This window comes from Peribacillus sp. B-H-3 (assembly GCF_048572925.1).
Taxonomy (GTDB): domain Bacteria; phylum Bacillota; class Bacilli; order Bacillales; family DSM-1321; genus Peribacillus.
On sequence record NZ_CP183879.1, the window covers coordinates 2,776,545 to 2,833,976 of the forward strand.

Consider the following 57,432-nt stretch of genomic DNA (forward strand, 5'->3'; position numbering starts at 1 on the left):
TCGACAACATTTAAATGGACATCAATATCCATTTTTATATCTGCTCTATTGGTATTTGCTACTAAAGAATTTAAGGTAGAAAGCAAAGAAAGCCGATCTGTAAGGTATACCAGCAAGGAAGTAATTACCCATATAGTAAAGAATCCAGTTTTGTTAACTGTTTTGCTTATTTCCGCGCTTGTTCAGATAGCGCACTTCAGCATTCAGCCTATCCTTTCTCTTTACGTGAGTGAGCTGCATGGAAAAACTGATCTCGCTTTTTATTCAGGAATCGCCTTTTCTGCAGCGGGACTTGGAAATTTATTAATGGCTACTTATTGGGGGAAAATCGGTGACCGGTACGGTTATATAAAAATTCTTGTCATCCTGCTTTTTATATCCACCATTGTTTACTTCCCTGGCGCGTTTGTAACAAACCTCTGGGAACTTGTGGCAGTCCGCTTTGCGCTTGGAATTGCGATTGGCGGGATAATTCCAGTCAGAATAGCATATATCCGCCAGGAAGCGCCAATTTCAATGCAGGGTGAGGTTCTTGGCTACAACACCAGCCTCAGATTTCTTGGTAATATGATTGGACCGGTAATGGGCGGTGCTATTGCTGGATATTTCGGTTTTTCTGCTGTTTTTATCTCAACAAGCACCCTTCTGCTGATAGCAGGAATTATACTTTATACGGTTATCCATCGAAATCATCGGCTGGCTGATCATTCTATAACATAAAAAAATGCCGGCAGACGTTAATCTGACGGCGTTTTTTTAACCTATTAATTTAGAGATATAACATGCTTTTCAATTTCATCCCACGATAAAGAGAGAATACCAGGCAGTGCAATGAACAAGGCAAACAAATCATGGAACCAGTCCTTGTTTCCTGATCTGGTAGCAATGGCTTTATTAATATTTTGAAAGTGAGCAACTAAGTTTTGGCTCAGCTTAGGCCGGGAAGGCAAATAAAGCATCATGGCTTTATAATCCATGGCAATACCTATTTTCAGGACTTCTCTGAATGCGTCCGCAAATTCTGCAGCATTTTTTCCGTTATAGACTTTAGGGAGCTTTGAACGAAGATTTTTAATTAGCACATCTTCTTCGGGAAGTTCAGAAGCATTGATTGACTTAATCATAGCATCATACATAGATTTCACTCTTTCATATTATATTTATCGTGTATCATTATAGTAGATGCAGTAATAATAAACAAACTTGAATATAGATTCATCTTACAGGTTAAGACGCCGTTAATTCAGCGTGGTGACTTACGCTTCAGAAGCTTGAGAAATAAGGGGCGTTCGCCGGACCTCAAATCTGCCTGTCTCATGAAGGGTTTCGCTTTCATACTCATTTCCCAATATTTAAGCGGCCCCCGCTCCAATCAGCAATGTACTATGCAGCAATAAAACGGACACCACATTGCGGGTCCGTTTTATTGCTGCATAACTGTGATTTTCAATAGAACCTTCTAACTGACTCACTATTTCATATCCTGCCTTGCACTTGCTGCCTCTATCATAAGCAAGTAGCTGTTTTTAGCAAACAGAGTCATTGGGCTTAGGGTTGCTTAACCCAAACAAAGGCCTTATAAACAATGCGCATGAAGTTCCGAGCATCGCCATTATCATCCATACCCAGCCATGCAGGCTAAATGAAGCAATACCGCCAAAATATGCCCCGATATTGCAGCCAAATGCAAGACGAGAGCCATAGCCCATCATAAGGCCGCCGATGATTGAAGCTGATGCCACACCAGGCCTGATTCTTCCTGGTTTGAATGTTCCTTGGAAAGCTGCTGAAATAAAAGCACCTAAGATGATGCCAAAATTCATGACACTGGTAGAATCAGCAAGCACTGTATGGGAAAGCGCTGCCCCGTTTGCTCCCGAAAAATAATTCCAGGATGATACATCGAGCCCCATTGCCAGCAAAAACTTCCCGCCCCATAGTGCAAAAGCGGATGTTATGCCCCATGGGTTACCCCTTATGGTTAAAGTCAGGGCATTCAATAAAGCTAAAATAATCGCCGCGGTATAAAGCGGCCACGACCCCCGCAGTATTTTTTTCCAGCCCATCATGGTTGGCAATGGCTTCATGGTAGGAGGATTTTTCTTTTTTGCAATTTTTATGGTGATCCAATAGATACATGCAAAAGCGATTATCTGAACCAGCCAAGCTCCAAAATATCCGAGACCGGTCGATTCAGCAAGAGAAATAGGAGGAAATGACGGTGTATCCTGTATCCAAAATTTAAAATGATACGCCCCAAGAACCGAACCGCCGATAAAAGCCAGCAAAGTCAGAATCATTGACGAAGAACCTCCGCCAACTGAATACAAGGTCCCTGATGCACACCCTCCTCCAAGCTGCATCCCTATACCAAAAAGAAAAGCGCCAAATACTACACTAACGCCTACAGGAGAAACATATCCTGCAGGTTTTAATCCAGTAAACGTAAAACCTGTGCTTTATATAATAGCAAATAAAGTAGAGGAAACAGCCAGCATAAGCATATGCGCCTGCAAACCCTGTACATTTCCTACTGACATAAGCCTGCGGAATGCAGAGGTAAACCCAAAACGGGCATGCAGCAAAGTTGCCCCTAAAGCTAACCCGATGATAAAAAGAGCTCCCTGGGTCCAATTGGCAGTTCTTACAATACTGATTAACAGAACAAAGGCTGCTATTGAACCGCCGATAACCAACGGAATTTGAACGGGATTCAGTGGAGCAACTCTTGTTGTTGCATGGTGGCCCCAAGATGAATATCTATTTTCCATTATGTTCACTCCTTATCCTATAAATTTAGTCGGATATTCATTGCTTATCTAAAGGTAATATGTTTCGTTTTCTATGTAAAGACGTTTGCTCGAATAAAGAAGCAACTAAATACACTCCTTTTAATGAATTCCAGCTAGACTCAAGAATTATGAACAACCTAGCCGCTATTCAAAAGCCTAAGCACCTGTCATTGCCTGGTTTGGTATTTGAATGCATTCTTCAGCGGATTATCCGCTAAAACTCTTAAAAGAAATTTCGCTTCAGCAGGAATAAGCCTTATCCTATAGTTTTATTAGCGGCTTGTGGTAAAATAAATTAAATCTGAAATTGGAGGAATTACCATGACAAAGTTCACTGGATATGTTGGAACCTATACCAAAGGAAACAGCAAAGGAATTTATTCTTTTACTTTGGATACTGAAAATGAAAAAATCAGTGATGTAAAAGTTGCAGCCCAACTTGAAAATCCTACATATGTAACTGTAAGCAGCAACAATAAATATCTTTATTCTGTAGCCAAACAGGGTGATCAAGGCGGAATTGCTGCTTATTCAATTAATGGCGATACTGGAGAACTAAGTGAAATCAACAAACAGCTTTTTCCCGGCGGATCTCCTTGCTATGTGAGTGTCGACAGCAGCAATGAGACAGCAGCTCTTGCATACTATCATCAGGGAACAGTACAGTCTTTTAAAGTAAATCCTGAAACAGGAAAAGTGAATGCTGCCGTATCATTGATTGAACATAAAGGATCTGGCCCTAATAAGGATCGCCAGGATAAATCACATGCCCACTTTTCTGGCTTCACACCTGACGAAAAATATGTTGTAGCTATAGATTTAGGCACAGATAAAATTATTACATATGAAGTGAAAGATGCAGAATTGACTGAGGCGAGCACTCTTACCGTACATGCCGGAAGCGGTCCAAGGCATATTGGATTCCATCCAAATGGAAAATTTGCCTATGTGATGACAGAGCTCTCAAACGAAGTAATAGCTCTTGTCTATAATTCCGCTGATGGCAGCTTTACGGAGCAGCAGTATATTTTTGCCATCCCTGGCGATTTTAAAGAAAATTCCCAAGGCAGTGCTATCCATATCTCCCCAGACGGAAAATTTGTTTATGCCGGAAACCGTGGCCATGATAGTATTGCAGTATTCAGCATCGATCAGGATACAGGTTTGCTTGAGCTCGTTGAGTATACTTCAACAGAAGGAAACTGGCCTAGGGACTTTGTTCTTGATCCATCTGGTAAATACATTGTAGCTTCCAACCAGGAAACTGGAAATCTTGTCTTATACAGCAGAAATGAACAGACAGGCAAGCTAAAGGTTCTGCAATCAGATGTGGCTGTTCCTTACCCAGTTTGTGTGAAATTTCTGAATCAGTAAAAAAAAAACTAAAACCCCCTGCTGGATTTGAAACTTCAATTCAGCAGGGGGTTATTTCTATCATCTATTAACTGCATGCCAAGGATTTTTGCCTGTTCACTTTTCTTTTTGCTGCTGCTTTCCATGTGGGCTTCTTGCTGATACGGTTTCATGTTCTGTTGAGAAATTCTGAATAGATGCAGAAGTGTTCTTCTCACATGTATGCCATGCTCAGAGAATGCGGCGGCCATTACAGTACCTTCACCAGTTTCTTGCTCTTCTGAACTTTCTTACATATAAGGCTCATTTAAACGGGAAAGTTCCTGTACAAGTTGCAGAATCCTTTTTGTATATCCTCCATTCTTCTAATATTGATTCTGATATGAGACTTTTTACCTCAGCTAGCTCATTTGCTTTATGTTAATATTCCTTTTGAAGTTCTTCCAATTCTTTTGCTTCCTCTTCAAAAGCTTCATTTGCACTCTGCACAGCTGCTTTCAGATTACTATTCTCTTGAATAACCTCTGAAAGCTGCCGTTTAAGGTGGTCAATGATATGGAGATTTTAAGAAGCACTCATTTCAGCGAACATATTTGTTTGAAGCTGGTGCTCCTTTTGCGCTTCTTGCAATCTCATTGCTTCCTCTTTAAAAGCAGTGTTTCTTTTTTAAGCTCGCTTTACTTTTGTTTATCATTTGAAATTTTCTGCTCAAGCAGAGTGTTTTTTTTGAAGCAGTTCTTCATTTTCAGATATTTTCTGCTAATAAAGTATATTGTAAACTCCCAGCCGGGGGGATTTTTCTGTGATTTTGGTTCAAAAAACATCGAAAGGAAACATATTTAATTAATTATTTTCGCTGTTCCATCCAGAAGTTCCTTATCATTTATAAAATCAGGAAAAAAGGCTCTGGTTATTCCCTATTTTAAGCACAACTACGTACATGCTTATCTATAATAATAAAGAATTTAAGGGTTCTAACATCTGCTTGCTTAGCATGTATTTGAAAAATCAGAAAGGAGAAATATTATGAATGATTCACAGGATTTTTATAAGAAACTTAAGGAGTGGGGAGTAAAAACGGAAGAGGAACTTAATACTTTCATTCAAGATCTCTTAAATAAAAAGGATTTTATTATTTTTGCCAATCAGGAAGGTAAAGAAATTTCGCCAGTTCTGAAAAAACTGCAAAATAATATGGAACAGCTTTCTATAATCTATAATTTTCCAACTAAAAATGATGTAGCAAGCGTTGCAAAGCTGGCTATTCAAATAGAGGAAAAAGTGGATAAAATAGAAGAAACTCTTTTAGAGCTGTCAGATCAAATTAACGATATAAAATCTGGAAATGTGGAAACTCCAGTTTTAAAGATTTCAGAAAATGCACGGTTAAGACAATATGAAGCTCCGAAAAAAGAAAGCCAAACATTACAAAGCTTACAATCTGCTGTGTTTGAACGCTTAGCAGAGAAGATTAAAATGAAGAAAATTGAGGGTTTTTATGATGGCAACCGTATGAAAAAAAACATGAAGCAGAAGAATAATCATGGATAATATTAATAGACAACAGGAAGACAGTAAATTGAAACATTTTTTTGAACTTTTGAAAGAGCCTATGCCAGACATGGGAATGACAGACCGGATGGCAATTTGGAAAAAAAATAAGGCAACTCTATGGTACTACAAGCCTGAAGAAAAAAAATATAAAGTACCAATTTTTTTAATATATTCACTTGTCAATGAGCCTATATTATTGGATTTAGCCCCAGGATACAGTTTAATTGAGGCATTGGTAAAACAGGGTTTTGAAGTTTATTTGATGGACTTTGGTATTCCAGGGTATGAAGACAGCGATCTCGGACTGGATCAATATATCACGGATTACATCGCAAAAGGAGTGCAGCGAGCCTTAAAGCATTCAAATGCAACGGATATATCAGTAATGGGTTTTTGTCTCGGAGGCACGCTGGCAGCCATTTATGCATCTGTAGCAGAAGAGCCTGTAAAAAACTTAATATTGTCTGCAGCACCAATTAACTTCGGCAAAGTACAGGTCTTTGATCAATGGATGGAAGCCCTGCTTGAAGATTCAGCAGGTTTTGAGGATATAATTGATGTTTTAAAAGTTATGCCTGCAAATTCTATACAAGCAGGAATGCGATTGATTACTTCCCCAGTATATTTTGCCCATTATTTCTCTTTGCTGGAAAAAGCGGATGATAAAGAATATGCCGATAAATGGCGGAGATTCAATCACTGGGCCACTTCGTATGTACCGATGACCGGTGCTTTTATAAAACAGATTTTAAATGAACTGGTAAAGAAAAATAAGCTGATTGAAGGCGGCCTTATAATTTCTGGGCAAAACGCAGAATTAGAAAGCATTTCTGCAAACATTTTGGTTGTTGCCAATGAAAAAGATCGTTTGGTTCCTCACGACATGATACTTCCAGTCATGGGAAAACTGACCATGCCAGATAAGACATACCATCTCCTTAAGAGCGGACATTCATCATTAAACTGGGGAGGGGAACTTCCAGGTTATTTAAGAGAATGGCTGCTGGAAAGGTCCGATGCTATCTAGTAAATTAATATACAAATATAATAATGTCTATTTCAGGAATACAGCTGCAATGGAATAGATTGTAAAACAGCTAAAATCCTGCAAAAGGGATTTTAGCTGTTTAATGGCCCATTTAGTTTATCTCTCAAATAAACTCTCTTTAAGAACTTTAACAATGAAGGACATATCGTTTTCTGTAATGCTAAGTGGAGGTGCCAGCTGCAGGATATTATTAAAGCCTGCCACTGTATCTCCATTTTTTCCGATAATAAGTCCCTTCTCCCTGCACCTGTCAATAATCCGGGTCACCTTTTCAAGCTGAAGGGGTTCTTTAGTTTCCTTGTTCTCTACCAGTTCAATCCCGATAAGAAGTCCAATACCCCGGACATCTCCAACATGCGGGTGTTTTCTTAAAGCCTGTAAATCCAAAAGAAGTTTTTCTCCCAGTTCCTTTGAACGTCCGATTAAATTTTCATTTTCATAGATTTCCAGGTTTTTTAAAGCTACAGCACATGATGCCGGATTTCCTCCGAACGTATTAACGTGCCTGAAACGGTCATATGCCTCGTTCCCAGCGTAGGCTTCGTAAATTTCTCTTTTTACTGCTGTGGCGGATAAAGGCAAATATGCGCTTGTAATACCCTTTGCCATCGTAATGATATCAGGTGAAACACCATAATTCATAAATCCAAATGGTTTTCCTGTCCTGCCGAAGCCGCAAATTACCTCATCACAAATCAGTAAGGCACCATGTTTTTCGCAAATTTCCTTCACTCTTGCCATATAACCATCTGGAGGCATAAGGATTCCTCCTCCGGTAATGATAGGTTCCATAATGACTCCAGCGATTGTCTCACTTACCTCCCATGTCATCACACGGTCAATTTCTTCTGCTGAAGCGAGAGTTGCAGCATCAGCAGGATTTCTATAAAGATCAGGAGGAGCAACATGCAGGAATCCCTGGCCAAGCGGTTCGTATTTAAACTTCCTCTGTGCCTGGCCAGTCGCAGCCAAAGCACCCATTGTATTTCCATGGTATGACCTGTACCTGGAAATGAATTTATAGCGGTTATGCCCTCCTGTTTGCTGGTGATACTGGCGTGTAATCTTAAAAGCTGCCTCATTCGCTTCCGATCCGCTGTTGGAAAAGAAAATTACGTAGTCTTCTCCCAGCCATTCATTTAACTTTTCTGCAAGCTTAATGGCTGGTGCATGGCTTTGCGTTAAAGGAAAGTAAGCCAGCTCCTTAAGCTGCTGATAAGCTGCATCTGCAAGCTCATGCCTTCCATAACCAACATTCACGCACCATAAACCGGACATTCCATCGAGGTAACGGCTGCCTTCACTATCTGTGATCCATGCGCCGCTGCCTTCTTTGATTATCATGTGTGACTGTCCAGGTGCCGATCCCTTCATGGAATGCCATAGGTATTTTTCATCCAGTTCCTGAAGTGACTTTGTTTTCCCTGTATTTTGCATTCTATCAGCTCCATTTTTTGTAGAATATCTTCAATACCTTGCTGTCAGCATTTTTTTTCTAGTGTAAAATTCAACACCATCTTTTCCATTTGCATGAAGATCTCCATAAAAGGATTTTTTGTAGCCCGAAAAAGGGAAAAATGCCATCGGTGCAGGAACACCGAGATTTACACCGAGCATGCCTGCATCGATTTCATCCCTGAACAGGCGTACGGCTTTCGCACTATCCGTATAGATGCATGCACCATTTGCAAATTCCGATTTATTTGTCAATTCAATTGCTTCATCGAGAGTATTTACTCGTACAACTGAAAGAACTGGAGCAAAAATTTCATCCTTCCAAATTTTCATATCCGTATGCACTTCGTCAAAGATGGTTGGCCCTATAAAGTAGCCGCCTTCCGGACAATCGTCCTTTCGTCCGTCCCTAACAAGCCTTGCTCCTTGAAGCTCGCCATGCTGAATATATTGAAGTGTTCTTTCTTTGTGGGCTTCACGGATTACAGGCCCAAGAAAGACATCCTTGTCAATGCCGTTCCCCATAATGATCCCATCGGCAGCCTGCTTAAGCCGGCTAACCAGTTCGTCTGCTGCATTTCCCACGGCAACTACAACTGAAGCAGCCATGCACCGCTCACCTGCAGAACCAAAAGCAGCCATGGTTATATTCCTCACAGCATTTTCCATGTCAGCGTCCGGAAGCACGATTGAATGATTTTTAGCACCTGCCAGCGCTTGTACTCGCTTGCCATTTGCGGCAGCTGTTTTATAAACATACTCCGCGACTGGCTGTGAACCGACAAAAGAAATAGCTTTAATATCTTCATGGCTTAATAAACCATTCACTACATCATGTGCACCATGCACTACATTTAGAACACCATCAGGCAAACCGGCTTCCTTAAGAAGCTCAGCCAGTTTGTTTGCCAAAAGAGGTGTTCTTTCAGAAGGTTTTAGGACAAACGTATTTCCGCATGCGATCGCAAGCGGGAACATCCAGCAAGGCACCATCATAGGAAAGTTGAATGGTGTTATTCCGCCAATGACCCCAATAGGGTATCTGTACATACCAGATTCTATGCCTGTTGCAATATCAGGAAGCTGATACCCTTGCATCAGACTTGGTACTCCTGAGGCAAATTCAACACATTCAATTCCTCGAAGCACTTCCCCGTAAGCTTCTTCATAGCTCTTTCCATTCTCCTGAGTTACTAATTTTGCAAGGCTTTCCCAATTTTCGGTGAGAAGCTGGTGATATTTGAACAAAACTCTTGCTCTTTGCGGAACCGCAACTTTACGCCAGGTTTTGAACGCTTCCTTTGCCGCTGCAATAGCAGAATTTAAATCTTCTTTCGAGGAAAGAGGCACTCTCGCCAATAGCTCTCCTGTTGCAGGGTTAGGCACATCCTCAAGTTTTTCGCTGGAAGAATCCACCCACTTTCCTCCTACAAAATTCTTTAAAATCTCAACTGCCGGCTTTGTAACTGTCATGCTAATCCCCTCCAGAATAATGTCATATATATTGACTTTATTATAGTAGCCGCACGGATTAGCTTCATTAGACACTATGTTAAAGAATAAGAGTGAAATTCCTACAGTTTGTTGCACTGTACAAGAAAATTGCCATGAAAGTCTTCAGCAAAAAAACGATACTAAAAGGCAAGTATCGCTTTACATCTCTGGCATTTAAATTATGGATCTAAGACTTTATTTTCTCCCCCGCCAGCTGAGTCTTAGATTTCTGCCTTGAGCTTCAGGTTTTTTTTTGAGCTTGTCAAATATTCGTGTGCAAGCACCATGAATTCAAGCTCAAGCCGCTTCTCGGACTTCATGAAATTTTGGCCGAGGAGCTTTTCCAGTTTTTCAAGACGATGATATAAGGTTTGCCTGACAATAAACAGCCTGCTTGAAGTTTCCTGTTTATATCCGCTGCAGGCGAGATAGGTTTTCAGAGTCCTGAGTAATTCACCGTTATTCCGTCTGTCATAATTCAGCACTGGTTCAAGATATTCATTTACTGTTTCCTCCAGGTTGCTATGCTGTTTGACTAAAGATAAAATCCTGTGCATATGAAGATCCTGATAAAAATAGCTTTTGTTTTCTTCAGCAAGGGAATCCTGGAGAAGAAGTGTCTCTTTAGCTGATTGATAGCTCTTATACACATCGCCCAAATCAGTTACATATTTTCCAACACCGTATGAAATACCGATCAATCTCTTTCTCCCGCTGTTTTCAGCTTTATTTATCCTGATAAAAGCATCGGTCATCCTTTCTTTCCAATTATCTGGAATTCGTTTATCGCCTAGAATAAAAATTAGATTATGCTGAATTTCAGTAGAAAATAGCTGAAAACCGCTTTGTTCGAAAACCGTCCTGAACAATAATTTAAAATATGTGCGGTCTACTGAGGAATTTTTATTGGAAGCTGCCTGAAGCTTGCAAATGCAGACGGTCCCTCCATTAAGATTGGTTTGCGGATGGCTGTATGAAAGCTGGCTGCGGACAACCTCATCGCTATATTCGCCATCCAGCCAGCTTCTGATCCATTTGCTTTCTTCGGCCAGTTTTCTTTCCTCCACATATAAGTCCCTTAAGAAATGCTGAGCAAGTGCAGTGGCTGTCCGATCTAAAATAATGAGGTCAAATTCGTTCAAAAGGCGGTTCTTGGCACAAATGATCAGTTCTGCATAGCTTTCTCCAAGAATTGTAACCGTCTGTTTTAACATGGATGTATGCTGAATGCGGTCATATTCTTTTATCTGTTCAAGCAATGACGTCAGCTCTTTTCCCCTTATTATAGGAAAAGCGAGTGTTTTATTATCATTGAAAACAATTAAAACCTGAAGATTCAAGTAATTTTGCAAAAACTTAAGTATTTGCTCGTAATGGTCAATTTCCAAGAGGTTTTTGTTCAGCTCCTGGGAGTAATTTTCAATGTTTGAGATCAAAAGGTATTGCTTATTAATGATGATGGAATGCAAATCGTGGGTTATTTCGACAAAGGGTACTTCATGATGAAAAAGGATGATAGGAAATTTGCTGCGGTCGGCTAATTCAATTGCTTCTTGAGGAATGTTAACAATATTGGTGCCCAATTCTATGCATATTCCTGAGGCCTGGGCTGCAATCAGCTTTTGTAAGAATGGCATAAATAATGATTCATCATCTTTCCAGCCAAGGCCGGTGGTAAGAATTAATTCATTTCCATTCAGCAAGTGGTTGACTTGGGTGGATTCTACAACATGCACCCACTTTACTAAACGCTGTATTCCTTGATTTCCTGCTGCTATGCAGCTTTTATCAAAGTGTTTTCGCTTTAAGATTTCTTCTATTGTAATAAAAGAATTCATTGTTGCAGCCTCATTTCCTATTATGATTGTGTCATATTATTATAATTATAATAAAAATCAGGCATCTCAGCCATAGGACTGTCAGTTTTTCTAACATCAAAAAGAGACATGATTTTCTTCATGTCTCTAAAATAGGATAAAAAGGGATATGGTTAGACATTTCCCGCACTTTTTGCGGGGATTATTTTTTGTTGCTGTAAGCTGCTTCTAATAATAATACAGAGAAATATTTTCTGCCTTCTGCTGTTTTAATATGAAGCTGCTGATATTCATTTACTTCTTTAGATTTTTTAAAGTCTACAAACGCCCCGCTGAGATTTTCAGTAATATGTTCAATTCTGTACCCTTGGTTAACCAGGCTATCAATCTTTTCTTTTTCCTCTAGGAACTCTTGGAAATCTGACATTCAGCTCACCCTTCCGCACATTTTAAGCAATCAGCTGACTTAGGCCAGTCGATGTTGCTCAGTCTGGAAAAGATTTTTCTATAAAGAAAGCTCTTCTACCCTGCTTTTATATTCTTTTCCATATTTTGAGCGTTTAAGATAATGCCCTTTTCCTGGCTCCCCTACAAAGTGCTTATTTTTTATGACAAAACTGCCCCTGGATAAAACAGTTACAGGCTCCCCTGTTATCTCCATGCCTTCAAAAGCGCTATAATCGACAGCAGTATGATGAGTTTCTGCAGAAAGCACTCTTTTTACTGATGGATCAAATATAACCAAGTCAGCATCTGATCCAACGGCAATCGTTCCTTTCTGAGGGTAAAGACCGAACAGCTTGGCGGCTCTTGTGGCAGTGATATCAACAAATTGATTTAAGGTGATCCGATCTTTCATAACACCTTCTGAAAAAAGGATGCTCATTCGGTCTTCAATCATTGGCCCCCCGTTAGGAATCTTTGTGAAATCATCTCTTCCCAAATCTTTCTGCCCTTTAAAATCGAAGGAGCATTGATCAGAGCCAATGGTCTGCAGCTGCCCGCTTTTCAATGCATTCCATAGAAAATCCTGATGATGTTTTTCCCGAAGTGGAGGGGACCAGACATACTTTGCTCCCTCAAAGTCGGGCTTTTCCATGTAGGATTGATCTAACACCAGGTATTGAGGGCAGGTTTCTCCCCACACATCAAACCCTTTTTTCCTTGCTTCTATAATTTTTTCGGCCGCATCCTGGCAGGATACATGGACGACATATAATTGTGAATTTGCAAGGCCGGCAAGCTGTGCAGCCCTGCCCGTTGCTTCTCCTTCAATTTCGGGAGGACGGGTTAATGCATGATAAATCGGTTCAGTTTTACCTTCTTCAAGTGCTTTTTTTGTTAAATAATCGATCACATCCCCATTTTCTGCATGTACCATCACCAGGGCCCCATTTTCCTTTGCTGTTACAAGTGTCCGGAAGAGTGTTTCATCGTCTGCCTGAAAAACATTCTTATAAGCCATAAACACCTTAAAAGAAGTGATGCCCTCTTCTTCAATTACTTTAGGAATTTCATTAAGTACATCTTCATTTATCTCTGAAATCATTAAATGAAAACTATAGTCAATGACTGCTTTGTCCCTGGACTTCTCATGCCAGACATCGATGGCTTTTTTTAATGGTTCCCCTTTTTCCGTTAAACAGAAATCGATAATAGTTGTCGTTCCTCCATATGCCGCACCAATTGTTCCAGTTTCAAAATCATCCTTTGTAACGGTTCCGCCAAAGGGCATATCCAAATGTGTGTGTGGATCAATTCCGCCAGGGAAAATATAAGAACCGGCTGCATCGATTATTTCTGCGCCTTCTGCATTTAGATTTATACCTATAGATGATATTTTCTCGTTTTCTATTAATATATCTGCTTTATAGACATCTGATGCAGTGACAATTTTTCCGTTTCGGATTATTTTTTTCATAGTATACCCTCCTATTTAACCAGGTCTCTTTCACCAAGCATTCCAATTGCATTTTGTCTTTGATTCCATGTCATCGGCGGCAGCTGCCTTTCTAGTTCAACCATATCAATTGCACCATCAACCGGGCAAACGATGGAACAAAGATTGCACCCCACGCAATCTTCCTCCCGCACACGCAAGTAAGAGTTTCCACTTTCTCCGGTAAGGATATCGATACATTGATGTGAGGTATCTTCGCAAGCAATATGGCATTTATTACACTTAATGCATACCTCTGTATTGATTCTGGCTGCTACTTTATAATTTAAATCGAGCTCGCCCCAGTTTGAGTAGCGGTCCACGGATTTTCCTACAAGGTCCATGACGGAGGCTAAGCCTTTTTCATCTAAATAATTGGATAGTCCTTCTATCATATCTTCTACTATTCTGAAACCATGATGCATAGCAGCTGTACATACTTGAACTCCAGTAGCACCCATTAAAATAAATTCAACGGCATCCTGCCAATTTGATATTCCGCCTATTCCAGAAATTGGTACATCTATAAGTGCATTCCGGGCACATTCCGCCACCATATTCAAGGCAATAGGCTTAACTGCAGGACCGCAATAGCCGCCATGTGCCCCTTTTCCAGCTACATGAGGAATGGTATTCCAGGAATGAATATCAACCCCTGCAAGACTGTTTATCGTATTAATCATACTTACGGCGTCTGCTCCGCCTCTTACCGCAGCTTCTGCTGTTACCGTAATATCTGTTATATTGGGAGTTAATTTTACGATAACGGGTGAGCGTGCGGCTTCTTTTGCCCAATATGTCTGTTTTTCCACAAGCTCAGGTACTTGTCCTGAAGCGGAGCCCATTCCCCGTTCCGCCATTCCATGGGGACAGCCAAAATTAAGCTCAAAACCGTCTACTCCTGCATCTTCTACACGTTTAACAATTTCATGCCATTTCTCCTGTTTAGGCTCAACCATTAATGAGGCGATAATGGCATGATCCGGAAACCGTTTTTTCGTTTCGTAGATTTCCTTTAAATTCACTTCAAGGGGTCTATCAGTAATTAGTTCAATATTATTAAAGCCTGCCACTCTCTGGCCATTAAACCCGACTGCAGCAAAACGGGAGGTTACATTCAAGATTGGGTCTCCAAGTGTTTTCCATACAGCTCCGCCCCATCCTGCTTCAAATGCCCTTTGCACCTGGTAGCCTGAATTGGTCGGGGGTGCTGAAGCAAGCCAAAAGGGATTCGGTGATTTTATCCCTGCAAGATTAATGTGTAAATCAGCCATGTTATGCCTCCTTCTTTGCTATTTAGGCAGTTGCGGTTACTTCGCTTACAAGACTTTTATGAACTTCATAGGCAGTCAGTTTTCCCTGCTGTGCAGCGGAAACCACCATTGCTTCTCCCTGTCCTTTTCCAAAAGTCACATCACCGCAAGCATATACTTTATCGCATGTGGTTTTATATGAATCAGCAATAAGTTTGACCACTCCTTCTCTATGTTCAACACCAAATTCTTCTAATAAAGATATATAACGGGATTGTCCAATTGCTCTGATAACCGCGTCTATTTCCAGGGTGAATTCAGAGCCCTGCAATGGCAGCGGGTTTCTCCGCCCATCGTCGCCAGGTTCACTTAAGATCATTTTGATGCATTCAATTGCTGATACCCTTCCTTGGCCATCAGAAATAATCCTTACAGGTGCAGTAAGCCATTGGAAATCCACATTATCATGTATCGCAAATTCATATTCAAAGTCATAGGCTGTCATTTCATCAATAGATCGCCGATAAATGATTTTGACGTCTTCTGCACCCAGGCGGACAGAACAAGTGGCAGCGTCTATTGCCGTATTTCCTGCACCGATTACCGCAACTTTTTTTCCTATTAAGTCTTTGGTAAGTGTTCCTGTTTTCGTGGCTTCAACAAATGATATCGCATCATAAACACCGTCTAATTCCTCGCCGTCAATTCTTAACTTTGGAACCTCAGACATGCCTATTGCAAGGATAACAGCATCATAGGTATCTAGGATGGCTTTCGTTGCGATATCTTTGCCTATTGCCGTATTTGTCCTGATTTCCACATCAAGGTTTTTTACTTGCTGAATTTCCCAGTATGATATGCTTTGAGGGAGGCGGAAAGAAACGATCCCATATGTATCCATTCCTCCCGCTTTTTCCTTTGCCTCAAATATAGTGACCGAATGTCCCAGAATAGCAAGCTCCCTGGCAGCAGATAAACCGGCGGGGCCGCCCCCTATAATGGCTACCTTCTTCCCGGTCTTTTTTCCGGCCTTAAAAAGGACTGCTTCATTGCTGATCGCCCAGTCCGTTGCATATCTTTGAAGATTTCCGATCAGGATTGGGGAGGTGGAGTGATTAAGCACACAAGCTCCTTCGCATAGCTCTTCTGTAGGACATACCCTCGAACAGCTTGCACCTACAGGATTTGCAGTCATAATTGTTTTAGCCGACCCTTTTAAATTGCCGGATGCAATTTTTTTGATGAAAGAAGGAATATCTATGTCTGTAGGGCAAGCTTTAATACAAGGAGCATCATAGCAAAATAAACATCGATTTGCTTCTTCAATAGCCTGGCGGTTAGTCAAAGCAGGTTCGATTTCTTCAAAATTCCGTTCCAGTTGATGCAGCGATATTCTTTCAGCTTTATTCATGAACGTTCTCCCTTCTTCTCTTTTTTATATATTTAAGGAAGCAAAGCCGTCATTTCTTTATATGTCTCAGGCCGCCGGTCACGGTAGAATTGCCAGGCATCCCTGACTTCCCGTATTAACTTCCTGTCCATTTCCCCCACAATAACTTCATCTTTATCTCTGCTGGCCATGACAACAAAATTTCCTTTTGGGTCTGCTAGGTACGACTGGCCATAAAACTCTCCCATATTCCATGGCGCTTCGGTACCCACCCGATTGACTGCGGCAATATAGTATCCGTTCGCTACGGCATGTGCAGGCTGTTCCAGCTTCCATAAATACTCAGAAGTGCCAGCTACCGTCGCGGACGGGTTAAAGACAATTTCCGCTCCTTTCAGCCCAAGCAGCCGTGCACCTTCCGGAAAATGCCGGTCATAGCATATATACACACCAATCTTGGCGTATGCGGTATCAAACACTTGATAGCCAAGATTACCAGGCTTAAAATAATACTTTTCCCAAAATCCGCAGCCTTCTTCTCCTGCTGCAACATGCGGGATATGGTTTTTACGGTATTTGCCTAAATAAGAACCATCTGCATCTATGACAGCAGCAGTATTGTAATAGGTGGCTATTCCCTCCCGTTCATAAATTGGAAGAATAAGAACGACACTAAGTTCCTTTGCCAGTTCCTGAAAAAGTTTTACTGTTGGTCCATTTGGTACTTCTTCAGCTGCATCGTACCATTTAGTTTTTTGCTCCGCACAGAAATATGGACCATAGAAAATTTCCTGGAGGCAGATGATCTGCGCCGATTTTTCTTTTGCTTTCCTGATTAAATCCACATGTTTCTCAATTGCCTTTTTTTTATGGACTTCCACTGGCTCGTCTCCATGAATATCATTTGCCGCTTGTATAAGCCCAATCATTACTTTATCAGTCATGAAAACCCCTCCTGTTTTCTAAGTAAGAAAATATACTGAATAATCAGTATTCATTTCACTTATTTTATAATGACAAAGAATGCAATTCATTAAACACTTTGTAAGTATATAATTTGCCGATTCATACATAGTGTAAAAAATAATTCCTTACATGCAGAAAAGTGGCTGTAGAATATGTACATTAAAATCAATTATCAAAATCTCTGGCATTCTGGTTTTTCAAAAACTCAGCCGGCTGTACTGTTTTCATTCTGGACGGGAGGCAAACAGCGGCTGCCCCGGATCGCTTTTCCTTTAAAAGCACCTTGGTCATAAAAATACGGGGATGAAATCTGATGCCACCCCCATTGTTTTTATTAATTATTTTTTTGCTTCAATGACGGATAATGCAGTCAGGTATAGCAGTTCTGTTCCAAGTGCAATATCTTCATTCGACGAATATTCAAGAGGATTGTGGCTGATTCCGTCTTTGCAGCGTACAAAAATCATTCCATAATCGCAATAACGTGACATGACCATGCTGTCATGAAAAGGTCCGCTCATAAGCTCAGCCGGCTCAATACCCATTTTTTTGCCTTCATTGCGAATGGTCTCTTTAATCCACTCTGCACAGTAACGGGGTTCCGTATTGGTGTCTTCTCTTATAACTGCTTCAAGTCCATGCTGTTCGGCAATCTTCTGGATCTCCCGTTTTAACTCCATTTCATTCCGGTTTCTCTGTTCAATATCAATATCCCGTAAATCAACAGTAAAACTGACTTTTTCAGGAATAATGTTACGGGAATTAGGAAATACCTCAATGTTTCCTACTGTTGCAACTGCTGGTGAATCTGGGTTGCGGGCTGCAATCTCATTTAGTGCCACAATTACTTTTGCGGCACCAAGCAATGCATCTTTCCGCATATCCATAGGGACACTCCCTGCATGACCGGCGAAGCCAGTAAAGTCGACGGTCAGCCATAATGGACCCGAAATGCCAGTCACAATTCCAACGGGTTTATTTAATTTTTCAAGAACCGGCCCCTGTTCAATATGCAGCTCAAGAAAAGCTGCAACACTCCCTTTTTTATACTGCGACTCTGCAAATTTTGTTGGATCGCATCCAAAACTTATCAGTGCCTGTTCCCTTGTGATACCATCTTTATCCACTCTCTGTAGTTCTCCTTCTTCAAGTTCGCCCCAAATGCCCCGGACACCAAAAATCCCTTTATTGAATCTGCATCCCTCTTCATCACAAAAGGCTGCCACTTCAATTGGAATATCAGGAACAATCCCCTTTTCTTGCAAGGTCTGTACTGTCTCAATGGCTCCAAGCACTCCGATAGTTCCGTCAAACCTTCCTCCATAAGGCTGTGAATCAATATGTGAACCCAGCATAAGAGATGGCATATCAGGATTCCTGCCTTCAAGCCTCCCTATTAAATTTCCGAAGTTATCAATCCGGGTTTTCAAGCCAGCCTCTTCCATCCAGCCACGGACAATGTCTACAGCATGCCGGTCCTCTATGGACAATGCGAGCCGGCAGACACCTGTTTCACTGATCTTGCCTATTTCCGCTAGTTTTTCTATACGCTGCTGCAGTCTCTTGCTGTTTATCGAGTGTGCTGCAATCATATTTTCACCACTTTCATAAATATTTTTGAATAAATTTTATATCTATTGATTATACAGCCAACCTCAAATTACTTTAGTAGACATTATGTAACATGTTTGCTGTCCTAAAATGGACAGGTTGTTCTTGGGTTTGCCCGCCTTTTTTCAGCACTGCTGCTGATTAACCAGTATTCATGCTGAATCTGTAATCATTCAATTGAAGATTCAACCAGTACAGAGCAAAATAAACTTCTAAGGAGTGTATACATTCAATCGTCTAAGCTGGTTATATTAATATAGGTGGAATTATATGAAGACTAATATATACGGCGGTGTATACATGAAATGATTTTCCATTGGTTCGGCAGTTTAATACTTATCTCGAATATTTGGAGTTCATCTGCACATTTGACAGTCAGCTATCTGGGCCGCACAATTGCTGAAGCTGACCGTTCTGATTTTTCTATTCCCTTACCAGGCTTTCCTGTTTTAAATATGGAGAGATACCGCAATTTCATTAAAATTCTTGATGAGCAGACTTATCAGCCACCAAAGAATGCAGTGATTAATGGACAGGGAACGATCGTGCCGGGGCAGAATGGCTCTAAGCTTTATCAGCAGGCATTCACCAGGCAATTTTATGAATTCTTCTTCAGCGGACGGGATGTTCATCTGGAAACACCAATGATATCCATTTATCCTAAAGTGGACAGTGAACTTCTATCGAATATCAGGACCAAAAGGATTGGACATTATGTAACCTATTTTAAAGCCAGCAACAAAAATCGCTCACATAATATCAGCCTTGCTGCTAATGCACTCAATAATTATGTTGTTTTTCCAGGTGAGATTTTTTCCTTTAATAAAGCAGTGGGAATGAGAACTGAAAGTAAGGGATACTTAAAGGCTCCAGTTATTGTGAAAGGAGAATTTTCGGAAGGGATAGGCGGGGGCATCTGCCAGGTATCTTCTACCCTTTTTAATGCTGCAGATATTGCGGGATTGGACATTGTTCAAAGGTATTCGCATAGCCGGGCTGTTCCGTATGTACCTAAAGGGAGAGATGCGACGGTCAGCTGGTATGGCCCTGATTTCCAGTTTGCCAATACGCTTAATCAGGCCGTCCTTATTAGGGCGAATGTTCTGGGGGAGATGCTGGTTGTGAATATTTTCTCTTCAGATTCAATCAACGCAGGCTCCGCCCATAAAGATATTAACAGATAACCGTGGCCATGTGGCCCCATAGTTTTGGATGCAAAAAAATGCTGCAAAAAAAGAAATATGGGTGTTTCACTTTTTGCAGCAAGATTATTGCAGGACGTTTGATCAATTAATCCATTAAAATCCTCCATAGCCGCTAAAGCAGCTGCACCCTATAATGATTAAAAGTATAAACAATACCACTAATAATGCAAAACCATTACCGTACCCGTAACCGCCAGCAGCACCTGTCATCAATAACGCTCCTTATTTTTTAATTCCTTTACTTGGGTAATTGCAGTGTATGACAGGAAGGATAAAGTGGATTTGAATCTTCTGGTTGTTAAAAGCTCAGATTGCCTGAATATAATTGTATACATTTACAGGTTCTTTAAATCATATAACGAAATAAAATCAGGTCTTGTAATGGATCGTGTCAAAAAGGCTGATTCACTTCCGTCCTTTGCTCTTGTTTCATTAAGAAAGCTAATGATTTCTGCTGAACTTTGAATGCCTATTCCATGGCCGAAAAACTTGTCATTCCCGAAATAAATGACGTTTTCCCCTCTCCACTGAGGCTGTTCCGGATCAAAATCCGGATTTTTAAAATACAATATATCACCTGGCAAAAAATCATCGCCTTTTTTTGAATACAGCTCGAGGTCTTCATCGAAGTGTCCATCCATTAAAAGTATTCCTTCGAAATATTTGTTAAACGAAGCTCTGCCAATGGTCATTATTACAGATATATATAAAACTATTGCCATGGCAGTTGAACATTCAAATGCATAATATTCCCCATTAATTATGATATCTAAGATGGCTGATGCGGGGGAGACGTCTTTTTTTAGCAAAAATCCTCCATTATTCAGCCGGTCCCAATATTTTTTATTGCACATTGAATGTTCAAAGGTCTCAAATTCCGCTCCGCTCTCATTCAATTTTTTTGAGGCTTCTAAAATATTGCTGCGTGTAAACAGTTCGAACCTCAAATATTTCAGGCTTGGATATTCATATTTCGTTTTGTAGGCAATCATTTTTTTAATAATTGACTCTGAGTCATAGCCTTCAATTTGCAGGGACTCGAGGTTTGTTTGCTTCCCCTCTATTAATATCATGATTTCCTCCATAAATTATTGACTTCTCATCTTCCAATATATGAAGAAATAATGATCAGCATCCATATAAACGTTACTTTTATCAGCCAATACAGCTGCGAAAAGTAAAAAGCCCCTATTTTAAGGGGCTGCGGATGGTAATATCCAGGACTTTATCAAGATTCATTATATACTGATATCATGTTTGCCATTTGCATATAAACTCCCCCGGAACAAATGACAGAAGCTATAAAAATTGCCTCCATTTGTTCCTCCTGGGATACCTCAGCTGCTTTTGCATTCTTTGTATGCTTTTTAATGCTAAAAGAGCACTTTAAAAGATGAGAAACCGCTAGTGCAATGATTTCCTTCATTTTTGGGCTCAGCTTTCCTGCCTGGAAGGCTGAATCAAAAAAATTCTTACTGGTTTCTTGGCACTCATTTAATTCATTTGATTGGCCGGTTATTTCTTCTTGTTGCATAAATGTGCTTTCGCCTTTTACTGCAGCGGCAATAAATATAGCTTCAGACAGTTCTTCAAGTGAAGCTCCCTCTGTTTTGGCACTTCTTGTATGGATATCGATGCAGTACGGGCATTGTATCGCAGATGCTAATGAAAGAGCAATGGTTTCTTTTTCTTTTCTGTTCAAAGCTCCAGCTTTCAGAACTGCACTGTTATATGTTGCATATGCATACAGAATTTCGGGAACGAGGCTTTTTAGGCTGTTAAGGTGAAGCAGATTCTCTGTGCTATATACGTTAGTTTGCATATAAATCCATCCTTTTTATTTCGCTTTTATAATCCCGTATGTTTTCAACTATCCGCGATAGTAGTGAAAGAGAGATAACCCGAACTGCTGGTTACTTCACCTTATAACTTATCCCTTTGTATAGAAATCATTCTAAAAAAACAATCTAAAATAAACACTTAATTTTCGGAATTTTTAGTTTTCGTATTATAATAAATATTAGAACTGAAAATGCAAAAGAAGCAATCGGGGAGGAGAAACATAAAATGGAACTTAAAAATAATGGAGAGATAACAAATGGACAACATTATATGTTTACAGATTCTTTTGTTCAAAATCCCTATCCAATTTACAAAAAACTTAGAGAGGAGGCTCCCATTTATAAGACCATTCTTCCTGGGGGGATGCATTCCTGGCTGATTACACGGCATGAAGATGCCTCTGAACTTCTAAAAGACAGCAGATTTATTAAGGATTATACGAAATTATTTGATGAACCAACCTCACATACCAGCATCTTTACCCAAAATATGCTCTTTTCTGATCCGCCTGATCATAAACGGTTAAGAGGCCTTGTACAAAAAGCGTTTACACCCAAAATGATTGAAGGCATGCGTGATAGAATTCAGGAAATAACGGATGAACTCCTCGATGATGTAAAAGGAAAAGGTAAATTAAATTTAATTGATGATCTGGCATTTCCTCTACCCATTATTGTCATCTGCGAAATGCTTGGAGTTCCCAGCAAAGACAGGGAAAAATTCAGGATATGGTCCAATTCCCTTATAGAAAGCGGAACTGCAGAAAGCTTTGAAGAAGTTGGCCAGCATATGTCAGAATTCATTGCCTACCTTGGAAGCTGGTTTGCACAGCTGCGTGATAACCCCTGCGAAGGCATGATAAATGACCTGATTCATGCTGAAGATGACGGAGAAAAACTGTCTGGAGAGGAACTGTATGGTCTTGTTTCTCTTTTAATCATTGCAGGGCACGAAACTACAGTTAATCTGATAGGTAATGGTATCCTATCCCTGCTTGAATTTCCGGAACAGTTGGATAAACTGAAGAATAATCCTGAGCTCATTTCAACTGCTATTGAGGAACTGCTCCGCTTTAATGGCCCAGTTGAATTCAGCACTGACCGCTGGGCAGGCGAAGACCTGATTTTTCGGAATGTTGAATTTAAACGCGGAGATCATGTTATTGTAGCCCTAAATTCAGCCAACCGTGATTCTCAAGTTTTCAAAGATCCGGATATTCTCGACATTACCCGGGAAAAAAGCCAGCACCTTGCTTTTGGAAAAGGAATTCATTTATGCCTTGGTGCGCCCCTTGCCCGTTTAGAAGGAGAGATTGCCATTAATACCTTATTAAACAGAATGCCGGATATTCGCCTGGCCATTGATCCGGATGAATTGCAATGGAGACCGGGAATGATTGTACGGGGTGTAAAAGAAATTCCGCTAGTATTTTAAATAATTTAGCCTCCTGCTTATTGGCAGGAGGCTATTAATTTTAATTGTCTGCTGTTTTCAGGGTATTTACGGTTATTCAATAATTTCACCTGTCTTATAATCGGCCATGAATATCTCCACAACGTCCTCAATTGTTCCATCAGCTTCATGCAACTGAACAATGATTTCATTTCGGTGTTCGTCAGGGCTAATCTTCACATCGCAAAAACGGTTGACAGCAATTTGAACTTTCAAATCTTCGGCTAATTCTGCAGCATCCAGTGATTCCTTTAGCATATATCTGTAAGTTTTCATGTAGTATCCCTCTTTTATTAGTTCGTTGTGATATTATATTCTGCCCTTTAGAGTAAGAGTTTATTTTAGGGATACACTCATTGAATTATTTTTTATTGGCTCTTTTCGTAAAGATTATTGTTTTTTAATCAGTTCTATAAGGCGACCTCATTTTCAAATGAGGTTGATTGGAGCGAAAGGTGCGGGACTCCTGCTTAGATTAGCGGGAAGGTGAGACCCAGCAGGCACCTGAGGATGCTCACCGCCCGCTCCGCTGGAAGCGGACATCCTGGAGAGCTGAAATCAACTCCTTGTTCCATAGCAGCAAAATTTACAAAAAAAGCCTTTATATTATGAAAATATGAATTCCAGCATGGCTGCTGAAGCAAGCCTGCTTGTTATATCCCTGAAATCCCTGGAAGGATCAATTTCCACAATGTCCATTGCTTTTACTTTCGGATGGCGGGATGCTTCAGCTATACTTTTTATAAGCTCCCTGCTTGTTAAGCCTCCGGGCCCTATTGCCGGGCAGCCTGGTGCATAGGCCTGATCCACAACATCCATATCAACGGATAAATAGATTAAATCCGCTTCTGCCGATAACCGGCTGATTTCTTTTCTTATGATAGGGACAATGCCAGTTTCTTCAACATCTCCCATGGAATATACGGTAATGCCTTTTTTCTTTGTGTATTCATGATATATTTTGGAGTTGCAGTAATCACGTATGCCAACCTGGACAAGATGTTCCCCTTTAATAAATCCTCCTTCTATTAGACTGCGGAAAGGAGTGCCATTTGTTCTCCCGCCATCTTCAAAGCTTCTGACATCATGGTGTGCATCCCATTGAATGACACCAATTGTTCCGTATATTTCCTGGAATGCCTGTATAGCGGGGAAAGTTATCCCATGATCTCCCCCAAGAATGATATGACGTTCACAAGAAAACGTGCCGAGCATTTCTTTAACAGAAATACGGAGCCTTTTTAATGTTTCTTCGATGTTAGCGGGATGTGTTGGTACATCTCCAAAGTCCAGGATAACTTCTCCGCTGTAATCCTGGCCTTTTTCACCTGAATAAGCGGAAAACCCCTTCAAACAATTCCGGATTGTTTTTGGGGCTTCAGATGCTTGTGAAGAGGAAATCGATGTCCGGGAATATGGCAGGCCAATAATCCCTGTTTTTCCAGATATCCCTGTTGAATAAGGAATCAGGCTATCGTAAATTTTAGGCATATTACGGTCTTGAAATAAAACTTCCTTACCTGGAGTCAGATAGCTGAAATTTTTCATTCTTCTGTCTCTCCCATATTTTATTTCCATCCAAATAAACAATTTTTGCGTGATTAACACCAAAGTGGTAGGGAATGTAATGATAGTTATCTGCATCCCAGATGACAAAGGTTGCCGGTTTTCCTACTTCAATGGTCCCGGCTTTTCCGTTCAGGCCAATTGCATGGGCTGCATTGACTGTAACACTGTTCCAAATTTCCTCCGCTGACATATTTAACTTTAGAGAGGCAAGCGACATGATGAGCTGAAGGTTTTCAGTTACACAGCTTCCTGGATTGAAATCAGTTGCGAGAGCAATAGCCAGCCCATTGTCAATCATTCTTCTAGCAGGTGCATAGGTATCCTTTCCTAAGTAAAATGTGGTTCCCGGCAATAAAACTGCAACCGTATTTGAATCACCAAGCATCTTTATTCCCTTATCTGAAACAGCAACAAGATGGTCTCCGCTTGCTGCTTCAAGTTCTGCTGCAAGTTCAGCACCTCCAAGTGAATCGATTTCATCAGCGTGGATTTTCAGGCCAAATCCTTTGCTTTTAGCAGCTTTTAAGAATTTTCTTGACTGTTCGGCAGTAAAGACACCTGTCTCACAAAAGATATCTGCAAACTCAGCGAGATTTTTATGGCTTATCTCATCAAGCAAACCTATCATCTCATTTAAAAAATCTTCTTCTCTTCCTTTATAGGAAAGAGGGATGGCGTGCGGTCCCAGAAAAGTCGGGACAATGGCAGCTGGAAATGAATTCTGCAGTCTTTGAATAACACGCAGCTGCTTGATTTCAGTATCACGGTCCAGGCCATATCCACTTTTAGCCTCAAGAGCAGTGACTCCAAAAGAAATCATTCTTTCCAAGTGGAACGATGCCTTCTGAAAAAGTTCTTCCTCTGAAGCTCTTTGTGTTGCATCTACGGTTGAAAGAATCCCTCCGCCACCCGCCAAAATTTCCAAATAACTCATACCTTTTTGCTTTAAAGGCATTTCGTTTTCACGCGAACCGCCAAAAACTAAATGTGTATGCGGATCGATAAGTCCAGGAGAAACCATTTTTTGCTGTACATCGATGTATTGTACTGCCTTTTTAGAATCCGCTTCATCATCATTGCCGATCCAGGATACTTTTTTGTCCTTTACCGCAAATGCAGCATTTTCCTTCACTTTTAAAACACTCATTTCTTTGCCTTTTAAAGGGGAAAAAGAAGATTCAGGCAGAATCAGCTGGCTAATATTTCTAACAACAAGATCATGCATTAATCATCATCCTCTCTTATAGCATGGGTATATCGAGATTTTTTTCCCTTGCTGATTTGATTGCTGCTTCATAACCGGCATCTGCATGACGTACAATTCCCATCCCAGGATCTGTTGTCAGCACCCTTTTCAACCTTTCTTCTGCAAGATCAGTGCCGTCTGCAACTGCTACCATTCCAGCATGCAGGGAATATCCCATACCTACTCCTCCCCCGTGATGGACGGAAACCCATGACCCGCCGGCTGCTACATTTACCAAAGCATTCAGTATAGCCCAATCCCCTACGGCATCGCTTCCATCCTTCATTGATTCTGTCTCCCTATTAGGTGATGCGACAGATCCGCAGTCGAGATGGTCACGCCCTATAACAATAGGAGCTTTAAGCTCGCCTGACCGCACTAGTTCATTAATTGCCAGACCCATCTTCATTCGTTCACCATATCCAAGCCAGCAGATTCTTGCCGGGAGCCCTTGAAAAGCAACTTTTTCACGGGCCATTTTTATCCATCGATTGAGTGCCTCATTTTCAGGAAACAGTTCGTTTATCAATGAGTCAGTTCTATATATGTCTTCCGGATCTCCAGATAGGGCAGCCCACCTGAATGGCCCTTTTCCTTCACAAAAGAGCGGTCTGATAAAAGCAGGAACAAAACCCGGAAAATCAAAGGCGTTTGAAACACCTGCATCTTTTGCAATTTGGCGGATATTGTTTCCGTAGTCAAATACTACTGACCCCCTTCGCTGAAATTCAAGCATGGCTTCTACATGCTTTGCCATTGAACGGGTTGACCTTTTAATATATTCTTCAGGATTATCACTTCTAAGCTGTTCTGCTTCTGTTAAATCCATTCCTTCAGGTATATAGCCATTCAGCGGGTCATGTGCTGATGTTTGGTCTGTCACGATATCAAAGTGCATCTGCCTGTCAAGCAGCTCATGATGAATTTCTGCAGCATTGCCTTTTAATCCGATGGAAAGGGGCTTGCCTTTTATTTTTGCTTCATTTGCAATGATGAGTGCCATATCCAAAGAATCTGCAAAAACATCGCAGTACCGTGTCTGAATTCTTTTTTTGATATGTGTGGCATCTGTATCAACTGCAATACAGACACCGCCATTCATGGTTACAGCAAGCGGCTGTGCTCCTCCCATTCCTCCAAGGCCCGCAGTAAGAGTTATTGTTCCTTTCAGAGAACCGCCAAAATGCTGGCGGGCAAGCTCGGCAAAAGTTTCATACGTACCTTGAAGGATTCCTTGTGAACCAATATATATCCAGCTTCCGGCAGTCATTTGTCCATACATCATCAGGCCTTTACGATCTAATTCATGAAAGTGGTCCCATGTAGCCCATTTGGGCACAAGCACAGAATTAGATAACAAAACCCGGGGAGCCGCGGCATGGGTTCTGAAAACTGCAACAGGCTTTCCAGATTGAATCAGCAGGGTTTCATCATGTTCTAGTCTCCTAAGTGTTTCAACAATAGCATCGAATGCTTCCCAGTTTCTTGCGGCTTTCCCGATGCCTCCATAAACAACGAGGTCTTCAGGCTTTTCCGCTACGTCAGGATCCAGGTTATTGTATAGCATTCTTAAAGCCGCCTCCTGCTCCCACCCCTTGCATTCCAATGTCAGCCCTCGTTTTACAGTAATTTTGCGGTTCGCTTCAATCGGCATATCTCTTCCCCCTTTATTTTTTATGTTTGCAGTACAATTTCTCTTCCATGAGTCATTGTCCAGCTCAGTTCATTTTTTTTTAACCATTTTGTGATGTTTTCAATGTCTTCTGAAAATACCCTGTCTTCTTTAATGGAAGGGACGACTTTTCTGGCATCGTTATAAAATTCCCTGGTTGTAGGCGACAATTTATCTGGTCCTCTGTATTCCGCAGCCTGGAGGGCGCATATGAGCTCAATTGCCAAAACGCGCCTGGTATTTTGAATAATTGCATGAGCATGCCTGGCAGCTATTGTTCCCATGCTGACGTGATCTTCCTGATTGGCTGAGGATGGAATAGAATCGACGCTTGCAGGATGTGCCAGCGTTTTATTTTCAGAAACAAGTGAAGCTGCACAATATTGAAGGATCATTGCCCCTGATTGAAGGCCAGGATTGGGGCTTAAGAAGGGCGGGAGATCATTCAGCTGCGGATTAACAAGCCTTTCAATTCGCCGTTCAGAAATGCTTGCAAGTTCTGCTGCTGCAATTTTCATAAAATCCATGCTGATAGCTATCGGCTGCCCATGAAAGTTTCCTCCTGAGATAATCAATTCTCCATCGTTAAAAATCAGGGGATTATCGGTTGCTGCATTGGCTTCAATTTCAAGTTTTTCCTTCACATAATCCAAAGCCTGCCACGATGCCCCATGAACCTGAGGGATACACCGGATTGAGTATGCGTCCTGAACCCTTTTTTCCCCCTGTCTGGTGACCAGACTGCTGCCTTGCAAAATGTCCCTGATTCTTTTAGCAACCTCTATTTGCTGCGGGTATCCGCGGGCCTCATGGATGGCAGGATGAAAGGAATCTATTATTCCTTCAAGCCCCTGGATTGTAAGCGAAGCAATCATCTCACTTTGATATGCCAGCTTGCTTGCCTCCAGCCAGCTCACAGCTCCCATCGCAGTCATTGCCTGTGTCCCGTTAATTAAGGCTAGCCCTTCTTTTGCCTGCAGGCTGATAGGATTCATGACCTCTTGCAAATATGCTGCTTTTGCAGAAATGATGTGTTTCTTATAAAATACTTTTCCTTCCCCCACCAAAACGAGCGCCAGATGTGAGAGAGGTGCCAAGTCGCCTGATGCGCCTAATGAGCCCTGCTGCGGAATGACAGGATGAATTCTCTTGTTTAAAAGGGATGCCAGCTGCTCGGCTATTATGGGACGGATTCCCGAAAAGCCCTTTAGCAGGGCATTTAGCCTCAGCAGCAGCATGGCTCTTGACACTTCTTCAGGAAAAGGTTCACCCACCCCGCAGGCATGTGACCTGATTAAATGGAGCTGCAGATCATTTACATCACTTTCATCTATGGTTACGTCACTGAATTTGCCAAACCCAGTGTTGATTCCATATATGGTTTTTTTTTCTGAAACTATTCTTTCTACTGCCTTTCTGCTGTTTTTTACCCGTTCCATGCTGTCGGAGCTAATGGAAACCAATTCATTTTCAAAACACACTCTTTCGATTTTATCCAATGACAATGCATGCCCTGACAATTCAATCATGTACCTACCTCCTGAATATTCCTGAATTGAAATTGATAAACCCGTTTTTTTCTGCACAAAAAGGCGATAATGGCATGGTAGTGCCATCATCGCCCCCTCAATCGCTAATGACTTTAGGCAATGTTAATTAAATATGATTGATGCCCAAACCAACTGTTTCATGCTCCAGTCCTTTGACAGGTGCACCGATGGTTCCATAAAATGCTACGGCAATCCATTCTCCTTCACCTTGTTTTTCATATGGCCTGCCCCGTACTACGGCAAACCTGAGACCAACCGTTCTCAACATTTCCCCTATTGCAATCTGCCCTCGTGTAACACCTTCGATTGCTTCGATAATCGCGTGATACAAGGAGTGTGTTTCCCGGTAATGTTCTTCTGAAATCAATTTATTTCTTTTTGCAGCCGTTTCAACAGCAGAGATGATTTTTTGCATATTCATCGAGCCTACTTTTCCCTGGCAAAATCTAACGGAATGTAAGGCTGGAAGAAAGCCCTTTATTTCTTCATCTGTCAAGGAAGCAAGCAGAATAGCAATTTTTCCTATTTGGACAGTGTGGCTCATAATTTTCACCAAATCTCTATTCACTAATAACTTCTTTTATTGTAAGGTCCCCTTCTTTAATCTGTCAAATAAATATTTTGAAATTTCAGTCTATTAATAAGGCAGCATGGTAAAGACTTAACGTATTTCTAGTGATTGCAAAAATTCATGCATCCTCCTCTGATGACCGTGTGGTATAATTAGTGTTATCTGTAAATATTAACCTAATTTATTTTAGGAAGGGCTGAAATGATGGTCTGGTTATTAATTATTGGCGCTGCCATCTTAATATTGATTCTTCAGGCGGAATTAAAAAGAGGTGCCACAAGACATGAACGATTTGAAAGAGACTTCAAAGCTGATTTCGAAAATATAAAAAACATTGGACATCATGAGATTGCTGAGCCGCTGGCCTCATCCATGAATGAAGCTTTACACTATGAATATATGGAAAAGGTCAATTCAGAATTCCGCAATAAATTTCCAAGGATGTCTCAATCACAGGCTTCCTTGTACTGGAGGGAAATTCAGCGTTATCTTTTGATGGCCTCCATTTTCAAAAGTATGGAAATGTTTAATCCAAAGGTTGATGAATTATGGCATACCATGTTAAATCATCCGGATGAGTACCAGCAATTCTGCAAGGACTTTGCAGGGCATGAAATTTTCCACTACCCCAGCCCAGAACCAGTTTACAAGCCCTTTGAACGAACATTTTTTGACTTATGCTATGTACAGTTATTCTCGATCGACAATTCTTCTCTTTCTGTTTGGGGACCTTTTTTCAAAGAAGGAATAGGCCAGGAATATTTCAATGAATTTATAAATAAAAATCTGTCTTATCTGAAAAATAAATATATGCACCAGCAAGCAAACCCCGAGACATCGCGTGTTTTTGAGTCATTTGTTTCCAAGATAAAAAATAGCAAAATAGAAGACGTTGCCGACTGGAAAAATCTTTATAGTTATAACAATGATGCAAGTTACGCCTACTTATTTTTCGCACAAACAGATGATTGGAATTATCAAGTTCACTGCAAGCATATCTTTGGTGATGACATCCCGCTGCCGCACAGTCATCATTCACATCATGAAGGGTTAAGCGGGCACCACGGAGACACTGGACATGGCGGAGGCCATTTTGGTTCGGACTCCAGCTGTTCTTCTTGCTCCTCCTGCAGCTCCTGCTCTTCTTCATGAATGTTCTTTCCATACTTTTCGGAGTATGGAAATTTTTATTTTCATAAAGAAATTGATGGTTTTTACAAGGTTTTGCTGAATCCCTTCTTCTTTTGATAGCTTTTGTCAGATGGCAGGAAAAACTGAAAGTAATGAGAGAATATACATGCTATCAAGCTTCAATAAAAATTTGCTGTGAAAGGGCTGACATATTAATGAGTGCAAATCAAATAACCAGAGCATATTCAATAAAAGATGTTTCTAAAAAAATCAATGTTCCAACCGGTACAATCAGACAATGGGAAAAAGACTTTACGGGGCTCCTGCATATTCCAAGATCCAAGCAAGGTGCCAGATTTTACACTGAAATGGAAATGGCCCTTTTGAAAAAGATCAAGGAAATGCGGGATAAAAATATTAGCAGAGAAATGATACGAACTCTTTTGGAGCAGCACCTGAATGGCGTTTCACAACACCCTTCCGAAACCTTCGGAGGTTCCGAAACGCCAAGTGAAACAAATGAAATAATTGCTGCGATGCCAAACGCCCCCGCGCCTAATGCCCCGGCGCCAGAAGTTTTGAGAATGGAAGAAATGCTAACAGTTATGGAAAACTACCGTCAGGATATGATCAGGGAGATTACAGGGGTCATTCAAAATGGTAAAACTGAAATTGTGGAAGACCTTCAGACGGTCATCAATCAAGGAAACATGCATACGATCCAAGGAGTTGCAAAATCGATACAGCGTTCAAATGACAAACGCCAAGCTGAAATTCAGATCCTGAACGATACTATTGAGAAAGCTTCGGAACTTACTTTCGAAACTTTCGGAACCATCTCCGACTGCATTGCGAAAGCTTCGGAGGATACTTACGAACTGCTTTCACAGCAAATTACGGAATCTTCAAGGAGCACAATGAATGAGAGTAAAAATATGTTATCTAAAATCTCCCGAACTGTTAAAGAAGCCCAGAAGGATATAACAAGCATGTCGAAAACCTTTCAGCATGAAAGAGAGCACATGGTAGATGTTATGAACCTTAATCTGCAGCAATTTACTGAAGCAGTCAAAGAACGTGAGGAAGCTTTTCAAGACATGGTAACCGGTTATAGAGAGGCTGCTGCTGCAAAAAAACATAAAAAATGGTGGAATGTCTGGTCATAATTAAAGAATTACCTGAGATGGAGCCGGCATGCTGCCGGTTCTTTTTTTGGGGGTCATGAAAAAGCTTTGTTATGATTTTTAGCCGGAAAGTGCTGGACCTTTTGCACAAGTTCCCGAGTGAGCTGTTTTACATAGCACATACATGTAAGATAAAATAAATGGCGGAGGGAAATATATCTATCTATGGGTTTCTAAATTAACGATTTATAATCTTGTGGAAAAAGGCGAGCCGCCTGTATTTCGTATGTAAGGCAAATGCGGATCCATGCGAATGACTTGGAGTATTATTTAAACAGCCGGAAATCACTGTTCCGAGCCAAACGCCTCCCATTGAATACCTGAACGGAGAACAGGCTGCTGCCCAGACAATAGTCATAGGCTGCCAAGATCTTGTACTTGATTTGCTAGGAAAACATATCGAACCACAATCGGTATATAAAACTCTCCGCTCATATGCCGGCAGCATGAATAGCGTTTTATCCATTTATCATAGAGAAAAAGATATTGTGAGTTTGCATATGTTTGATAGAGATACTGGAGAATATAATGTCCCTTACATTAAGAATTTTCTCTTGAGTTGTTCTTGCATCCTTATTTATCTGGTTACCTGCAAGGCAGGCTTTTATGTATAAAAGGGAAATCCCCTGAAGTTAAACGATTTGAAATGTTTGAATAGGCAGGGATTGAGCTTACTAAATCGCAGAAAAGTTTCAGTCGGACAAATTTTGCTTGACGAACAATTAAGTCTTCATCATATTCCCCTTCAGCCGTCTCAGGCTATGATAATGAAGGAACCAATCGTTATAGCAGTGCTTCGGCTTTTTCATCAGGTCATGCAGATGTAGGCATTGGCATTGGCTTTGAAAAACTGGGAAAATGGCAAACAGCGGCTTCATTCCCCTTATAACTGAACGATAGATTTGGTATTGCTTAAAAATGCCAAAAACCTCTCATTTAGTTAACATTTCTCTGTAACATCCTCCAAAATGATTCATTTAAGGCTGAGATTGAAGCACAAGGCGATTATGATGTTACAGATATCGGGAAAATTTTGTATAAAATATGTTAACTTTACTGCAGGATTGGTAAATTAACCTGGAAATTGCGCAACAGGCTTTTAATTTCAAAAATTGCGCATGCTAAGAACAAATCTATGAAAGCAAGGAGCTATCAACATGTTATCACAGCTTGAAAACGAAACACTTATTGTAAAAATGCAGGACAAAGGTGCAGAACTTGTCAGTATCGTTTCAAAGGAAAATGGCAAAGAATACTTATGGCAGGCCGATAAGGCTTTTTGGGGCAGACATGCTCCTGTACTGTTTCCCATTGTCGGAAGGGTCAATAAGGATACATATTATGTGAATGGAAAAGATTTTCACCTTTCCCAGCATGGTTTTGCCAGGGATCTGGAATTTGAGGAAGGCGAATCTCATGCATCAAAACATGCATACACCTTGTCTTCTACAAAAAGCACTTTAGAAATATATCCGTTTCCTTTTCATTTAGAAATATCCTACGAGTTAGCAGGCAATAGTGTTTTGGTCAGATATCAAGTGAATAATCCCGGTAAGGAAGCGATGTACTTTTCAATTGGCGGCCATCCTGCTTTTCGCTGCCCTGTGTTTGAGGATGAACAGTTCGAGGATTACTATTTAGACTTTGGCGAGAAAGAGAAAATGGGAGTATTTGAATTGGAGGGCGGCACACGCTTGCCTGAAAAAAGGCAAATTGCCCCTGCCTCGCAAACTCTTGAGCTTAACAATAATCTATTTGAAAAAGATGCTCTAATTTTTGAAAATCTCAAACAGAGTAAAATTGCCCTCCGTTCAAAAAAACACTCATCCTTTGTTGAAGTTGAGTTTGCAGGGCTTCCCTACGCGGGCATTTGGAAACCTCATAATGAGGCGCCATTTGTCTGTATTGAACCGTGGCAGGGTATTGCAGATGCATCTGGAGAGCCTGGGGAACTGAAGGATAAAAAAGGAATCGTTTCACTAGATCCAGGGAAGAAATATTCATGCAGCTATAAAATTACAATTGGTTCTTAAAGGGCATAAAAAGCGCAAGCCAAATAGTTTGCGCTTTTTATCCCTTATTTTTCGTTCTTATTGCTATTATTGATATAATTACATTATTGAAATTATATTTTCTATTTAATAAGTTATTGGTTTCACTAATACAAAAAGGCAGGGAGAGAGCGAAATATGGCAAAACGTAAACTTGTAATTACTCGTAATGTAGAAAAATCACTTGCTGAAAAAATCCAAAAGATCATTCCAGATTGGGAAGTGGTCTCTGGCAAAGAACCTGAAGTTTGGGAAAACCATCTGGATGATGCAGAAGTTCTGGCAGGCTGGAATCCGAATGTGAAAGATACTGTTTTAAACAGCAGCAAGCTTCGCTGGATTCAAACTTGGAGTGCAGGAGTTAACAATTTGCCTCTTAAAGATCTGAAAATGAAGGATATACTGATTACAGGAGCAAATGGTGTACATTCATACCCTATCTCTGAAACCATATTTGGACTTATTCTTTCGTTAACCAGGAAAATTCATACATATGTCAAGAATCAGCAATCCAGGAGATGGGATCATGCCAATATGAACGCAGAAATCCATGGGAAAACGATTGGTATTCTAGGAATTGGGGCAATCGGCCTTGAAACGGCTAAAATTGCAAAAGCCTTTGGTATGAAAGTGCTTGGAGTACGTCACTCAGGCCAGCAAGCTGAATTTGTAGACGAAATGTTTACTTCTGATAAATTGCATACCGTTTTGCCTCAATGTGATTATGTTGTGGTCACACTACCCCTGACAGAAGAAACTAAAGGAATGTTCGGCAAAAATGAATTCAGTTTAATGAAGCCGTCCTCGTTCTTTATCAATATCGGTCGCGGCTCAATAGCTGTTGAAAGTGAAATGATTGAAGCTCTTAAGAATCAGAAAATAGCTGGCGCTGGACTGGATGTATTCGAACAAGAGCCTCTTCCTGCAAATAATCCGTTATGGGAGCTTGAAAATGTAATCGTTACACCCCATACTGCAGGATCCACAGAATATTATGATAAACGGCTGATTGAGGAAATATTTATACCTAATCTGAAAGAATACGCACAAGGACAAGTGCCTTCTCTAAATCTTGTTGATTATAAAAAAGGGTATTAAAGAAAAATTTCATCTATCACAAATACACACACAGCCATAATGCCCTAATAATATGGGCTTTGGCTGTATGTGCTTTGCCGGGACAATATTTACATTACTCGCAGTCCAGGCATACTTGATTTTCCCTTAGAGTCATTGCCTCCCTTCTTAGACCATTTACTTTTGCGGCAATCAATCTTTCGGCCCTTTCACCGGCCATTTTGGCTTTTCTTTCAAGTTCCTGTCTTTGCAGCTTATATAATTCCATCCATTCATAATCATTTAACATGCTTTTCATCCCTCTCTCCCCTTGAATGTGTATTCTGCCTGAGTTTTGAGTTTTAGCATCTCAATCCCTCTTAATTATCTATCCGATATAAATATAACAAGGGACCCGGGCAGTTTAGCGGGATCATGTTTTGCTCCTGCTCCAAATGGAACACTTTTAAAGCAAGAGGTACATTTCATATTGAGCAAGTGCTGTTTTTTTGAATCCCGCTTTTTTAAAAAATCCTTCAGCAAGGCTATTATTGGGAAATCCCGCTTGGAGTTTTGCTGCATTCAGCTTCGTTATTCCTTCAAATAAAAGCTTGGTTGCTACTCCCTTTCCTCGATATCTTTTGTCTATATATAATAAACTGATATTTCCGCCACTGTTGACAGAAAGGCAGCCAATCACTTGTTCATCATTAAATGCAGCAAAATAACTGACATTATCGCTGCTTTCCAAATAAGGCAAATCGTTTTGCCAATTCATATGAAAATCCCAGTTATCGACAGCAGCACTGAATAATTGAAAATCAACCTTATCAATCCTAATTGAAGGATTTGTGTCAAGAGCTTGAAAACAAATTAATTCTTCAGGTTTTTCAGCTGCAAAATAGGATATATCGTATATTTTTTCATATCCGCATTTATGATAAAAAGAGATAGCCCTTTCGTTGCCTTTGATCACTTCTAAAAAAAGCTGACAGCAATTGTTTTCCTCCGCTGCTTTTTTATGAGCATCAAAAAGAATCCTGCTTATCCCGGTTCCGCGAAATTCAGCCGAAATGGCCATCGCCCCGCACCTCATTGTTTTTATACCATCAAAATATCTGATTCCTCCTAGAATCACACCGGCTGGTATATTTTCATAATAAGCGATATACGAAGTTTCAAGCTGATTTCCCTCAGGACCAAAAAATCTATCAATGAACACCTGCTGAGAAATTTTCATTGGAATAATATAATCAGAAAAACCAGCATCAAAAGCACTGTATACATCCTGAATTTTCGCATCGGAACATTTAACAATCACAAATTTTTCTGTTAAGCGATTAATTGCCATTCCTAACACTTCCTCTATTATTATTTTTTATATAGATTCATTTTCTATAATGGTTTTTTTTACATCCTGTCTTTTTGATAACAAAACAATGAAACCAAATAATACGGCTACTATCATTCCCCCGTGAAAAAAAAGAACAAGCATAGGCATTGATAAATGCCTTAGCACTTGAGCAGCTGCTGCAAATCCGGCAGCGAATCCCAGCCGATTTAGAAAGCTGGCTATGCCGAAGATTTTTCCCCGTATGCGATTTTCGGTTTTTTGCAGAATAGCATTAAAAAAGATACCTGTTCCTCCATCAAACATTCCCGTAATAAAAGCTAACACCGTAATATAAAAAATGGAGTTATTCCACATTAATAAAATAAATCCAATTGAGGCGAACATTGAAAAAACCATATAAGAAAGGAAAAAATTTTGGTGAAGCCGTTTCACTCCTGGAACAATGATGGTCGTTAAAATACACCCAAGGCCCCAGCATCCCCATATCATGCCCTGATAAAATGAGATATTTTCAGAGCTCAAGCTTTCAGATAAAAGAGGAATTCCAAGATTTTGTGAGCTTGCAGCAAAAGTCTGACATAGAAAAATAATAAATATCATTAACAGCAGCGGTCTATCCCTGACAAACCTGCAGGCTTCATGACTATCCCTAATCCAATGCTTCTGAACAGCCATAGAAACTGGTTTATTTAATTCACTCCATTTAATTTTGAGCAATGCTGCCCCTGAAAGAAAAAAGGAAAGGGCATCTATAACGAAAATACCCCGTGGATTTAAAACTTCAGCAAGAACAGCTGCCCCAAAAAAACCGATTACCATGGAAATTGCACTTAGCCTTGAAAGCAGCGAGTTTACCTTAACTACCTTTTCTTCTCCAAAAATTCGAGGTATCTCCGCATTGAAACTTACCGAAAAGAAGCTTGCGAATATTCCCATTAAAAATGCCGCTAAAAGCAGTGAAAATGGTGAAGGAAAAAAACAGAGTGTTAATATTATAACCCCTCTAATAAGATCACTGTAAACCATGATCTGCCGCCGGCTGCAGCGATCTGCTAGAATACCAGAAACTATGCTTGAGAGAATCCCTCCGAAAACTCTTGCCGACAATACTGCAGCAAGCCAGGCTGTGCTTCCCGTTTCGGAAAATATAACAGCATTCATAACCAGCATTTCCATCATGCTGCCCATGTCAGAAAAAGATTTAGTGTATAAAAAGTACGATTGTTTACCCATCTTTCCGGGGATTTTTGCAGTTGAGCTCATAATAGAATAAATCCATTCCCCGCCATCTGATTTCTTTCACATATGTCATTCCGGCTTTTTCCAGCACTCTTCTTGAACGATCATTATCATGCTTGATCAGTCCAATTAATTTCTTAAGTCGAAGTGTATAAAAAGCAAATGAAACCGAAGCGGCTGCCGCTTCACTTGCATACCCCTTTCCCCAGCTTTCCTTCTCAATTGCATATAAAAGCTCAACCTCTCCTAAGTCTGATATTTTATTCAAACCTATATGTCCGATTAAAGTACCATCCTTTTTGGTCAATGCCCAGGGTCCAAATCCTTCCTCGTCCCAATGTCTGATAAAATGTTTCATCATTGATTTTGCTTCTTCGTAGGTGTATGCCCCTCTTTTTGGAAGCCACTTCCCCACCTCATGCTGGGCAGCTATCGATGCATATTCTTCCATATCCTCAACAAGCTCGAACGGCCGCAGCACGAGTCTATCGGTTGTTAATGTGTTATTTACCATCATATAAAAAACCTCCATTTTTTTTATTCAAATAAACAAAACTGACTGTTAAGTTTATTTTATTCACTGCCACTGAAAATGTCAAACAATTTTTAGAATTATGCAAAACGGTCACATTCAAACATTGTAAAGCTCAATGAATCTTTTCGATGTGATGCAGAAAATATGCCCCAAAATTTTATGGAGAAATGGGTAATCCCGGAGAATTTATTCAGTTATTCATCACTAAAAAATCAGGAGGACCTTATTGGTCCAGCCTGATTTTTGGGGTTTTAGAGAAGGAGATAATTCATGTACATATCTTCAGCTGCTTCAAAATGTTCCCTATACGCGTAATCTTCTGCGACAACGGAATAGTGCAGGCAAATGCCATCAATCATTGCCCAAAACAAACTGCCGGCTGCTTCAGAAGATACCTCTTTTTTAAACTCCCCCTTCATTTTTCCTTCTTCTATAATTTTAGCCATAAAAAGCCTGTATTGTTCTTTGTACCGATTTTTCATAATTTCACGCAAATTATCCTGTTTTGCGGAATTGATCCAGAATTCCATATGAACACTGATTAAATTTCTCCATTCAGTTGTCTGCGGTCTTTCTTTATAGATGCGGAACAAAACTTGTATTTTTTCTTTGGCTGAAGAAATAGAAGTGAATCGTTCAATGAGCTGCTGAAAGGACTTGCTCGTCCGTTCTTCCATCAAAGATATGTATAGTTCTTCCTTACTTTTAAAATAATTATATATTAAGCCCTTGCTTGTTTTGGAATAAACAACAATATCATCCATAGTTGCTGCCTGATACCCTTTTTCGCCAAAACATTTTAAAGCGCTTTCCAATAAATGCTCGCGTTTCTTCTCTTTATAATCATCCGACACTTTTGGCATTTTAACTCTCCTTTACCGTGATTTTTATTAAACTGACTATTTAGTTTATCAAGAGTAAGTAATTATTTCAAATAATTTTCTTTATTTAATTGGTTTTATGCCTGAAAAGGGTTATTATCCTTCAAGCCCTTTCTCAATTATCTGGATGATTGTCCGTAACAACTGCTGTCTTGCTACATAACATAGCATTAGGAATTGCATTTATGCAGCTCCGAGTACCCTTTTAAGGAGGAAATATTCAATGTGCTTTGGCGGATGCGGATATGGATACACAGCACCTGTTTCTACCGGCTATGGTAGCGGCTTTGCACTAATCGTTGTGTTATTCATTTTATTAATCATCATTGGTTGCGTGTGCTGGTCTTAAGAAAAGCTATGGTCTTAAATAAGGAATGGAGGTATAAATATGGGTGACGGCGGTTACGGCAGCGGCTTTGCTTTAATAGTTGTTCTGTTTATTTTATTGATCATCATTGGATGTTCATGTGCAGGACTATACTAAAGTTTTAGGAACGTATAGTTAAAAGGACAGATTTTATCTGTTCTTTTTTCCTGGAGGATCACGGACAAGCCCCAAAACTCCAGTCGCAAAAAAAGACAGAGGATTGAAAAACCTCTGCTTTTTCAGCTTATTAAAATTGGTGTGACATCATCAATCGCTTTTTGCAGTTTTAAACTGTTTTTATGATACATATTCTTAGCATCCTGCGAGTCCGTTCCTAGGGCAAAGAGCTCTAAATCTGCCTGGCATTTTTTGAATGATGCCAACAGGAGCGGCCTTTCCTGCGGGGATGCTACCTTAAGTTTATCATCAAAAAGATCAACTGTCAGCTCTCCGTATGAGTCAATTTGGCCAAGAAATACATTTTCAACTGTAATACCCATTTTAGATAATTCCGTGTGCAGCCACTTGTGGTTCTTCCCTGCTGTAGATAATGGTTCATCCATTATTTCTCCATCCATAATGACAGCTTGGGATTCTTTAATGGGTGCAATATTCATTTGAAGATCTTTGGGGGTCAATGGTTGTTTTTCTTTTTTTAGCATTGCGGACAGGTCCCCGGTTGCTTCAAGAACGGCGAACTCAACATCTGCAACGTTAAATACATCCTTTTTCCGAAGCAGTTCAAGTAACTCGTCAGTAGTGTATTTTTCTTTTTTTAAGTTATCCTCCATGATTTTGCCGTCTTTAATAAATACTGTTCCTTTGCCTTCTACAAAACCACGGAATGATTTGCTTTTTAAAGATATCAAGCCTACTATAAAGGGCGCAAAAGCAAAGGTTGCTATCGAGACCACTCCATTGATGATGCTGTGTTCAATCTTTGTGGCCACTTCTGCGCCGATGCTTCCGATTGTAATGCCGGTAACATACTCAAAAAATGAGAGCTGAGAAATCTGTTTTTTGCCCAGCCACTTTGTAATAAAAAACAGGACAACTAAGAATAAGAAAGACCGGAAAATTATATTGATCCAATCAGGCATGCCTAACACCTCCTGCTTTAATGAGTTAAAATCCCTTGTAAGTTGGCTCTTCCTGCTCCATTTCCCCTGCTCTGCGCTCCATATCCAACACTATTTCATGCACAGTTATCATCGCTTGATGGAGTTTTCGCTGTGATTCTTCATCTTCTGTTCTTATAGCAAGGCCAGATAATTCAGATTCAATACCCTTCAGGCTAGCAAGACACTGTTTGACTGCTGATGCTGTTGTCACCTTCGTTCACCTTCAATCTTTATGTGTTTTTCATTCACGGCACCATGTCGGACTCAATGGACACTGCATGGGCAATGCATGGTATCGTTTCTTTTTGCTGAAAGGATAATGGAGATAGGAGAGCACCTGTTGCAACCACCAGAATTTTGTTTAATTCTCCTTTTTTCATGGAGTTCAGCAAGTGGCCATAAACAACTGTCGCCGAGCAGCCAGGACCGCTCGCTCCTGCAAGAACTGGCTGCCCTTTCTTGTATATCATCATTCCGCAATCCTTGTATTGACTTTCATTAATTTTGACTCCATGCTTTTTTAACAGCTGCAGAGACACTTCATGGCCAATACTCCCAAGGTCTCCAGTCACGATCAAATCATAATAAGAAGGGTCAATATTCCTTTCCTTAAAATGTGCCTCAATCGTATCTACAGCCGCCGGTGCCATGGCTCCTCCCATATTAAAAGGATCGCTTAATCCCATATCAATGACGCGCCCGACAGTTGCTGATGTAACACGAGGGCCATTTCCCTGGTCACTCAGCAAGGCAACGCCTGCCCCTGTAACTGTCCACTGTGCGGTTGGAGGTTTCTGCCCTCCGTATTCTGTGGGATACCGGAATTGTTTTTCAACAGCTGCGTTGTGACTGGATGCTCCGGTCATTAAATACTTGGCACCGGAAGTATTGACAAGGTATGCTCCAAGAGCGAGCCCTTCCATTGAAGTCGAGCAGGCTCCAAATAAGCCTAAATATGGAGTTCCCATGGTTCTTAACGCAAAGCTTGTAGGTGTAATCTGGTTGATAAGATCTCCGCCCAGGAAAAATTGAATCTGCTCTTTTTGAAGCCCAGCTTTCTCTATCGCTTTTTGGCAGGCTTCCTCTAAAAGAACTCTATGAGCCTTTTCATAGGAATCCTGTTTAAGCCACAAATCTGCATGAAGCAGGTCAAAGTCATCTGATAGCGGCCCGTTTGCTTCAAAAGGCCCCCCTATTGCTGAGGAGGATATAATTGCTGGCTTGTTTTCGAAAATCCACGTACGGTGTCCTGCAAGCATTATAAACCACCCCACTTGATAAGGATTGTCTTAATCATGGCAACTACAAAGGCGGAAAAAACTCCAAAAACAATGACAGAACCTGCTAATTTAAAAATATTTCCTCCAACACCTAGTACAAATCCTTCTGTACGGTGCTCAATTGCAGCTGATATAACAGCGTTCCCGAAACCGGTCAACGGTACTGCCGATCCGGCACCTGCAAACTGGGCGATCCGATCATAAATTCCAAATCCTGTTAAAAGCATGGACAAAAAGATCATTGTACCTGCAACGGGATTTCCGACTGTCTGGCCTGTAAAGTTAAAAAAGTGCATATACACTAAGGAAATAGCTTGGCCAATCAGGCAAATGAGACCTCCAATTACAAATGCCCGTATGCAATTCATAAATACAGGCCTCTTTATTTCAATCTGTGATTGCAGTTTTTGATATTCCTGCTGCACAGGGGTCAGTTTTTTCTTTTTACTGCTGGACATATAAACACCTACTTTTAATCTTGATATATGATGTCTTGGGTTGTATGTAATAATTAAACCAATCCATATTGTTCATATAAAAGGGCTGGCTGAGAATGCCAGCCCCTTTTGGTGCGGATTATTGTTTATATTGCGGTTCTTCCTGCTCCATTTCCTGAATGCGCGGAGAAAGACTATCAACAAGTGATTGGGTTTGCTGGGCTGCATCCTGGTAAAGCTGTTTTGCTTGCTGGTTATCTGTTCCAAGAGCAAAAGCTTCAAAGTTAGCTTGGGCGCTCTTTAAACCTGCCAGTGTGGTTTTGACCTGGTTGATTACAGTCATTGGGTTTTCATCTCCTTTTTCGATATTGCTTACTATAATAGGATGATAAAAATTGCCTTGTTTTATGTTTTCTAATTTTAACCAAATGGAAGCGGGAAAAGGATCATCTCATTACAATCTCAATATTTCCACAATCAATTCTCCCATTTTGAATGTCATTTAAGCTGATTTCACATTGTGCAGCAATCCAGCCGGCATATATATCTTCGATTGAAATGATGCATTTGCTTTTGCCAGATGGCCTCGAGGTTATAGAATAATGATCTTTTAATGCTGAAATGTCTCTGATTTCTAATTGGTCAATTTCTCTGAGTTTTTTTTCATTCCATACTGCATTCAATTTAAATTCACCATCCCCGTCCAGACTGGCCTCAATCCTGAAACAATTAAATTCCATGCTGTTTCTCCTTTATTCAGACTCATTATCTCCTTAAATTAGTTTTGGCTAGTTCGATCAATTCGCTTCCATGTCCATTTAAAACCGCCTTTAGCATCCACAAAGTAAAACCTTGTGCTTGTTCAAATTTGATTTTTGGAGGAAGAGAAAGCTCTTGGCGGTTTACAGTGATATCAAGAAGTGCTGGCCCATCGTGTGAAAAGGCTGAACGAATTGTTTCTTCCAGCTCTCCAGGGTCTTCTGCACGGAAGCCTTTAATGCCAAGTGCTTCAGCGACCGCAGCAAAATTCGGGTTATCTAGGCTTGTACCTGTTTCTAAATAGCCGGATGCCTTCATTTCCAATTCAACAAAGTTCAATGATGTGTTATTGAACACCACAATTTTAACTGGCAGATTATATTGTTTAAGAGTAAGCAAATCACCCATAAGCATGGAAAGACCCCCATCCCCGCACAGTGCAATAACCTGCCTTCCTTTTTTGGAGGTCTGTGCCCCTATAGCCTGCGGCAAAGCATTGGCCATTGTTCCGTGATTAAAGGACCCAAGCAGTCTCCTTTTCCCATTCATTTGAAGATATCGGGCTGCCCATAATGTCGGAGTGCCTACATCACAAGTAAAAATAGCGTCTTCCTCTGCCAGATCACTTACAAGTTTGGTAAGGTATTGAGGATGAATCGGTTTTCTTCCTGGTTTTCCTGCTGCCAGCTTATCGAGCCCCTTTCGAACTTCTTTATAATGATCCGTGTATTTATCAAGATGGCTGGAATCATGCTCTTTTGTTAAGTATGGAAGCAGGCATTCTACAGTATCTTTGACATTTCCGCATAGGCCCATTGTTAAGTCAGCTCTTCTTCCAAGATGCTCCGCACGGATGTCGACTTGAAGGATGACTGCTTTTTTGGGGAAGAATTGCCGGTACGGAAAATCAGTGCCAAGCATTAGCAAAACATCACAGTTCATCATTGCGTGGTAGCCGGAAGAATAGCCGATAAGACCCGTCAGGCCAACAGAATATGGATTGTCATACTCTAAATGTTCTTTCCCTCTTAAAGCGATTACCATTGGAGACTTAAGCTTACTGCATAGTTTCATCAATTCACTATGAGAGCCTTCGCACCCTGCCCCGCATAATAATGTAATTTTGTTGCCATGGTTGAGATATTCACCCAGCCGGCTCAGTTCTTCTTCAGATGGCCGGATCACTGGATTTGTAAGGTGGATGACTTGGTCAGGAACTGTTTCGGTATCCGGCAAAGCCGCAATATCACCAGGAAGAACCAAAACGGATACCCCCTTTTTGGATACTGCCTGCTGAAGGGCAAGTGTTACAAGACGCGGCATTTGTTCAGGTCTTGTCATGACTTCAGCAAAATGGCTGCAGTCTTTGAATAACTGTTCCGGCCGTGTCGCTTGAAAATAGTCTCCACCTATTTCGCTGCTTGGTATATGAGCAGCGATGGCGAGTACAGGAATCCGGCTTCGGTGGCAATCATACAATCCATTGATTAAGTGTAAATTTCCCGGTCCGCTGCTGCCTGCACAAACAGCAATGCTTCCAGTTAAAATGGAATCTGAACCTGCTGCAAATGCGGCCACTTCTTCATGGCGCACAGAAATCCATTCGATTTTTCCTGACCTTCGGATAGAATCAAGGACGGCATTCAGGGAATCTCCAACAATTCCATAAATTCGTTTTACTCCGGCATGAAGCAATGAATCGATTAATAAATCAGCAATTGTTTGTTTCATATTGACATCTCCTTATGTACCGGTATTTAGAGAAAGCTTCTCTAAAAAGCAGGTTACTTCCATTTCTATTCTTTATCGGAAGATTAAGGGCTATACACTGTAAATGCTAATTGTATCTCAGTTATGTTATGTATCAGGAAAAAAGTAAAGAGGCGCTGAAAGCACCTCTTATTAACAATATTTTCTTCCTCTTCTCCAGTATTCTTTGCTCTGCACATTCTTGATAAAAATTCGCTGTATTTTTCCATTCACCATAAAAATGCAAGAAAAGCAAGAGATGTAATGGCGCCTAATGCGAAACCTGCCGCTGCTCCGCCCCAGCCCCAGCCCCAGCCGTAGCCACCTCCGTATCCATAACCGTAGCCCCGATAATTATTGCCTCCTCCTCTTAGAGGCCGGATGTAAACCTTGTTAGGAGTTACCCTTTCAATAATGCCCCGGTGAACTGTGCCCCGGTTAGTTCGTATTTCAACTGCTCTGCCGATACCATTTTTACACATTCCATAGTAGTTATTATTTCCCATAATGTGGTATGCACCTCCTTTTTTTATAGAATATGCAAGAGGTTTTTTTTCGAATGGACATACACACATAATAGAGCTAAAAAACAGTGATTTTCTGTTAAAGGTGATATATATGCCCATTCATCTCATTACTGCATACATAGTATAAAAACAAATAACAAACTCAATAGGAGATGAAGCCGTGAATCTGACCTATCAGGATGTCCTGGCATTTTACGGTATTGAAGGCGCCCATCCGGGAGGCTTCGGGCTTACAAAGAAGATATTGGCAAAAGAAAAAATATCGGATAAGACAACTGTGCTTGATGCCGGATGCGGAACGGGGCAAACAGCTTCCTATCTTTTCAGGACATTTTCGTGCCCGGTTACAGCTATTGACAAGCATCCTGAAATGATCAAAAAAGCTTTACAGCGCTTTAAGCATGAAAAAATTCCGATTCAGATCTTACAAAGTTCGATGGAGGCGATGCCATTTGATGATGGCAGCTTTGATTATATTATCGCCGAGTCATCAATAGCCTTTACGAATATTAATAATACCCTGAGAGAGCTTTACAGGGTCCTTAAAACAGGAGGTGTCTTGCTTCATATTGATATGACTGCAGAACCCTCATTAAAAAAAGAAGAAAAGGCAGAATTGAAAAAGTTTTATCAAATGAAAGAAATTTTCACAGAGAAGGAATGGCTGAAGGCTCATAATTTAGCGAATTTCAAAGGTGTACAGATCCTTAAATCGAATACCATATTAAAGGAATTAGAAGAGATGCCGATATCAGATTTTGCAAATATGCCTCCTGCCCCTCAAGAGTTTGATGAAATTATGCATAAGCATCAGCTTTTGACATTATCACATGGCGATAAGCTTGGGTACCGGGCATTCAGGGCAGTAAAGTCAAGCTCTTTAAGAAGTCAATTCAGCTAAAGTAGCTGCTGATATAAAATGTGTATTGGAGGAATAATATGGCCATTCACTTTACAGCTTTGGGAGATTCCCTGACAATCGGTACAGGAACCCCTCTTTTCTCTCCCGGTTTTGTTCAAAGATTTAAAAAAATGCTGGAAGAGGACCTGCAAGAAAGAGTAGCTCTTCAGGTCAAAGCCCGAACGGGGATTGAAACAGAAGATATCTCCAGATTCCTTAATAACCGGTTTGTCGTACAGTGGGTAGAGAGTGCAGATGTGATAACAATTACAGGCGGAGGAAATGATTTAATTCACGCCCTGAGAAAATATGAGCAGCATAGGGATGAAAAAATTTTCCTTGAAACATTGGATTCTGCTCAGCAAAATTTTTCAGAGATTATATCTAAAATATATAAAATAAAACGGAATAACGATTCGCCATATGCGGTCAGGATTCTTAATCTGTATAATCCGCTTCCTCAAGTCAGCTTAGCTGATAGGTGGATCACAAATTTCAACGAGCACATCCAGAAGTTCGGCAGCGCCCCTCACGTTGAGATTGCCAACATATACGCAGCTTTTAAAGGCCGTGAAAAAGAATTGCTTTCGATGGATGGGGTCCATCCAAATAGCCTTGGCTATCAGATCATGGCCGAAACGCTAAGAAAGCTTGGATATAGCTTTGTTGCAAGCCCCCAATAAAACAAAAAGGAGCCTAGTTTAAAGTGTACCCGTTGTAAGGGACATTTTAGTTAATGAGGCCCCTTTTTGTTTTTTTATAATTCTCGCTCTGTTGGCCACGTATTCTTAAGGAGCTAATTCATTAATTGATTCACATGATGATTATTTTGTCGAAAGTTTTACTTAGCACATTCACTGCAGGTTTTGAATTGTAATGAAGTAAGAATGATGGTATTCTTCAAGTAACTTAGGGTCCAAAAGAGGCCTGTAGTATTTTTTCCTTATCAGTTGATAAATTAATTTCAGTCATTTTTAGAAAGGAGCCTGTTTTACGCTCCGAGTGAGCTTGCAAAGGAGATCTTCAATATGAAAAAAAGACACGATTCTTCAGAAATCAGCATGGGCGAAACCAGGAGCACCATCATAAGCACGGCCCGGAAATTATTTATGGAGCTTGGCTACAGGGCAGTTTCCACAAGGAAAATTTCTGAAGCATGCGGCTTGACACAGCCTGCATTATACCATCATTTTTCTAATAAAAATGATTTATATGTGGCTGTTTTGCAGGATGAGCTAAAGACGGCTCAATCTGCCATTGAACGAATCATAAAAAGATCAAGCAGTATTGAAGAAAGGCTTTACGAGGTCATTCACTATATTTTGGTGAACAGTCCTCAAAACCTTTCGCAAATGTTTCATGATATTAGGCACGAGCTGCCGGAAGAATTTCAGCCATCCATCGAAAAATGGTGGTTCAACGCATATCTGCTGCCAATTGCTGGGATTTTTGAAGAAGGGCTGAAAAGCGGGATGCTAAAAGATTCTGCAGGCTTAGAAACAAATCCAGTTAGCATGTCATATATATTACTTAGTATGCTGAGCTACTCCTTTCCTATTAAAAATCTTACAGAAAAAGAAATTAAGGAAAAAACCATGAAGCAAGCAAAGTTAGTTGTCCATGTCCTACTTTATGGCCTGACAGGCAAATAGCCCGACCAGTTTACTGTACTTGTTTGCAAACTGTTTATCATTTGATAAGTAAAATACAAAGATGAAATGAGGGGAAATTCCGGATGAGCTTTTTAACAAAATTCAGTTTGAAAAATGCTGTAGCCATCTTTATCATTTCTTTTTTATTTATTTTGGGAGGGATTTATTCTTTTTCAAAGCTTCAGGTAACCCAGTTTCCTGATATTGAGTTCCCGCAGATTACCGCAGAGATCGTGTATCCAGGTGCTTCACCGGATGATGTCAGCACTCAGGTAGTTTCTAAATTAGAAGATCAATTCAAGTCAATTGAGGGTGTCAAAACCATTCAAAGCTCCGCTTACGAAAGCGTGGGAGTTGTGAATGCAGAATTTCCATTTAATACAGATTTAGATAAAATTGAACAGCAAATGAATTCTCTTGTAAAAGATGCGGGTTTGCCTGACAAAGTTAGTGTGAAGCTTAATCGATTGTCTTTCGGCTCTTTCCCTATTTACAATATTTCTCTATTTGGCAAAGGCTTAACCAATATAGATAAGCTGCTTAAAGAAGATGTTATCCCAGAGCTGAAAAAAATAAATGGAGTGAACAGTGTCTCAGTAGGCGGCTTTAAGGATCAATTGGTGCAGGTAACCGTCGACAAAAAAAAGGCGGCAGAATCCGGTTTAAGCCTAAGCTCCATTAAAGATCAAATCAATGAAAAATTCATTTCATTCCCAGCGGTCCAATTGAAGGATTCTGATGTAAAAATCCCGATCCGCGTAGAAGAAAAATTGGATACAGTAAAAGAACTGGAAGGCTTGCGGCTTAATTCCACCATTGCCCAGGCAGCTGCCAAGAATAGAGGACAGCCCGGCAGCAGCGCAGGACAAGGACAGCAGCCGGCAGCAGCGAAGCCCATTTTGTTAAAAGATATAGCCAAAGTGGAAACTGTTACAAAGCAGGAGGAAAAAACGCGGTATAACCTTAAAAGCTCGCTGTCTATGGCTATTACAAAAAAACAGGATGCCAATACAGTTGAAGTGGCTGACGGGGTTATGAAGGTATTAAAAAAATATGACAATAAGCTCGATTATTCTATCGGTCTTGATTCAGCAAAAGACGTAAAAAAATCTGTATCTTCTCTTGTTAAAGAGGGCCTTCTTGGAGCTTTATTCGCATCCATTGCCGTCCTCCTTTTCCTTAGGAATATCCGGGCGACATTAATTGCGATTATATCAATCCCTCTCTCCCTGCTTATATCAGCGATTTTCCTTAAACAGCTGGATGTGTCGCTTAATATAATGACTTTGGGCGGTATGGCTGTTGCAGTCGGCCGGGTAGTGGATGATAGCATCGTTGTCATTGAGAATATATTCAGGAGGGTACGTAAATCTCCAGAAGGGATGACCAATAATGTCATTCTGGAATCAACGAAGGAAATTCTGAAGGCTGTTACCTCTTCTACGATTACTACTGTCGTTGTATTCCTCCCTCTTGGTTTTGTAGGGGGAATTACAGGGAAGTTCTTCCTTCCTTTTGCACTGACTATTGTTTTCTCGCTTCTTGCCTCATTATTAGTGGCAGTAACCATCGTCCCTATTATGGCGAAGTTTGCCTTCAAGAAAATACCAAAGGAAGAAAGAGAAGGGGCTCTTCAGCGAGTTTACGGCAGAATGATATCTGCTTCTCTTAATCATAAGATCATCATTTTAATTGTTTCATTATTATTGTTAGCTGGTTCTTTTACCATAGTGCCCACTCTTGGCTTTACTTTCATACCGAATGAAGAACAGCGCACATTAAACGCCTCCATTGAACTCCCGGCAGCGTCTTCATTAGAAAAAACAGATAAAGTTTCAAGGGATATCGAAAAAATGCTCGATGAAAAAGAGTATGTTAAACAAGTAACGGCAAGCATCGGCAGCCGTGATTACCAAACTAACCTGAAGCTTGAAAATAAGGCAAGCTATTTTATTAATTTAAAAGAAAATGCAGATGTAGAAGCTTCAATTAAAAAGCTTCAAAAAGAGTTTGAAAAAATCACCGAAAATGATGCTCCCAAAACGAAAATTACAATAGCAGAGCTCAACACCAGCGGTCCCCCAACTAATAATAATGTAGATATCGACCTCTATTCGAACAATCTGGATGCTTTGCAAAAGGCTTCCAAACAGGTTGAAAACTACATGAATAAAGACAAAGACCTGAAATATGTTACAAATAATTTCTCAGACAAACAAACTCAGTATCTGGTTGAAATAGACCCTGAAAAAGCAGCTGCCCTTGGATTAAGCGGAGGACAGATTCTCGGTACTATCAATGACCAGACGAGCCCAGTGGATGCCGGTGAGCTTAAGCTTAATGGAAAACTTCAAAGCGTCCAGCTTTCATATAGCGAAGGCCTTAACTCGCCGGATGATTTGAAGAAAGTGATGATTTTTTCAAATAAAGGCCCTGTCCCATTATCGAAAGCGGCGAATGTGAAAAAGTCAGACAGCTTTACTTCTATTCAAAGACTTGATGGCAAGGTATACGCCCGTGTAACCGCACAGGTAAAAGGGAATGATGTGCAGGCGGTTACGAAAAAAATATCTGATGGGGTTAAATCAGAATCTTAGCCTTCCTAAATCTGTGTCACTTGAAAGCGGCGGAGGAAGCGACGATACGGCCCAGGTATTCCAAAGCCTTGGCATTGCAATTGCCGTAGCTATTGGTCTTGTGTATCTGACTATGTTAATCACATTTGGAAAAGCACGTATACCATTTGTTATCCTTTCGTCCCTCATATTTGTCCCAGTAGGTTCATTAATTGGATTATTTATTACAAAAGAGCCGTTATCGGTAAGTGTAATGATAGGATTCTTAATGCTTATCGGAATTGTAACCACCAATGCCATAGTGCTTGTAGACAGAGTCGGGCAAAACCGCGACCGTGGCATAACAATCCGTGACTCGCTGATTGAAGCAGGAAAAACTAGGCTCCGCCCTATATTAATGACTGCTTTTGCAACGATTACAGCATTGATACCATTGACACTAACATCTTCTACAGGAACCTTAATTTCAAAAGGCCTTGCAATCACAGTAATCGGGGGGCTTACATCTTCAACATTGTTAACATTAATCATTGTTCCTGTTGTATATGAGCTTTTTTTCTTTAAGAAAGCTAAAAAACAGCGAAAACAGTAAAACTAATTATGGGCAGCCCGCGAGAATCCGGGCTGCCTTGTTTTTGAGAGTTTTAGTTTGCAATAATTATCACATCACGGGACTCCTGATTTGGAAGTGGATTTCCTTTGCAAAAAAACGATATTATTTACTTTTTTATTTTAGACTGTTTAAGTATAGGAGCGAAAAAGCAGAGTTTGTTCCATGGAGGAAATAACCCTGCTTTTTGTTATGTTTATCTATTTGGGATATCAAAATGGAAAAGATTGGTTTTCCTCCATGCTGAGTATAAAGGCTTTCAGTAAATTTTTTGTTGCTTCCAAATCACCGAGGTCGATGAATTCTGCAGGAGAGTGGGCATATCTTGAAGGGATAGAAAGAACGCCTGTTGGAATGCCTCGATTTGCATAGTTCACTGCCCCGCCGTCTGTACCGATTCCAGGGAAAACCTCGAGCTGGTATGGGATGTTTTCTGATTTTGCCAAAGAAATAAGGAGATTTTTCATAGTTCTAGGTACAATTAGACTGAAATCCATAACCTTTATTCCTGTTCCAGCACCAAGCATTAAGCTGTGATCCATGGTCTCTTCTGGGGTATTACTGACTGCTGTCGTATCGATTGCTATTGCTGCGTCTGCCATAATATGCTCTGATGCTGTTTTAGCTCCCCGCAAGCCTACTTCTTCCTGTACCGCAAAGAGAAGGACAATTTCACCTGCGAATGATGTTTCATTTAATTCTTCCATAGCTTGGATCATTACTGTACATCCTGCACGATCATCCAATGCTTTAGAACGGATTTTAGGCTTTTCCTCAGGGCCTATCAATTTAAAATTTGGTTCCCAAGTAACCGGCGTACCAATTTCAATACCAAGGCTTTCTGCTTCCTCTCTGGAGGATGCACCTATATCAATATACATTGCAGATTTTGAGTATCTGCGAGTATGAGCTACATGACTATTTATTATAAATTACCAAACCAATCTATTAGCATTCAGGAAATATATCAAAATAAAAAAACAGGCTAGCGCCTGCTTTTCTAAATTGCTGCAATAGACTCTTTCCGGGCTTTTCCGCCAGATCTGTACAGCTCTATGTCTGGATGTGATCCTTTTGTAATTAAATCCCGGATGATTTGAGAAAGAATAATACTGTACACTGTTCCATTTCCGCCGTATCCCAGCAGGAAATAGCAATTTGGATAGTTTTCATACATTCCTATTGTAGGTAGTCCATCCTTGCTTTCCCCAAAAAAAGCTCCCCAGTAAAATTCTGCTTCCACATTACCCTGAAGCGAAGGAAATAGTTTGATGAGCTCTTCAATAAGCTTATCTCTTTTATGAATGATCATGGAATCTCTTTTGTTCCTGTATGTGGTATATTCATCAAGGCCCCCTATTATTATGCGCCGGTCTGCTGTTCGGCGTGCATAGATATAGGGCCGTGCCGTTTCCCATATCATCATGTCTTCTTTCCACCCGATGTCATCATAGATAGGGTTCGTGGCAATTGCATAGGAACTGACTACTTGAGCATTGCTGTCTGACACCTCTTCCTGTGCTTCGTAGCCTGTTGCAAAAATAACCTTATCAGCAGAAATGGAAAACCCTTGATCTGTATATAATATCGTTTTATTTTCTTTTAATATTTTCCCATTAATCCTGGTGTTTGAAAAAATCCTTACCCCCTTGTCCTGGGCATATTTAATTAAATAATGGGCATTTTTATAAGGATTAATTTCTGCATCTCCATCTGTAATTAGTGCGGCTGGTTTTGAAAAAGGAAAGCTTTTATTTATTTCATTTTCTGTCAGGTACGTTGCAGGAAAACCATATTTTATTAATTGCTGATATTCTTCTTGGAGCATTGGAACATCTTTATTGTCGGAAGCAAAGTAAAGGCTTTTGCGAAAACTGAAATCCGGATCTTCATCGAGGCTTGGAACAATTTTGTTTCCCAGAGTCTGAAGGGCTTGGGCACAAAGATTGACATGCCGCACTGCAGCTTCCGCCCCAAAAGTATTTATAAGGGAAGTCAAGGACTTATCATTCGAAAATTGAAGCAGGCCGGTATTTGCAGATGTGCTTCCGCCGCTTATGTCTCTTTTATCCACAAGGACCACCTTTAGTCCTGTTTCAGCCATAAAATAGGCACAATGAGCACCTGAGGATCCGCTTCCGACAATAACAACGTCACAAGTGATATCTTCCTCTAATGGAGGAAACTCCATATTTTCTTCGAGTGTTCCGTTCCAATATAATTTTCCTGTATTCAAATCCATAATCAATTCCTCCTGCATCTTTACATCCATACTGGATAATTTCCCTAACAGTTAAAAAAGCAAACCTTCAAATATGTTGGTAAGTGGAAGAGTAGAATGTTTGCCTATTTTAGATAGTAAAGCTACATGTATGAATCTGGCAGGAACAATGAGGCGATTAATTAGAAATGGTTAAGATAAATATCAAGTAGTAATATTTTATAACGGAAGAATCAAAAAGAGACAGGAAAATCACCCTGTCCCTTTAGCAAAATTACTGTACTGCTTTCTGAAAAAATTGCGGCAAGTGTTCTTTATGGGCTTCAAGCATTTCATCCAGAATTTTTTTTGCAATGGTATCGGATGGCACTAAAGGATTTATTGTCATTGCAACGAGCGCTGTATTATAATTTCCAGTAACTGCAGCTTCAGCAGCCACTCTTTCAAAGGACTTAATCTGCTGTACAAGCCCGCGCACTGCAATAGGAAGGTCTCCGATTGCTATAGGTTTAGGTCCATCCTTTGTAATTACACAATTGATTTCAACAGCTGAATCATCCGGTATGCTGGCAATTGCACCATTATTCATTGTATTAACCGGCTGGATATCCCGTTTATCATTATAAATGGAATTAATCAGGCTGCAGGCTGCGTCGCTATAAAAGGCGCCGCCGCGTTTTTCAAGCTGTGGCGGCTTAATGGAAAGCTCTGGATTTTTATAGAGTTCAAACAAATCCTTTTCAAGAGCCTGTACCACCTCTGCACGTGTGCCGGAGGATGCCGACGCTTCCATTTCTTCTTCAAGCATTTCGCTGGTTTTGTAATAATACCGATGATATCCGCATGGTATGACTCCTAGCCCTTTAATAAAGTCAGGGTCCCATGAAAGCCCTGCTATATTTTTCATTGTCATTTTATTTTCAGGATCGGCCATTGCATCAATGACTTGCTGTTTTACACTCACACCATCTAAAAATACATCAAGACCGAAAACCATATGGTTCAATCCTGCAAAATTTACTGACACACGTGATGGATCAACTTCGAGTGACTTAGCTATCCCCATCTTCATACCGATCGGTACATTGCATAAGCCTACAACCTTCTTGATTTTGCTGTAGCGGAGAACCGCTTCTGTGACCATTCCTGCAGGATTTGTGAAATTAACCAGCCATGCATCAGGGCATAGTTCTTCCATATCCTTGCAGATCCCAAGAATCACAGGAATAGTTCGCAGCCCTTTAAATAAACCGCCTGGCCCATTTGTTTCCTGGCCAATCACTCCATATTTCAGAGGGATCCTTTCATCCTTTGCCCTTGCATCAAGCAAGCCTACCCGAAATTGGGTAGTTACAAAGTCAGCTCCTTTTAATGCATCTCTTCTATCTAAGGTTAAGTGGATATCAATATGTAGTCCAGCTTTTTTAACCATTCTTTTCGCAAGATTTCCGACTATTTCAAGTTTTTCTTTTCCTGCTTCTATATCAACAAGCCAAAGCTCCCTGACCGGAAGTTCGTCGTGGCGTTTGATAAAACCTTCAATTAATTCTGGTGTATAGCTAGAGCCTCCGCCAATCGTCACTATTTTAAGTCCTTGTTTCATGAAAAGCCCTCCTGTAAATAAATTTTAAATAATAAACTTATTGAATCTGCCGCTCATCCATTTTGATTTTTATTGCCTCCATCTGCTTATACATCAGAATCATTTCAGCAACCAAATCGCCGATCGTTTCAGCACTCATCATTTGATCTTCTGCATGCATGATAATCAGGGAAAATTCAAGTTTCTTTCCAGATGCCTCCTGCTGAATCAGGCCTGAATGAGATTTATGCCCTTCAATCAAATATGATTTGGACTCTTTGAGCTTATTTTCCGCTTCATCAAATCGTCCTTCTCTAGCAGCATATAAAGCTTCCATGACAAGACTTTTGGCTGTCCCTACGTTTGAGATAATAGTAAATGCCGTTAATTCCATTTCTTCCATCGTCTTTTGATCCTCCCCTTATGCCTTTTAAATCTTACTTGCGCAAGCCTGAAAATGATGATAAAGTGCCCCAAGCAGTCCTGCATCATTTTTTAAACCGCAGCGTTCTAATGCAGATTCTTTTCCATATGAGCCCATACTCTGTATTCTCCATGTAAGCTCACTGATAAGTTCTTTTCTCTCGCTTACCGCACCGCCTATAAAAAGCTTCTTCGGATTGAACATGAACAGCAAATTATAAACAGCGATTGCCAGACTATTGTAAAAGGAAGTAACCTCATGCCGGGCGCGTGGATCTCCTTGTTCGCAAGCATCGAAAACATCAAAGCCAGAAACAGTTTCCACTTTAACTCCCTTATATTTTGCAAACCTTTCACGCAGTCCATATATTGAACCCGTATAGCTCAGCGTGCATTTACCGGCCAGATTATTTTGAAGTCCCTGAGTAATCATATATCCGAATTCACCCGCCATATTTGAACTTCCCCGATAGAGCTTGTTATCGATAAAGATTGCTCCTCCTATTCCCGTCCCAATTGTCATGCAAAGGAAGTCTGCTTCATTCTGTGCATTCCCTTTCCATTTCTCCCCTAAAGCAACACAGTTCACATCATTTTCAGCACTTACGCTGATGTTCAGCTGTTCTTCCAGATATTCCTTGATATTAAAGCGGTTAAAATCACCGATAGCGCCGCCAACCTCAATGTAACCTGTTTTTTGATCCACAAATCCAGGCACACTGAGTGCAATGCCAGTTAATCCTTCTGTCTGTAAAGCCCGATCTATAATGGATTGCAAAATAGCTGAACCGTCAAAACGGTTTGATGGATAAGATCCTTTTTGGAGGAAGTTTCCTTCTTTGTCGAGAACAGCATATTTAATGTCCGTCCCGCCTATATCAAACGTAAGGTATTTTTCGATTGTTCTCACCTCTATGCTTACTGTATACAACTAGCGGTATAATAGAGAGCCGGTCCGTATTTCGATTTTTTGAATATGTCCATTAAATACTGCTCAGCTTCTTGCCCTGTCAATGAAGTGACTACCTCAAAAACAGCTGTTATTTTGGTTTCTGAAAGTAAAACTGCCTTTACCTTTTCATCCTGATAATCATTAAAGAATTTGCGGACAAAGGAAATTTGCCCGCAATAAAATTTTATTTTATAAGTATTCATCGTTCTTCCCTTATGCTGGAAGGTCTTTCTGATTTTTCTTGCTGCTTGAATTATTAACGGAAGCGGCTTTATTTGATGCCAATACGAATGGCAGGTAAACAATTGTGGAAACTGCCAGACATACAAATCCGATCAGTAATGCAACGTAATTTCCGCCTGTGCCTAAAAATGCTATTAACGGTCCAGGTGTTGTCCATGGGACCTGATAGGCAATTGGCGGAATAAGTCCAGTGGTAATGGCAGTATAACCGATGATGACATTGATGGCCGGGACAAGGATGAAAGGAATGATCAATATTGGATTAAGAACCACCGGCAATCCGAATATAACAGGCTCATTGATATTAAAGAGTCCTGGAGCGATTGAAAGTTTTCCAATTTCACGGTAATCCTTCCTTTTAGAAACAATGAACAAAGCAATCAGCAAACCTAATGTCATCCCAGATCCGCCATAGTTGGCAAATGCATCATTGATGGCCCATGTTACAGGGTATGGAGCTCCCCATGCAGATCCGTGTTGTGCAACATAATTCAGATTTTCAAGGTTCGGCTCAGCGAACATGGCTTCACGGATGGCTGCCACCGTATTAGGTCCATGAATTCCAAATACCCATAGAAGATTGGATACAATAGCCAAAATAACAAGCGAGAAAATACTGGTTCCCAGATTTTTAAGAGGAGTTTGAAGGACTGCATAAATAAGTTCATGTAAACCTTTAGGATAAATTTCTAAAATGATCGCGTTGGCAATTGAAAACCCTACGGTAATGATGATTATAGGAAATAGCACTTTGAAGCTTCGGGCTACTGCCGGCGGGACAGAAGCAGGCATGTTAATCTGAAGTTTTTTGGACTTTGACAG

56 protein-coding genes and 2 pseudogenes (2 of these 58 running past the window's edge) are annotated in these 57,432 nt (G+C 40.5%); 17 read left to right on the forward strand and 41 right to left on the reverse strand.

Annotation, left to right across the window (positions count from 1 at the left end; genetic code table 11):
- On the forward strand, positions 1-720 hold the 3' portion of the coding sequence (locus tag ACN6MY_RS13800; protein ID WP_419880710.1) for an MFS transporter. It extends 498 nt beyond the left edge of the window; only the last 720 of its 1,218 coding nucleotides appear in the window; the start codon falls outside the window, past its left edge; the stop codon is at positions 718-720.
- Between the two features lie 44 nt (positions 721-764).
- On the opposite strand, the gene ACN6MY_RS13805 is transcribed toward ACN6MY_RS13800, so the two are convergent.
- Both ACN6MY_RS13805 and ACN6MY_RS13810 read right to left on the reverse strand, forming a co-directional pair.
- Positions 765-1,136, reverse strand: coding sequence for a hypothetical protein (locus ACN6MY_RS13805; protein WP_419880711.1), 372 nt, complete (start codon positions 1,134-1,136; stop codon positions 765-767).
- A 390-nt stretch (positions 1,137-1,526) separates the two neighbouring features.
- Positions 1,527-2,771, reverse strand: a pseudogene (locus ACN6MY_RS13810) (YeeE/YedE family protein).
- A 342-nt stretch (positions 2,772-3,113) separates the two neighbouring features.
- Between ACN6MY_RS13810 and ACN6MY_RS13815 the strand changes: the two are divergent.
- Complete coding sequence (locus ACN6MY_RS13815; protein WP_419880712.1) at positions 3,114-4,166, forward strand: lactonase family protein; 1,053 nt, start codon at positions 3,114-3,116, stop codon at positions 4,164-4,166.
- Positions 4,167-4,201: 35 nt separating this feature from the next.
- Here ACN6MY_RS13815 and ACN6MY_RS13820 read toward each other — a convergent pair whose 3' ends face one another.
- Positions 4,202-4,396: a hypothetical protein gene (locus ACN6MY_RS13820; protein WP_419880713.1), complete on the reverse strand. Its 195-nt coding sequence runs from the start codon at positions 4,394-4,396 to the stop codon at positions 4,202-4,204.
- Between the two features lie 775 nt (positions 4,397-5,171).
- Between ACN6MY_RS13820 and ACN6MY_RS13825 the strand changes: the two genes are divergently transcribed.
- The gene (locus tag ACN6MY_RS13825) at positions 5,172-5,696 is read left to right on the forward strand and encodes a hypothetical protein (protein WP_419880714.1); all 525 of its coding nucleotides are present in this window, start codon (positions 5,172-5,174) and stop codon (positions 5,694-5,696) included.
- Positions 5,689-6,726: an alpha/beta fold hydrolase gene (locus tag ACN6MY_RS13830; RefSeq protein WP_419880715.1), complete on the forward strand. Its 1,038-nt coding sequence runs from the start codon at positions 5,689-5,691 to the stop codon at positions 6,724-6,726. Before ACN6MY_RS13825 ends, ACN6MY_RS13830 begins: the two co-directional genes overlap by 8 nt.
- A gap of 117 nt (positions 6,727-6,843) precedes the next feature.
- Here the strand turns inward: ACN6MY_RS13830 and ACN6MY_RS13835 are convergent, their stop codons facing one another.
- From ACN6MY_RS13835 to ACN6MY_RS13875, 9 genes are all read right to left on the reverse strand, one after another.
- Positions 6,844-8,184 (reverse strand): aspartate aminotransferase family protein, encoded by a 1,341-nt coding sequence (locus ACN6MY_RS13835; protein ID WP_419880716.1) that lies wholly within the window; start codon positions 8,182-8,184, stop codon positions 6,844-6,846.
- A 30-nt stretch (positions 8,185-8,214) separates the two neighbouring features.
- On the reverse strand, positions 8,215-9,675 hold the full coding sequence (locus ACN6MY_RS13840) for a CoA-acylating methylmalonate-semialdehyde dehydrogenase (protein WP_419880717.1): 1,461 nt from the start codon (positions 9,673-9,675) through the stop codon (positions 8,215-8,217).
- Between the two features lie 242 nt (positions 9,676-9,917).
- A complete protein-coding gene (locus ACN6MY_RS13845; protein ID WP_419880718.1) occupies positions 9,918-11,534 on the reverse strand; it encodes a PucR family transcriptional regulator in 1,617 nt (538 codons plus the stop codon).
- A gap of 181 nt (positions 11,535-11,715) precedes the next feature.
- Positions 11,716-11,940, reverse strand: a complete 225-nt coding sequence (locus ACN6MY_RS13850) for a hypothetical protein (protein ID WP_419880719.1) — start codon at positions 11,938-11,940, stop codon at positions 11,716-11,718.
- A 78-nt stretch (positions 11,941-12,018) separates the two neighbouring features.
- Positions 12,019-13,434, reverse strand: a complete 1,416-nt coding sequence (gene hydA, locus ACN6MY_RS13855) for a dihydropyrimidinase (RefSeq protein ID WP_419880720.1) — start codon at positions 13,432-13,434, stop codon at positions 12,019-12,021.
- A gap of 11 nt (positions 13,435-13,445) precedes the next feature.
- Positions 13,446-14,726 carry an NAD-dependent dihydropyrimidine dehydrogenase subunit PreA gene (gene preA / locus ACN6MY_RS13860; protein WP_419880721.1) on the reverse strand — a complete coding sequence of 427 codons (1,281 nt, stop codon included), beginning with the start codon at positions 14,724-14,726 and terminating at the stop codon, positions 13,446-13,448.
- Positions 14,727-14,748: 22 nt separating this feature from the next.
- A complete protein-coding gene (locus ACN6MY_RS13865; protein ID WP_419880722.1) occupies positions 14,749-16,116 on the reverse strand; it encodes an NAD(P)-dependent oxidoreductase in 1,368 nt (455 codons plus the stop codon).
- A gap of 32 nt (positions 16,117-16,148) precedes the next feature.
- Complete coding sequence (locus ACN6MY_RS13870) at positions 16,149-17,039, reverse strand: nitrilase-related carbon-nitrogen hydrolase (protein ID WP_419880723.1); 891 nt, start codon at positions 17,037-17,039, stop codon at positions 16,149-16,151.
- A 360-nt stretch (positions 17,040-17,399) separates the two neighbouring features.
- A complete protein-coding gene (locus tag ACN6MY_RS13875) occupies positions 17,400-18,653 on the reverse strand; it encodes a M20 family metallo-hydrolase (RefSeq protein ID WP_419880724.1) in 1,254 nt (417 codons plus the stop codon).
- 324 nt (positions 18,654-18,977) lie between these two features.
- Here ACN6MY_RS13875 and ACN6MY_RS13880 point away from each other — a divergent pair, with 324 nt between their 5' ends.
- Entirely contained in the window at positions 18,978-19,856 is an 879-nt protein-coding gene (locus tag ACN6MY_RS13880) for a VanW family protein (protein WP_419880725.1), read from the forward strand.
- A 114-nt stretch (positions 19,857-19,970) separates the two neighbouring features.
- Here the strand turns inward: ACN6MY_RS13880 and ACN6MY_RS13885 are convergent, their stop codons facing one another.
- The 3 genes from ACN6MY_RS13885 to ACN6MY_RS13895 form a co-directional block, all read right to left on the reverse strand.
- Positions 19,971-20,087 (reverse strand): YjcZ family sporulation protein, encoded by a 117-nt coding sequence (locus ACN6MY_RS13885; protein WP_419880726.1) that lies wholly within the window; start codon positions 20,085-20,087, stop codon positions 19,971-19,973.
- Positions 20,088-20,212: 125 nt separating this feature from the next.
- Positions 20,213-20,950: a protein-glutamine gamma-glutamyltransferase gene (locus tag ACN6MY_RS13890; protein WP_419880727.1), complete on the reverse strand. Its 738-nt coding sequence runs from the start codon at positions 20,948-20,950 to the stop codon at positions 20,213-20,215.
- Positions 20,951-21,105: 155 nt separating this feature from the next.
- Positions 21,106-21,699, reverse strand: coding sequence for a carboxymuconolactone decarboxylase family protein (locus tag ACN6MY_RS13895; RefSeq protein ID WP_419880728.1), 594 nt, complete (start codon positions 21,697-21,699; stop codon positions 21,106-21,108).
- A gap of 245 nt (positions 21,700-21,944) precedes the next feature.
- Here ACN6MY_RS13895 and ACN6MY_RS13900 point away from each other — a divergent pair, with 245 nt between their 5' ends.
- A complete protein-coding gene (locus ACN6MY_RS13900; protein WP_419880729.1) occupies positions 21,945-23,153 on the forward strand; it encodes a cytochrome P450 family protein in 1,209 nt (402 codons plus the stop codon).
- A 72-nt stretch (positions 23,154-23,225) separates the two neighbouring features.
- Here ACN6MY_RS13900 and ACN6MY_RS13905 read toward each other — a convergent pair whose 3' ends face one another.
- From ACN6MY_RS13905 to hutP, 6 genes are all read right to left on the reverse strand, one after another.
- Complete coding sequence (locus ACN6MY_RS13905) at positions 23,226-23,447, reverse strand: hypothetical protein (RefSeq protein WP_419880730.1); 222 nt, start codon at positions 23,445-23,447, stop codon at positions 23,226-23,228.
- A 330-nt stretch (positions 23,448-23,777) separates the two neighbouring features.
- Complete coding sequence (gene hutG, locus ACN6MY_RS13910) at positions 23,778-24,719, reverse strand: formimidoylglutamase (RefSeq protein WP_419880731.1); 942 nt, start codon at positions 24,717-24,719, stop codon at positions 23,778-23,780.
- Entirely contained in the window at positions 24,688-25,965 is a 1,278-nt protein-coding gene (gene hutI, locus ACN6MY_RS13915) for an imidazolonepropionase (RefSeq protein WP_419880732.1), read from the reverse strand. Before hutI ends, hutG begins: the two co-directional genes overlap by 32 nt.
- A gap of 16 nt (positions 25,966-25,981) precedes the next feature.
- Positions 25,982-27,640: a urocanate hydratase gene (gene hutU / locus ACN6MY_RS13920; RefSeq protein WP_419880733.1), complete on the reverse strand. Its 1,659-nt coding sequence runs from the start codon at positions 27,638-27,640 to the stop codon at positions 25,982-25,984.
- A 20-nt stretch (positions 27,641-27,660) separates the two neighbouring features.
- Entirely contained in the window at positions 27,661-29,187 is a 1,527-nt protein-coding gene (gene hutH, locus ACN6MY_RS13925) for a histidine ammonia-lyase (RefSeq protein WP_419880734.1), read from the reverse strand.
- 127 nt (positions 29,188-29,314) lie between these two features.
- Positions 29,315-29,752: a hut operon transcriptional regulator HutP gene (hutP, locus tag ACN6MY_RS13930; RefSeq protein ID WP_419884168.1), complete on the reverse strand. Its 438-nt coding sequence runs from the start codon at positions 29,750-29,752 to the stop codon at positions 29,315-29,317.
- Between the two features lie 228 nt (positions 29,753-29,980).
- On the opposite strand from hutP, the gene ACN6MY_RS13935 reads away from it, so the two are divergent.
- The 5 genes from ACN6MY_RS13935 to ACN6MY_RS13955 all read left to right on the forward strand — a co-directional run bounded on the left by ACN6MY_RS13935 (position 29,981) and on the right by ACN6MY_RS13955 (position 35,243).
- Positions 29,981-30,931 carry a hypothetical protein gene (locus tag ACN6MY_RS13935; RefSeq protein WP_419880735.1) on the forward strand — a complete coding sequence of 317 codons (951 nt, stop codon included), beginning with the start codon at positions 29,981-29,983 and terminating at the stop codon, positions 30,929-30,931.
- A 194-nt stretch (positions 30,932-31,125) separates the two neighbouring features.
- Positions 31,126-32,076, forward strand: coding sequence for a MerR family transcriptional regulator (locus ACN6MY_RS13940; protein ID WP_419880736.1), 951 nt, complete (start codon positions 31,126-31,128; stop codon positions 32,074-32,076).
- A 464-nt stretch (positions 32,077-32,540) separates the two neighbouring features.
- Positions 32,541-32,708: a substrate-binding domain-containing protein gene (locus ACN6MY_RS13945; RefSeq protein ID WP_419880737.1), complete on the forward strand. Its 168-nt coding sequence runs from the start codon at positions 32,541-32,543 to the stop codon at positions 32,706-32,708.
- A gap of 543 nt (positions 32,709-33,251) precedes the next feature.
- Positions 33,252-34,127, forward strand: coding sequence for an aldose 1-epimerase family protein (locus tag ACN6MY_RS13950; RefSeq protein WP_419880738.1), 876 nt, complete (start codon positions 33,252-33,254; stop codon positions 34,125-34,127).
- A gap of 156 nt (positions 34,128-34,283) precedes the next feature.
- Positions 34,284-35,243, forward strand: a complete 960-nt coding sequence (locus ACN6MY_RS13955) for a D-2-hydroxyacid dehydrogenase (RefSeq protein ID WP_419880739.1) — start codon at positions 34,284-34,286, stop codon at positions 35,241-35,243.
- Positions 35,244-35,337: 94 nt separating this feature from the next.
- On the opposite strand, the gene ACN6MY_RS13960 is transcribed toward ACN6MY_RS13955, so the two are convergent.
- The 5 genes from ACN6MY_RS13960 to ACN6MY_RS13980 form a co-directional block, all read right to left on the reverse strand.
- Entirely contained in the window at positions 35,338-35,520 is a 183-nt protein-coding gene (locus ACN6MY_RS13960; RefSeq protein WP_419880740.1) for a hypothetical protein, read from the reverse strand.
- 147 nt (positions 35,521-35,667) lie between these two features.
- Positions 35,668-36,552, reverse strand: a complete 885-nt coding sequence (locus ACN6MY_RS13965) for a GNAT family N-acetyltransferase (RefSeq protein ID WP_419880741.1) — start codon at positions 36,550-36,552, stop codon at positions 35,668-35,670.
- 27 nt (positions 36,553-36,579) lie between these two features.
- Positions 36,580-37,818: an MFS transporter gene (locus ACN6MY_RS13970; RefSeq protein ID WP_419880742.1), complete on the reverse strand. Its 1,239-nt coding sequence runs from the start codon at positions 37,816-37,818 to the stop codon at positions 36,580-36,582.
- Complete coding sequence (locus tag ACN6MY_RS13975) at positions 37,781-38,311, reverse strand: GNAT family N-acetyltransferase (protein ID WP_419880743.1); 531 nt, start codon at positions 38,309-38,311, stop codon at positions 37,781-37,783. The genes ACN6MY_RS13970 and ACN6MY_RS13975 overlap by 38 nt, the downstream gene beginning before the upstream one ends.
- Before the next feature lie 269 nt (positions 38,312-38,580).
- Positions 38,581-39,192 carry a TetR/AcrR family transcriptional regulator gene (locus ACN6MY_RS13980; protein ID WP_419880744.1) on the reverse strand — a complete coding sequence of 204 codons (612 nt, stop codon included), beginning with the start codon at positions 39,190-39,192 and terminating at the stop codon, positions 38,581-38,583.
- Positions 39,193-39,433: 241 nt separating this feature from the next.
- On the opposite strand from ACN6MY_RS13980, the gene ACN6MY_RS13985 reads away from it, so the two are divergent.
- The gene (locus tag ACN6MY_RS13985) at positions 39,434-39,559 is read left to right on the forward strand and encodes a YjcZ family sporulation protein (RefSeq protein ID WP_419880745.1); all 126 of its coding nucleotides are present in this window, start codon (positions 39,434-39,436) and stop codon (positions 39,557-39,559) included.
- A gap of 39 nt (positions 39,560-39,598) precedes the next feature.
- Positions 39,599-39,694 (forward strand): YjcZ family sporulation protein, encoded by a 96-nt coding sequence (locus ACN6MY_RS13990; RefSeq protein ID WP_141770080.1) that lies wholly within the window; start codon positions 39,599-39,601, stop codon positions 39,692-39,694.
- 122 nt (positions 39,695-39,816) lie between these two features.
- Here ACN6MY_RS13990 and ACN6MY_RS13995 read toward each other — a convergent pair whose 3' ends face one another.
- The 8 genes from ACN6MY_RS13995 to ACN6MY_RS14030 all read right to left on the reverse strand — a co-directional run bounded on the left by ACN6MY_RS13995 (position 39,817) and on the right by ACN6MY_RS14030 (position 45,429).
- Positions 39,817-40,677, reverse strand: a complete 861-nt coding sequence (locus ACN6MY_RS13995; protein ID WP_419880746.1) for a DUF421 domain-containing protein — start codon at positions 40,675-40,677, stop codon at positions 39,817-39,819.
- A gap of 25 nt (positions 40,678-40,702) precedes the next feature.
- On the reverse strand, positions 40,703-40,909 hold the full coding sequence (locus tag ACN6MY_RS14000) for a DUF1657 domain-containing protein (RefSeq protein WP_071349659.1): 207 nt from the start codon (positions 40,907-40,909) through the stop codon (positions 40,703-40,705).
- Positions 40,910-40,943: 34 nt separating this feature from the next.
- Positions 40,944-41,957 carry a stage V sporulation protein AD gene (gene spoVAD / locus ACN6MY_RS14005; protein WP_419880747.1) on the reverse strand — a complete coding sequence of 338 codons (1,014 nt, stop codon included), beginning with the start codon at positions 41,955-41,957 and terminating at the stop codon, positions 40,944-40,946.
- Entirely contained in the window at positions 41,957-42,436 is a 480-nt protein-coding gene (gene spoVAC, locus ACN6MY_RS14010; protein WP_419880748.1) for a stage V sporulation protein AC, read from the reverse strand. The genes spoVAD and spoVAC overlap by 1 nt, the downstream gene beginning before the upstream one ends.
- A 118-nt stretch (positions 42,437-42,554) precedes the next feature.
- Positions 42,555-42,758, reverse strand: a complete 204-nt coding sequence (locus tag ACN6MY_RS14015) for a DUF1657 domain-containing protein (RefSeq protein WP_419880749.1) — start codon at positions 42,756-42,758, stop codon at positions 42,555-42,557.
- 103 nt (positions 42,759-42,861) lie between these two features.
- Complete coding sequence (locus ACN6MY_RS14020; RefSeq protein ID WP_419880750.1) at positions 42,862-43,155, reverse strand: hypothetical protein; 294 nt, start codon at positions 43,153-43,155, stop codon at positions 42,862-42,864.
- Positions 43,156-43,180: 25 nt separating this feature from the next.
- Positions 43,181-44,905 carry a ubiquinone-dependent pyruvate dehydrogenase gene (poxB, locus tag ACN6MY_RS14025; protein ID WP_419880751.1) on the reverse strand — a complete coding sequence of 575 codons (1,725 nt, stop codon included), beginning with the start codon at positions 44,903-44,905 and terminating at the stop codon, positions 43,181-43,183.
- Between the two features lie 248 nt (positions 44,906-45,153).
- Positions 45,154-45,429: a hypothetical protein gene (locus tag ACN6MY_RS14030; protein ID WP_419880752.1), complete on the reverse strand. Its 276-nt coding sequence runs from the start codon at positions 45,427-45,429 to the stop codon at positions 45,154-45,156.
- A gap of 181 nt (positions 45,430-45,610) precedes the next feature.
- Here ACN6MY_RS14030 and ACN6MY_RS14035 point away from each other — a divergent pair, with 181 nt between their 5' ends.
- From ACN6MY_RS14035 to ACN6MY_RS14050, 4 genes and pseudogenes are all read left to right on the forward strand, one after another.
- Positions 45,611-46,351, forward strand: coding sequence for a class I SAM-dependent methyltransferase (locus tag ACN6MY_RS14035; protein WP_419880753.1), 741 nt, complete (start codon positions 45,611-45,613; stop codon positions 46,349-46,351).
- Positions 46,352-46,389: 38 nt separating this feature from the next.
- Positions 46,390-47,034, forward strand: a complete 645-nt coding sequence (locus ACN6MY_RS14040; RefSeq protein ID WP_419880754.1) for a GDSL-type esterase/lipase family protein — start codon at positions 46,390-46,392, stop codon at positions 47,032-47,034.
- A 345-nt stretch (positions 47,035-47,379) separates the two neighbouring features.
- Complete coding sequence (locus ACN6MY_RS14045; RefSeq protein ID WP_419880755.1) at positions 47,380-48,003, forward strand: TetR/AcrR family transcriptional regulator; 624 nt, start codon at positions 47,380-47,382, stop codon at positions 48,001-48,003.
- Between the two features lie 83 nt (positions 48,004-48,086).
- Positions 48,087-51,171, forward strand: a pseudogene (locus ACN6MY_RS14050) (efflux RND transporter permease subunit).
- Between the two features lie 230 nt (positions 51,172-51,401).
- On the opposite strand, the gene ACN6MY_RS14055 reads toward ACN6MY_RS14050, so the two are convergent.
- The 7 genes from ACN6MY_RS14055 to ACN6MY_RS14085 all read right to left on the reverse strand — a co-directional run.
- A complete protein-coding gene (locus tag ACN6MY_RS14055; RefSeq protein WP_419880756.1) occupies positions 51,402-52,070 on the reverse strand; it encodes a M42 family metallopeptidase in 669 nt (222 codons plus the stop codon).
- A gap of 119 nt (positions 52,071-52,189) precedes the next feature.
- Complete coding sequence (locus tag ACN6MY_RS14060; protein WP_419880757.1) at positions 52,190-53,431, reverse strand: NAD(P)/FAD-dependent oxidoreductase; 1,242 nt, start codon at positions 53,429-53,431, stop codon at positions 52,190-52,192.
- A gap of 253 nt (positions 53,432-53,684) precedes the next feature.
- A complete protein-coding gene (locus ACN6MY_RS14065) occupies positions 53,685-55,013 on the reverse strand; it encodes a 6-phospho-beta-glucosidase (RefSeq protein WP_419880758.1) in 1,329 nt (442 codons plus the stop codon).
- A 37-nt stretch (positions 55,014-55,050) separates the two neighbouring features.
- Positions 55,051-55,395, reverse strand: a complete 345-nt coding sequence (locus tag ACN6MY_RS14070) for a PTS lactose/cellobiose transporter subunit IIA (RefSeq protein ID WP_419880759.1) — start codon at positions 55,393-55,395, stop codon at positions 55,051-55,053.
- 27 nt (positions 55,396-55,422) lie between these two features.
- The gene (locus tag ACN6MY_RS14075; protein ID WP_419880760.1) at positions 55,423-56,325 is read right to left on the reverse strand and encodes an ROK family protein; all 903 of its coding nucleotides are present in this window, start codon (positions 56,323-56,325) and stop codon (positions 55,423-55,425) included.
- A gap of 8 nt (positions 56,326-56,333) precedes the next feature.
- Positions 56,334-56,570 carry a hypothetical protein gene (locus ACN6MY_RS14080; protein WP_419880761.1) on the reverse strand — a complete coding sequence of 79 codons (237 nt, stop codon included), beginning with the start codon at positions 56,568-56,570 and terminating at the stop codon, positions 56,334-56,336.
- A gap of 10 nt (positions 56,571-56,580) precedes the next feature.
- Positions 56,581-57,432, reverse strand: partial view of a PTS sugar transporter subunit IIC gene (locus tag ACN6MY_RS14085; protein ID WP_071349674.1) — the 3' portion only. 498 nt of this gene lie beyond the right edge of the window; the window shows 852 of its 1,350 coding nt (coding positions 499-1,350); its start codon lies off the right edge, out of view; the stop codon is at positions 56,581-56,583.

What these genes read in the sequence shown, in the direction of transcription:
- ACN6MY_RS13805 (WP_419880711.1), bottom strand. Translation starts at nt 1,136, where the DNA reads ATGTATGATGCTATGATTAAGTCAATCAATGCTTCTGAACTTCCCGAA.
- ACN6MY_RS13815 (WP_419880712.1), top strand. Translation starts at nt 3,114, where the DNA reads ATGACAAAGTTCACTGGATATGTTGGAACCTATACCAAAGGAAACAGC.
- ACN6MY_RS13820 (WP_419880713.1), bottom strand. Translation starts at nt 4,396, where the DNA reads ATGGCCGCCGCATTCTCTGAGCATGGCATACATGTGAGAAGAACACTT.
- ACN6MY_RS13825 (WP_419880714.1), top strand. Translation starts at nt 5,172, where the DNA reads ATGAATGATTCACAGGATTTTTATAAGAAACTTAAGGAGTGGGGAGTA.
- ACN6MY_RS13830 (WP_419880715.1), top strand. Translation starts at nt 5,689, where the DNA reads ATGGATAATATTAATAGACAACAGGAAGACAGTAAATTGAAACATTTT.
- ACN6MY_RS13835 (WP_419880716.1), bottom strand. Translation starts at nt 8,184, where the DNA reads ATGCAAAATACAGGGAAAACAAAGTCACTTCAGGAACTGGATGAAAAA.
- ACN6MY_RS13840 (WP_419880717.1), bottom strand. Translation starts at nt 9,675, where the DNA reads ATGACAGTTACAAAGCCGGCAGTTGAGATTTTAAAGAATTTTGTAGGA.
- ACN6MY_RS13845 (WP_419880718.1), bottom strand. Translation starts at nt 11,534, where the DNA reads ATGAATTCTTTTATTACAATAGAAGAAATCTTAAAGCGAAAACACTTT.
- ACN6MY_RS13850 (WP_419880719.1), bottom strand. Translation starts at nt 11,940, where the DNA reads ATGTCAGATTTCCAAGAGTTCCTAGAGGAAAAAGAAAAGATTGATAGC.
- hydA (WP_419880720.1), bottom strand. Translation starts at nt 13,434, where the DNA reads ATGAAAAAAATAATCCGAAACGGAAAAATTGTCACTGCATCAGATGTC.
- preA (WP_419880721.1), bottom strand. Translation starts at nt 14,726, where the DNA reads ATGGCTGATTTACACATTAATCTTGCAGGGATAAAATCACCGAATCCC.
- ACN6MY_RS13865 (WP_419880722.1), bottom strand. Translation starts at nt 16,116, where the DNA reads ATGAATAAAGCTGAAAGAATATCGCTGCATCAACTGGAACGGAATTTT.
- ACN6MY_RS13870 (WP_419880723.1), bottom strand. Translation starts at nt 17,039, where the DNA reads ATGACTGATAAAGTAATGATTGGGCTTATACAAGCGGCAAATGATATT.
- ACN6MY_RS13875 (WP_419880724.1), bottom strand. Translation starts at nt 18,653, where the DNA reads ATGATTGCAGCACACTCGATAAACAGCAAGAGACTGCAGCAGCGTATA.
- ACN6MY_RS13880 (WP_419880725.1), top strand. Translation starts at nt 18,978, where the DNA reads ATGATTTTCCATTGGTTCGGCAGTTTAATACTTATCTCGAATATTTGG.
- ACN6MY_RS13885 (WP_419880726.1), bottom strand. Translation starts at nt 20,087, where the DNA reads ATGACAGGTGCTGCTGGCGGTTACGGGTACGGTAATGGTTTTGCATTA.
- ACN6MY_RS13890 (WP_419880727.1), bottom strand. Translation starts at nt 20,950, where the DNA reads ATGATATTAATAGAGGGGAAGCAAACAAACCTCGAGTCCCTGCAAATT.
- ACN6MY_RS13895 (WP_419880728.1), bottom strand. Translation starts at nt 21,699, where the DNA reads ATGCAAACTAACGTATATAGCACAGAGAATCTGCTTCACCTTAACAGC.
- ACN6MY_RS13900 (WP_419880729.1), top strand. Translation starts at nt 21,945, where the DNA reads ATGGAACTTAAAAATAATGGAGAGATAACAAATGGACAACATTATATG.
- ACN6MY_RS13905 (WP_419880730.1), bottom strand. Translation starts at nt 23,447, where the DNA reads ATGAAAACTTACAGATATATGCTAAAGGAATCACTGGATGCTGCAGAA.
- hutG (WP_419880731.1), bottom strand. Translation starts at nt 24,719, where the DNA reads ATGAAAAATTTCAGCTATCTGACTCCAGGTAAGGAAGTTTTATTTCAA.
- hutI (WP_419880732.1), bottom strand. Translation starts at nt 25,965, where the DNA reads ATGCATGATCTTGTTGTTAGAAATATTAGCCAGCTGATTCTGCCTGAA.
- hutU (WP_419880733.1), bottom strand. Translation starts at nt 27,640, where the DNA reads ATGCCGATTGAAGCGAACCGCAAAATTACTGTAAAACGAGGGCTGACA.
- hutH (WP_419880734.1), bottom strand. Translation starts at nt 29,187, where the DNA reads ATGATTGAATTGTCAGGGCATGCATTGTCATTGGATAAAATCGAAAGA.
- hutP (WP_419884168.1), bottom strand. Translation starts at nt 29,752, where the DNA reads ATGAGCCACACTGTCCAAATAGGAAAAATTGCTATTCTGCTTGCTTCC.
- ACN6MY_RS13935 (WP_419880735.1), top strand. Translation starts at nt 29,981, where the DNA reads ATGATGGTCTGGTTATTAATTATTGGCGCTGCCATCTTAATATTGATT.
- ACN6MY_RS13940 (WP_419880736.1), top strand. Translation starts at nt 31,126, where the DNA reads ATGAGTGCAAATCAAATAACCAGAGCATATTCAATAAAAGATGTTTCT.
- ACN6MY_RS13945 (WP_419880737.1), top strand. Translation starts at nt 32,541, where the DNA reads ATGAATAGCGTTTTATCCATTTATCATAGAGAAAAAGATATTGTGAGT.
- ACN6MY_RS13950 (WP_419880738.1), top strand. Translation starts at nt 33,252, where the DNA reads ATGTTATCACAGCTTGAAAACGAAACACTTATTGTAAAAATGCAGGAC.
- ACN6MY_RS13955 (WP_419880739.1), top strand. Translation starts at nt 34,284, where the DNA reads ATGGCAAAACGTAAACTTGTAATTACTCGTAATGTAGAAAAATCACTT.
- ACN6MY_RS13960 (WP_419880740.1), bottom strand. Translation starts at nt 35,520, where the DNA reads ATGAAAAGCATGTTAAATGATTATGAATGGATGGAATTATATAAGCTG.
- ACN6MY_RS13965 (WP_419880741.1), bottom strand. Translation starts at nt 36,552, where the DNA reads ATGGCAATTAATCGCTTAACAGAAAAATTTGTGATTGTTAAATGTTCC.
- ACN6MY_RS13970 (WP_419880742.1), bottom strand. Translation starts at nt 37,818, where the DNA reads ATGAGCTCAACTGCAAAAATCCCCGGAAAGATGGGTAAACAATCGTAC.
- ACN6MY_RS13975 (WP_419880743.1), bottom strand. Translation starts at nt 38,311, where the DNA reads ATGATGGTAAATAACACATTAACAACCGATAGACTCGTGCTGCGGCCG.
- ACN6MY_RS13980 (WP_419880744.1), bottom strand. Translation starts at nt 39,192, where the DNA reads ATGCCAAAAGTGTCGGATGATTATAAAGAGAAGAAACGCGAGCATTTA.
- ACN6MY_RS13985 (WP_419880745.1), top strand. Translation starts at nt 39,434, where the DNA reads ATGTGCTTTGGCGGATGCGGATATGGATACACAGCACCTGTTTCTACC.
- ACN6MY_RS13990 (WP_141770080.1), top strand. Translation starts at nt 39,599, where the DNA reads ATGGGTGACGGCGGTTACGGCAGCGGCTTTGCTTTAATAGTTGTTCTG.
- ACN6MY_RS13995 (WP_419880746.1), bottom strand. Translation starts at nt 40,677, where the DNA reads ATGCCTGATTGGATCAATATAATTTTCCGGTCTTTCTTATTCTTAGTT.
- spoVAD (WP_419880747.1), bottom strand. Translation starts at nt 41,957, where the DNA reads ATGCTTGCAGGACACCGTACGTGGATTTTCGAAAACAAGCCAGCAATT.
- spoVAC (WP_419880748.1), bottom strand. Translation starts at nt 42,436, where the DNA reads ATGTCCAGCAGTAAAAAGAAAAAACTGACCCCTGTGCAGCAGGAATAT.
- ACN6MY_RS14015 (WP_419880749.1), bottom strand. Translation starts at nt 42,758, where the DNA reads ATGACTGTAATCAACCAGGTCAAAACCACACTGGCAGGTTTAAAGAGC.
- ACN6MY_RS14020 (WP_419880750.1), bottom strand. Translation starts at nt 43,155, where the DNA reads ATGGAATTTAATTGTTTCAGGATTGAGGCCAGTCTGGACGGGGATGGT.
- poxB (WP_419880751.1), bottom strand. Translation starts at nt 44,905, where the DNA reads ATGAAACAAACAATTGCTGATTTATTAATCGATTCATTGCTTCATGCC.
- ACN6MY_RS14030 (WP_419880752.1), bottom strand. Translation starts at nt 45,429, where the DNA reads ATGGGAAATAATAACTACTATGGAATGTGTAAAAATGGTATCGGCAGA.
- ACN6MY_RS14040 (WP_419880754.1), top strand. Translation starts at nt 46,390, where the DNA reads ATGGCCATTCACTTTACAGCTTTGGGAGATTCCCTGACAATCGGTACA.
- ACN6MY_RS14045 (WP_419880755.1), top strand. Translation starts at nt 47,380, where the DNA reads ATGAAAAAAAGACACGATTCTTCAGAAATCAGCATGGGCGAAACCAGG.
- ACN6MY_RS14055 (WP_419880756.1), bottom strand. Translation starts at nt 52,070, where the DNA reads ATGTATATTGATATAGGTGCATCCTCCAGAGAGGAAGCAGAAAGCCTT.
- ACN6MY_RS14060 (WP_419880757.1), bottom strand. Translation starts at nt 53,431, where the DNA reads ATGGATTTGAATACAGGAAAATTATATTGGAACGGAACACTCGAAGAA.
- ACN6MY_RS14065 (WP_419880758.1), bottom strand. Translation starts at nt 55,013, where the DNA reads ATGAAACAAGGACTTAAAATAGTGACGATTGGCGGAGGCTCTAGCTAT.
- ACN6MY_RS14070 (WP_419880759.1), bottom strand. Translation starts at nt 55,395, where the DNA reads ATGGAAGAAATGGAATTAACGGCATTTACTATTATCTCAAACGTAGGG.
- ACN6MY_RS14080 (WP_419880761.1), bottom strand. Translation starts at nt 56,570, where the DNA reads ATGAATACTTATAAAATAAAATTTTATTGCGGGCAAATTTCCTTTGTC.